The 54358-nt window shown below is 54.2% G+C and carries 44 protein-coding genes and 4 pseudogenes; 9 read left to right on the top strand and 39 right to left on the bottom strand.

The features are described 5' to 3' along the window. Positions 1–253: DUF6124 family protein (locus tag QN378_RS21490; RefSeq protein ID WP_416350651.1), on the top strand; the 253-nt coding region annotated here is incomplete at its 5' end. Between the two features lie 794 nt (positions 254–1047). Here QN378_RS21490 and QN378_RS21485 read toward each other — a convergent pair. The 21 genes and pseudogenes from QN378_RS21485 to tssA form a co-directional block, all read right to left on the bottom strand. Beyond that, positions 1048–3228, bottom strand: a complete 2181-nt coding sequence (locus tag QN378_RS21485; protein ID WP_323567481.1) for a lipase family protein — start codon at positions 3226–3228, stop codon at positions 1048–1050. Positions 3229–3239: 11 nt separating this feature from the next. Next, positions 3240–4124, bottom strand: a complete 885-nt coding sequence (locus QN378_RS21480; RefSeq protein WP_322206055.1) for a hypothetical protein — start codon at positions 4122–4124, stop codon at positions 3240–3242. 10 nt (positions 4125–4134) lie between these two features. Continuing rightward, positions 4135–4923: a hypothetical protein gene (locus QN378_RS21475; RefSeq protein WP_322206054.1), complete on the bottom strand. Its 789-nt coding sequence runs from the start codon at positions 4921–4923 to the stop codon at positions 4135–4137. A 435-nt stretch (positions 4924–5358) separates the two neighbouring features. Further along, positions 5359–6195 (bottom strand): DUF4123 domain-containing protein, encoded by an 837-nt coding sequence (locus tag QN378_RS21470; protein ID WP_323567480.1) that lies wholly within the window; start codon positions 6193–6195, stop codon positions 5359–5361. Beyond that, on the bottom strand, positions 6192–8267 hold the full coding sequence (tssI, locus tag QN378_RS21465; RefSeq protein ID WP_323550962.1) for a type VI secretion system tip protein TssI/VgrG: 2076 nt from the start codon (positions 8265–8267) through the stop codon (positions 6192–6194). Before tssI ends, QN378_RS21470 begins: the two co-directional genes overlap by 4 nt. A 112-nt stretch (positions 8268–8379) precedes the next feature. Further along, positions 8380–9264 (bottom strand): annotated as a pseudogene (locus QN378_RS21460) (serine/threonine-protein kinase); the annotation flags it as partial. After that, on the bottom strand, positions 9258–9974 hold the full coding sequence (locus QN378_RS21455; protein WP_323550964.1) for a PP2C family serine/threonine-protein phosphatase: 717 nt from the start codon (positions 9972–9974) through the stop codon (positions 9258–9260). The pseudogene QN378_RS21460 and the gene QN378_RS21455, both read right to left, overlap by 7 nt. Then, entirely contained in the window at positions 9974–13468 is a 3495-nt protein-coding gene (gene tssM, locus QN378_RS21450; protein WP_323550965.1) for a type VI secretion system membrane subunit TssM, read from the bottom strand. The genes QN378_RS21455 and tssM overlap by 1 nt, the downstream gene beginning before the upstream one ends. Continuing rightward, positions 13468–14346, bottom strand: coding sequence for a type IVB secretion system protein IcmH/DotU (icmH, locus tag QN378_RS21445; protein WP_416350637.1), 879 nt, complete (start codon positions 14344–14346; stop codon positions 13468–13470). Before icmH ends, tssM begins: the two co-directional genes overlap by 1 nt. A 5-nt stretch (positions 14347–14351) precedes the next feature. Then, positions 14352–15683, bottom strand: a complete 1332-nt coding sequence (tssK, locus tag QN378_RS21440) for a type VI secretion system baseplate subunit TssK (protein WP_323550967.1) — start codon at positions 15681–15683, stop codon at positions 14352–14354. Positions 15684–15685: 2 nt separating this feature from the next. After that, positions 15686–16186, bottom strand: coding sequence for a type VI secretion system lipoprotein TssJ (gene tssJ / locus QN378_RS21435; protein WP_416350636.1), 501 nt, complete (start codon positions 16184–16186; stop codon positions 15686–15688). 5 nt (positions 16187–16191) lie between these two features. Next, positions 16192–17364 (bottom strand): type VI secretion system-associated FHA domain protein TagH, encoded by a 1173-nt coding sequence (gene tagH, locus QN378_RS21430; RefSeq protein WP_322206045.1) that lies wholly within the window; start codon positions 17362–17364, stop codon positions 16192–16194. An 18-nt stretch (positions 17365–17382) separates the two neighbouring features. Then, positions 17383–17523: a type VI secretion protein gene (locus QN378_RS21425; protein WP_322206044.1), complete on the bottom strand. Its 141-nt coding sequence runs from the start codon at positions 17521–17523 to the stop codon at positions 17383–17385. 67 nt (positions 17524–17590) lie between these two features. Next, the gene (locus QN378_RS21420; RefSeq protein WP_322206043.1) at positions 17591–19108 is read right to left on the bottom strand and encodes a sigma 54-interacting transcriptional regulator; all 1518 of its coding nucleotides are present in this window, start codon (positions 19106–19108) and stop codon (positions 17591–17593) included. Between the two features lie 10 nt (positions 19109–19118). Then, positions 19119–21722 (bottom strand): type VI secretion system ATPase TssH, encoded by a 2604-nt coding sequence (gene tssH, locus QN378_RS21415; RefSeq protein WP_322206972.1) that lies wholly within the window; start codon positions 21720–21722, stop codon positions 19119–19121. Between the two features lie 6 nt (positions 21723–21728). After that, positions 21729–22736, bottom strand: a complete 1008-nt coding sequence (gene tssG / locus QN378_RS21410) for a type VI secretion system baseplate subunit TssG (protein WP_322206042.1) — start codon at positions 22734–22736, stop codon at positions 21729–21731. Then, positions 22700–24481: a type VI secretion system baseplate subunit TssF gene (gene tssF / locus QN378_RS21405; protein ID WP_322206041.1), complete on the bottom strand. Its 1782-nt coding sequence runs from the start codon at positions 24479–24481 to the stop codon at positions 22700–22702. The genes tssG and tssF overlap by 37 nt, the downstream gene beginning before the upstream one ends. Before the next feature lie 107 nt (positions 24482–24588). Further along, the gene (gene tssE, locus QN378_RS21400) at positions 24589–24993 is read right to left on the bottom strand and encodes a type VI secretion system baseplate subunit TssE (protein WP_322206040.1); all 405 of its coding nucleotides are present in this window, start codon (positions 24991–24993) and stop codon (positions 24589–24591) included. An 11-nt stretch (positions 24994–25004) separates the two neighbouring features. Beyond that, on the bottom strand, positions 25005–26480 hold the full coding sequence (gene tssC, locus QN378_RS21395; protein WP_322206039.1) for a type VI secretion system contractile sheath large subunit: 1476 nt from the start codon (positions 26478–26480) through the stop codon (positions 25005–25007). Between the two features lie 28 nt (positions 26481–26508). Then, positions 26509–27015, bottom strand: a complete 507-nt coding sequence (gene tssB, locus QN378_RS21390; protein ID WP_322206038.1) for a type VI secretion system contractile sheath small subunit — start codon at positions 27013–27015, stop codon at positions 26509–26511. Positions 27016–27048: 33 nt separating this feature from the next. After that, positions 27049–28599 (bottom strand): type VI secretion system protein TssA, encoded by a 1551-nt coding sequence (gene tssA / locus QN378_RS21385; protein ID WP_322206037.1) that lies wholly within the window; start codon positions 28597–28599, stop codon positions 27049–27051. Between the two features lie 579 nt (positions 28600–29178). Here tssA and QN378_RS23690 point away from each other — a divergent pair. Further along, positions 29179–30521 (top strand): annotated as a pseudogene (locus QN378_RS23690) (phospholipase effector Tle1 domain-containing protein). Then, on the top strand, positions 30518–31186 hold the full coding sequence (locus QN378_RS21370; protein ID WP_323570713.1) for a DUF2931 family protein: 669 nt from the start codon (positions 30518–30520) through the stop codon (positions 31184–31186). The pseudogene QN378_RS23690 and the gene QN378_RS21370 overlap by 4 nt, the downstream one beginning before the upstream one ends. A 74-nt stretch (positions 31187–31260) precedes the next feature. On the opposite strand, the gene QN378_RS21365 is transcribed toward QN378_RS21370, so the two are convergent. The 6 genes from QN378_RS21365 to QN378_RS21335 all read right to left on the bottom strand — a co-directional run bounded on the left by QN378_RS21365 (position 31261) and on the right by QN378_RS21335 (position 39734). After that, positions 31261–31395: a hypothetical protein gene (locus QN378_RS21365; protein ID WP_323550976.1), complete on the bottom strand. Its 135-nt coding sequence runs from the start codon at positions 31393–31395 to the stop codon at positions 31261–31263. After that, positions 31392–34550, bottom strand: a complete 3159-nt coding sequence (locus QN378_RS21360; RefSeq protein WP_323550975.1) for an efflux RND transporter permease subunit — start codon at positions 34548–34550, stop codon at positions 31392–31394. Before QN378_RS21360 ends, QN378_RS21365 begins: the two co-directional genes overlap by 4 nt. Then, positions 34547–36031 carry an efflux RND transporter periplasmic adaptor subunit gene (locus tag QN378_RS21355; protein ID WP_322206031.1) on the bottom strand — a complete coding sequence of 495 codons (1485 nt, stop codon included), beginning with the start codon at positions 36029–36031 and terminating at the stop codon, positions 34547–34549. Before QN378_RS21355 ends, QN378_RS21360 begins: the two co-directional genes overlap by 4 nt. Further along, positions 36028–37284, bottom strand: a complete 1257-nt coding sequence (locus tag QN378_RS21350; RefSeq protein WP_323550974.1) for a TolC family protein — start codon at positions 37282–37284, stop codon at positions 36028–36030. Before QN378_RS21350 ends, QN378_RS21355 begins: the two co-directional genes overlap by 4 nt. A 98-nt stretch (positions 37285–37382) precedes the next feature. Then, positions 37383–37724 carry a hypothetical protein gene (locus tag QN378_RS21345; RefSeq protein WP_322206029.1) on the bottom strand — a complete coding sequence of 114 codons (342 nt, stop codon included), beginning with the start codon at positions 37722–37724 and terminating at the stop codon, positions 37383–37385. 1149 nt (positions 37725–38873) lie between these two features. Beyond that, positions 38874–39734: an AraC family transcriptional regulator gene (locus tag QN378_RS21335; protein WP_322206028.1), complete on the bottom strand. Its 861-nt coding sequence runs from the start codon at positions 39732–39734 to the stop codon at positions 38874–38876. Between the two features lie 150 nt (positions 39735–39884). Between QN378_RS21335 and QN378_RS21330 the strand changes: the two genes are divergently transcribed. Next, the gene (locus QN378_RS21330; protein ID WP_322206027.1) at positions 39885–40604 is read left to right on the top strand and encodes a cysteine hydrolase; all 720 of its coding nucleotides are present in this window, start codon (positions 39885–39887) and stop codon (positions 40602–40604) included. 58 nt (positions 40605–40662) lie between these two features. Then, the gene (locus tag QN378_RS21325; protein ID WP_322206026.1) at positions 40663–40926 is read left to right on the top strand and encodes a DUF2798 domain-containing protein; all 264 of its coding nucleotides are present in this window, start codon (positions 40663–40665) and stop codon (positions 40924–40926) included. A gap of 86 nt (positions 40927–41012) precedes the next feature. On the opposite strand, the gene QN378_RS21320 is transcribed toward QN378_RS21325, so the two are convergent. The 6 genes from QN378_RS21320 to QN378_RS21295 all read right to left on the bottom strand — a co-directional run bounded on the left by QN378_RS21320 (position 41013) and on the right by QN378_RS21295 (position 44586). Further along, positions 41013–41762: an SDR family NAD(P)-dependent oxidoreductase gene (locus tag QN378_RS21320; RefSeq protein ID WP_322206025.1), complete on the bottom strand. Its 750-nt coding sequence runs from the start codon at positions 41760–41762 to the stop codon at positions 41013–41015. A gap of 36 nt (positions 41763–41798) precedes the next feature. Further along, entirely contained in the window at positions 41799–42017 is a 219-nt protein-coding gene (locus QN378_RS21315) for a DUF1993 family protein (RefSeq protein WP_323550973.1), read from the bottom strand. A gap of 16 nt (positions 42018–42033) precedes the next feature. Next, positions 42034–42300 carry a DUF1993 family protein gene (locus QN378_RS21310; protein WP_323550972.1) on the bottom strand — a complete coding sequence of 89 codons (267 nt, stop codon included), beginning with the start codon at positions 42298–42300 and terminating at the stop codon, positions 42034–42036. Between the two features lie 72 nt (positions 42301–42372). Then, positions 42373–43476, bottom strand: a complete 1104-nt coding sequence (locus QN378_RS21305; RefSeq protein WP_322206023.1) for an NADH:flavin oxidoreductase/NADH oxidase — start codon at positions 43474–43476, stop codon at positions 42373–42375. Between the two features lie 53 nt (positions 43477–43529). Then, a complete protein-coding gene (locus QN378_RS21300; RefSeq protein ID WP_322206022.1) occupies positions 43530–43880 on the bottom strand; it encodes a hypothetical protein in 351 nt (116 codons plus the stop codon). 43 nt (positions 43881–43923) lie between these two features. Beyond that, positions 43924–44586 carry a peroxiredoxin-like family protein gene (locus tag QN378_RS21295; protein ID WP_323550971.1) on the bottom strand — a complete coding sequence of 221 codons (663 nt, stop codon included), beginning with the start codon at positions 44584–44586 and terminating at the stop codon, positions 43924–43926. 94 nt (positions 44587–44680) lie between these two features. Here QN378_RS21295 and QN378_RS21290 point away from each other — a divergent pair, with 94 nt between their 5' ends. Next, positions 44681–45595, top strand: a complete 915-nt coding sequence (locus QN378_RS21290; protein ID WP_322206020.1) for a LysR family transcriptional regulator — start codon at positions 44681–44683, stop codon at positions 45593–45595. Here the strand turns inward: QN378_RS21290 and QN378_RS21285 are convergent. Further along, the gene (locus tag QN378_RS21285; protein ID WP_323550970.1) at positions 45592–45969 is read right to left on the bottom strand and encodes an SDR family NAD(P)-dependent oxidoreductase; all 378 of its coding nucleotides are present in this window, start codon (positions 45967–45969) and stop codon (positions 45592–45594) included. The two genes, QN378_RS21290 and QN378_RS21285, sit on opposite strands and share 4 nt — an antisense overlap. 349 nt (positions 45970–46318) lie before the next feature. Between QN378_RS21285 and QN378_RS21280 the strand changes: the two genes are divergently transcribed. Continuing rightward, positions 46319–47407: an SDR family oxidoreductase gene (locus tag QN378_RS21280; RefSeq protein ID WP_323550969.1), complete on the top strand. Its 1089-nt coding sequence runs from the start codon at positions 46319–46321 to the stop codon at positions 47405–47407. A gap of 370 nt (positions 47408–47777) precedes the next feature. On the opposite strand, the pseudogene QN378_RS21275 reads toward QN378_RS21280, so the two are convergent. Both QN378_RS21275 and QN378_RS21270 read right to left on the bottom strand, forming a co-directional pair. Then, positions 47778–48136: pseudogene (locus QN378_RS21275) on the bottom strand (TetR-like C-terminal domain-containing protein). A 57-nt stretch (positions 48137–48193) separates the two neighbouring features. Further along, positions 48194–48472, bottom strand: coding sequence for a helix-turn-helix domain-containing protein (locus QN378_RS21270; RefSeq protein WP_322206016.1), 279 nt, complete (start codon positions 48470–48472; stop codon positions 48194–48196). Positions 48473–48781: 309 nt separating this feature from the next. Between QN378_RS21270 and QN378_RS21265 the strand changes: the two are divergent. Next, positions 48782–49856, top strand: a pseudogene (locus QN378_RS21265) (catalase); the annotation flags it as partial. Between the two features lie 171 nt (positions 49857–50027). On the opposite strand, the gene QN378_RS21260 reads toward QN378_RS21265, so the two are convergent. The 3 genes from QN378_RS21260 to QN378_RS21250 form a co-directional block, all read right to left on the bottom strand. After that, positions 50028–50768: an SDR family NAD(P)-dependent oxidoreductase gene (locus tag QN378_RS21260; RefSeq protein ID WP_407074116.1), complete on the bottom strand. Its 741-nt coding sequence runs from the start codon at positions 50766–50768 to the stop codon at positions 50028–50030. A gap of 36 nt (positions 50769–50804) precedes the next feature. Beyond that, positions 50805–51407 carry an NADPH-dependent F420 reductase gene (locus QN378_RS21255; RefSeq protein ID WP_322206014.1) on the bottom strand — a complete coding sequence of 201 codons (603 nt, stop codon included), beginning with the start codon at positions 51405–51407 and terminating at the stop codon, positions 50805–50807. Positions 51408–51493: 86 nt separating this feature from the next. Continuing rightward, positions 51494–52249, bottom strand: coding sequence for an SDR family oxidoreductase (locus QN378_RS21250; protein WP_322206013.1), 756 nt, complete (start codon positions 52247–52249; stop codon positions 51494–51496). Positions 52250–52780: 531 nt separating this feature from the next. On the opposite strand from QN378_RS21250, the gene QN378_RS21245 reads away from it, so the two are divergent. Beyond that, positions 52781–53515: an SDR family NAD(P)-dependent oxidoreductase gene (locus QN378_RS21245; RefSeq protein ID WP_322206012.1), complete on the top strand. Its 735-nt coding sequence runs from the start codon at positions 52781–52783 to the stop codon at positions 53513–53515. The last annotated feature ends 843 nt before the right edge of the window (positions 53516–54358 follow it).

Raw genomic sequence — 54358 nt, 5'->3', positions numbered from 1 at the left:
CTCCCGAACCACCCAACAAAACCTACCCGACAGACTGTTCCACGTCCGCGAATACGTCAGCGCCGAAGAAGCCCTGACCACCGCTTGCGAAATCCTCGACTGCGCCGCCGCCGCCGCCTACGAATCCGCCGAAAAACTCGACGCCCCTAACCGTAAGTTGGTATTGGCTGTCGTGTATCTGGTAGAAACCGCGCAGGAATTGCTGGAGTCCGCATTGGCTGCTGATCGGCCGAAGTCGGCTGTCCAGAGCTAACTCCGAAACCTTGGGCGACAAACACAACGCAGCAATTCTGTGGGAGCGAATTCATTCAAGAATGGATTCGCCTTCACGTTAAAGCTGTGTCTGGCTAACCAACAACTCACACTTAGCCCTATAACTCCCGTGCACCCTGACGATGACTATCGGAACTTTCCTACAGCAATTAACACGCCGGACTACAGACTGAGTTTTATTTGCTGAATATGCTTTCGATACTTTCAGCAACACAAGGGATGTCGAAATGACCAACATCTTCAAAAAAGCAAACCACATTGTAAAAACGACACTAATGTTGTTTTTATTACTCTCTACAAACGGATGCGGGACATTAGCAGGCAGAGCACAATACGACGATCCTCACGCCTATTTTTTTAAAAGCCTTCAAGGCAGCTACGAATTTCTTACGGGAGGTTTTGCGAGTGGGTATGACCCCTCACATTACATATGCTGGATGTCGATAATCTGCCCCGTGGCATTTGTTTATTCCTTACCCGTCGACGCCGCAGTCGACACAATCCTCCTGCCTTACGACTTATATAACCAATTCAAATAATACGGCAAACCAACGTTCTCCGACTCCACTAGTCTGTAGGAGCTGCCGAAGGCTGCGATAAATCGGATGATTTATTCAAATCCCGGTCACCATCCGATAATCGAAGCCTTCGGCGTGTTTTCATCCAGGCTGTTTGCAGCAAAATCTTTGAACCGCTAATCTGCCCAGTTGAGCTCGCCGACTTTAAGGAGCGAACGGGTATACGCAGGAGCGACTTCTTAAAAATCAAAAGTCATTAAGTAAATGAGTCAGCGTCCCTATCCTGATAAACGCCTGCAATGTACACATCGTCCGGCTCTGACGGAATAGCCGCCAACTGCACCTCGGCCGTGTTCTCTTTATGAGCCTTCCAACGTTCTAGTCCTGCTTCAAACGTGGGTGATAAAACCGCGCTCCCATAAACATCAATCGGATTAAGTCTGGTTGCATTCAGTTTACTTAGCCGAGCGCGGGTCAAATTCAAACGGTGTCTTTCTGAAATAAGCTGACTTAACAGGTTACTTGGCCCATCTTCACGACTACGTAAATTCACCGCGCGTGGGGCGCGCGCCTCCTCCCGACTAATTTCGCGATCCTGTTGCTCAAGTGCCTTTTCAATAAGGCGATATTCTCTGTCAGTAACTATTGTCTGATTAGCTTCAAGCGTTTGTTGCCAGCGACGAAAAGTCGCCCAAGCAAAAGGCACGTAGCTTGGAACCATATAATGATCATTATGGTTAACGATCTGCGTAATGAATGCAGCCCTGTCTGGCATATCATTCTTGCCGTTTGCATATAACTTATTAGCAAGTTTACATATTGCCGCACCTTCAATAGATTCGCATCCGGGGTCCCAGAGGATAGAAGATTCTTCACGGCCGTTGAATTTCACAGGTATAAAATGCTGTTGTTTTCCATGATGTCTGTACTCGTCCCCCTTTAAGTTGGCCGTTCCCGCGTAGAACAGTAACCAACCATAAGGGTTGCTTGCCCCCACTACAACACCCGGCACCCATACCTTCCAATTCGCATCCATCCACGGCGAGGGTACGCTGGGCACAGGGTCATTATTATTGACTATGCGGTGGTGGACTAGTTTGGAGGCGCCTTCGACAAACGTGGAATCACCCGCGCGTGGGGAACCATATGTATAGAGGAGAACGTCGTATCCTTGTTCATTACGACGTAGCGCCTCTGCCAATAAAGTCGTTATAGCGCCGCCTAAGCTGTGACCGCAAATAATGATTTTCTGACCAGTGTAAAACTTGGACAGATAAATCAATACAAAATCATGGATGGCAAGATAAGCGCTGTGAAATCCTTGGTGCGCCTTTCCTTGACCTCCAACGAATGGCACTTGAAGAGCATCGCCATCTCGGAAAAAATCTGCACCCTCCTGAGTGCCACGAACGGTAATTAACACAATTTCATCATGGTGGCTGATGAACGCTTGAGTGTCTGTGCCGTCTTCGTTATTTGAATCATCGAAAAAATTTATGTTTGCCGGGTGCTCCTGCTCTTCTCCCCTGTCAGGCCGATTTTGCTCATACAACGCGGGATCAAAAGGAAGAATCTCAAAGCGTTTTGAGTAAGGAACATCCTCGTATACTGGATAAAACGGGGTGGGCTGCTCCGGCTTCATACGCCCAACTTCTTGATAGCCAGCCAGCGTTTCGGCAAATAAATTACCAAAGCTTGGATTTAGGGGAAACTTCACGTGATCAATCGGACGTTGTCGCGGTTCTTGTCCAAAATCGTTGTAGGTAATTGTGGCCACCAACGCCAATTGATAAAGATTTAACGCGCAGAACTCGTTGTCGGTAGACAGCATAGGTCGCAATGCACGCAATGGGCGGACCTCCAACACCGTATGCTTATTGGGTAGAAGCTCTACGCCATACATATCCTCCAGTTCGGGCCCAATTCCCAAACCGCTCATCGCCTTAAAGACAGACCTGCGAGGGGGATAAAAACGTTTTACTACCGGGGGCAGGTGCGCCGTGTGCTCGACTAAATCCCGGACGTCAACCTGATAAAAAATATCGGCGTCTAGTTTCGCTGGATTGTGTTCAGTACGAATGCCCCCCTGATGAATAAAAAAAGATTCTTCCGCACGTACCTGAAGTTCTGTAACCGGCAGGGGGTAATTGTCTCTTTCCATGAGTGCTGTGTAATAATCTCTTACTCCATGATAGGCATCATTGAAATATAGAAGTACCGGACCTCGGTAGCATTCATTATTTTTAGCAAAACCGTCGGCATCAAGTATCCCTTCGTATCGCTGTCCCATATTATCTACGATCCAGAATTTGAGACCTCCGTAAACCTTGCCTTCACCGGACTCATCTACCATACGAAAACTAAACCATTGAGCACGTAATGGACACGCTAGTGCTTTCTGATTGAACATTTTTTTCACCTCATTATTAAAATCCATATCCGCGCCCGCTATTCAGTGCAACTTGGATATATGGAACAATCGCGGCCATCCGGCATCCTGAAGGATTTAAAATCTGTATTGTTTCCGCGACAAAACGCATAAGCATCATCAAGCCCTTTTCCCATACATCGCTTCCACCCATTAGCGAATTTAACCCAGGTATCACCCATGTAAGGCAACTCCTCCTCCACAATCCTAAAGGCGATATTTACGGTTTCACCAGCTAACTGGCCACGCTTCAATATCCCACCAGCAAGACGCGGAAGTACTTCACCCTTTTTATCTTCAGCACGGCATTTCAATATTTTTGCAAGATAACGATTAGGCCCCATAGTGCGAAACAACCATTGACATTGCCCATTAAACAGCTGGCCGCTTTTACCCAATAAGGGCGGAGTGCCAGTTTCGCGGTCGAGAATAGTTAGCCAAGCGCTGTCAATACCAATATTTGTCCAACGTGGGCCATAGCGTCCTTTTATATCCAACTTTATACTTTTCAGTACCAACGAGCAGCTATCCGCGATCTTGGCTAAAGGGATATCAAACTCTACAGTGTGGGCCGCTTCCTGCAATTCGCTCTTGAACGGAAACCGAGTAGGTGTACCGCGCTTGACCGTACAGGTCTCGCCGCTCGCTGGTGCGTAACTGGCCAATGCCTGAAGTTCAAAGTTAGCAGGCATAGCGGTCTGTAACTTGAAGGTATCGACAGGCTTAGCTGAACAACCAATCATGGCTCCGACCGATATTATAAAGAGCGCACAATTGATATTAATGTGGCTATACCAATTATGGCACCAAGTATTAACCATCATTGGAAAATTTAACTGCAGTGCGATCCATGGGAAGGAAATATTTTTTTCACTAAACGCTTCTCCGTTATCATTTAGACGCATATATATTCTTCTATTCAGCGCAGCTTGGATAAATGAAGCAAGCCTTACCATCAGGCATTTTAAATTCCATAAAATGAGGCGGGGTAGTGCAATACTCTTCGTTTTTGGATCCCCACCGACCGGTGCATGCCTTCCAACCGAGTGGAGTTTTTAACCAGGATTTTTCAAAATAAGGCTCTTCTTCGCGTGCAATATTAAAGCTTATATCAATTATTTTTCTGGCTAGCCGGTCACGCTGAAAAGTTCCGCCGGCGGCGCGGAGTAGAACTTGGCCGTTTTCAGCTTCAGCACGGCATCTCAATATTTTCGCAAGATAACGATTAGGCCCCATAGTGCGAAACAACCATTGGCATTGTCCGTTAAATAGTTTGTCGATCAAACCAGGGTCATCGGTAGTATTATCAGCAGGCGAATCAAGGAACGACAGCCAAGCGAAATCACTATCGCCATCTTCCCGATCCGGCCCATATTGGCCCCGTATATCTAACTTGATATTTTTCAGCACCAACGGGCAGCTATCCGCGATCTTGGCTAAAGGGATATCAAACTCTACAGTGTGGGCCGCTTCCTGCAATTCGCTCTTGAACGGAAACCGAGTAGGTGTACGGCGCTTGGCCGTACAGGTTTCGCCGGTCGCCGGAGCATAACTGGCCAATGCGTTAAGCCTGAAGTTGGCTGGCATGGCTGTTTTCAATTTGAAACTTTCGGGTGCAGAGGTTTTGCAACTAGCTGCAAGCATTACAAAAATACCAAGCGTGAGGTATCTCAAACCTTTGTAACGGTCCCTTTCGGTAAACATTTTCTATCCCTCTTTTTCTAAGTCAGTTCTCGCCAGGTTCTCAATAGCTATTCCTTTGCCTCAACTATAATTTAAAACTTTGACCACGGAGGGCAAGCAACGCCTGAGACATCTCCAATGGTTAACGTGTCCATCACAAATGTGGCGGGCAAGTCTATTAATCCAAACGGAATACTTAAACCATATGTACTAATTATTGCAGGTGGATATAGTATCGCCATCAGATCAATTTGCGTTCCGCCGTACATACAGGAGTGCGGGACAATTCGGTTTCCAAACCAAGCACATCCCGTACACATTAGAAATGCCGCACTCATTACTACCCAATTAATTTTTTTCAAATTTGTGCCGTTTATTACTTGAACAAAATAATTTTTCATTCGTGAACGATTGGTCGTCACGTCGATAGTCTTTACCATTAGATAATCATTAGGATCAGCTCGCCCAATACTTGGCTTCATTGTATAGCCGTTCAAAATGAACTTCTGGCGCTTCATCATTCTTAGGCAACCAACTTTGAATCACGGCCCCTTTTTCCTCTTTGAGCCGCTGGCTAATCAGGAAGGCCAACTGATTTGAAGTGGTCCAATTCCAGTCATCTGCCAGATCTAATTGCTCAGTTATCCATTGGCCCACATTGATATTTTCATCGAGTTCGCTAATGGCTTCAGCATGCTCTGAGAGCAAATATTGAGCTACGTTCGCATGCAAAATCGCCCGCGATTGTGCCGCCGGTACTGGAACAGACAACCAAGCTGGATTCGCCGGCACGGGATAAACACCGGGACTGGGATTCTCCCCCACCGCCCACTCCTGCCCATTCCAATAAAGAACACTGGCTATGGGCCCGAGGTATTCAGGCAGCGCTTCGGGGTTTAGATGATTCAACGCCCGCGCCAGCACTCGGTTGTCGTGAAATCTGTACAGCGATTGCTCGGGGCGTTGGCCGATGATGATGCGTGCGCGCCAATGATTGACCATGGCCGCCAACTGGTCGCCTTTGCAGCTGACCAGCCAACCCCAGTTGCGCTCGGGGGTTTCGAACAGTGAGGTAAGCAATGGCCGCATGGGGCTACTGATTTTGAGAATCAGCGGACCGGTCACCATATCGCTGATGGGGGTTTGGGCATAGACGCTGATGTACTCCGGCGTTGGTTTCACCGCTAATAACGCTTGGCGGGTTTCCCGTTCGAACTCCGGGTCGAAGATCAAATACGTCGAGCGGGCGAAGCGGGATTGTTCGGCCATCCATGAGTTGGGTTGAATAGTCATGCGGTAGCTCCTTCAAGCGTGCAAAGGCCTTCTCGACAGGCTTCGCAGAGGGGACAAATATCAAGATCCCAGGCTTTGCTTCGGGCCGTGATTAGGCTTTGAGCAGAGGACATAACAGGTGGCAAATCGGGAGGCGCGATCAATGCGGCAACGGCGCCAGGAGTCAGTGGACTCGCCGGAGTGCCCGGAACGGGCGCGCCGCCCAGCAGAATGGGTACGCTGGAGTAGATACCTGCGGCGCTGACAACGAAGTGGACGCCCCCTGCTTTTATCGACAGGCTGATGCCCGCATCGATAACGACGTTGCCGCTGGATTTGAGGTGAATTTCTGTGCCCGCTTCAACCACCAGCACTTGGCCGACCTTGGTATGACTGCTGGTCGCGACGTTCAGGTTATCGCCCGCTAACAGTTGGACGGATCGCTCGCCAGTTGTGGTGCGGTCTTCGGCGGCTTTGAGCACCGAGGTGCTTTTGCCCGTGATGGTTTCCAGGCGTTCGTTGCCGACCTCAATGCGGCTGTCATTTTGGATGTTCTGTTCCATGTCCCGCTGCGCGCGGAGGTAGATCAGTTCTTTGCCGCTTTTATCTTCAAGGTGCAGTTCGTTGTAGCCAGTGCTCGCGAGCGTGCTTCTGGATCGGAAAACGCTCTTGGTTTTGTGCTCAGGCAGAGGGTAAGGCGTTGGATTCTGATTATTGGTGACGCATCCGGTGATCATGGGCTTGGCCGGATCGCCTTCTAGAAACGTAATGATCGCTTCCATGCCTACCCGAGGGATGGTGACTGCTCCATAACCCTGGCCCGCCCAACTGCTAGACACACGCACCCAGCAACTGGTGGTTTCGTCGTTCTGTTCAGCTCGGTCCCAGTGGAATTTGACGCGCACTCGTCCATATTTATCGCAGTAAATTTCCTCGCCAGCAGGCCCGGTAACCTTTGCCGTATGGCTGCCGTGAATCTTCGAAATACCGTGCCTCAAAGGAGGCCGAAACTGGGTTTTCTCTGGAATGGCGGTGAACGTATTGCGGTACCCCTGTGCAATCCCGTTGCTTTCAGCAAGCATGCCAGCATTGAATTCTTCCAACACTTGCGGCTGGTAGGCCTCGTGTTTCACGGAGATCAATACCCAGAGTGCGTTCCAGTCAGGGTCAGAATGGCCCTCGACTTGCAGTACAGAACCACTGCGCAAAAGCGGCTGGTCGGTCGCACCTTCGGCTAATTGGTAGTCGGTTCTATGGCGTTCCAGCAGTCGCTTTATGCGCTCGCGCCCACCCGACTCATCGGTGAAATTGCCGGGGTAAACGTAGTCCTGCATATGTGGGACGAGGCTGGAATCTTTGATGGCTTCCAGTTGAACGTGGGACTTCTGAAAGTCATAGTCGCGGCTGATAATTTCGCTGGTCCGAGCGATTACACGCAACCCGAAGTCATTGATGGCCGGTCCCTCAGGCACCATTCCGTTAATAGGTACGTGGGGGAGCACCAATGTCGGCTTATTGTGAAAGAGAGCTTCGTCATCGCCGAATATCAGGCGATGGCCATCTGGCGCGTGCTCGAAGTAGAACCAACGGCCGTCCTCTTCACACAACCTTTGAATAAAGTGCAAATCCGTTTCGTCATATTGAACACAGGACTCACGCTCAGCCATAGGTAAGGCGCCGGTCTTGAACTCAACATGCAAACCGCTGAACATCCCGTTCTCTTTGAGCACTTGGGTGATGATTTGAGTGGTGGTCTGGTTCTGGAAAATACGCCGGTGACTGGAATGTTGCAGGTAGAACAGATAGGGGGTCAGCACCAGCGTGTAGGACGTTAGTCGAGTACCGGTACGGCCTTTTTTGATCGAGTAAATATGGCCATGCAGACCTTCACCGTCTTCGCCAAAAGACAGAAAAGCTTCTTTATGCAGTAGGTTTTCAAATTCTCTCGGTTGCCGCTCAGTGACGATTTCGATGGTGATTTCATAAAGACGACTAATCGCTTCTTCACCCTGGAACGAGAGCACCAACAGGTTACTTTCTTGTTCCCCCTTGATGCTCAGGGTGATTTTTGTGGTACTGGCCGGATGGGACATTCGTCACTCCTTGTTTCAACGTAAGGACTGACTGTGAACGATGTCGCCCCAGAAAAATGCCATCCAAGTCAATGCGCAATGTAGGAAATTTCCTGAAATCCATTAGCACCCATCAGAACCAGCGCCAAGACCTTGCTGGTGCTGCTTGAAGGAAGATATCCCGCAATTCACTAGTCTTAATCGAGCGTTTTTTTGGCTTAAATGCCAAGGCAGTTTTCAACGCCGGCCAACAGCCTTTCGGCAAGTGCGTGGGGCATTGCAGTCGACGATTTAGTTTCTTTTCCCGGGCTTCAACCGCGGTCAATCGCTGAAAAGGATGTTTGCCGCTTGCAAGCTCGAACAGCACACAGGCGACGGCGTAAATGTCGGTGTTGGTTGAAAGAGGCCCGCCTTCCAGCAATTCGGGCGCCGCGTAGGAAGGCGTCCAGGCGTTGAGATCGTTACGACGCAGTTTGGGTAATCCTGGTAGCACACCGTGCAACGTCTGTCCGAGCCCGAAATCGAACAGACGCAGACCGTCTTCGGTCAACATGACGTTGCTGGGTTTGAGGTCGCCGTGGAGAACCCCTCTCCCATGGGCATGTGCCAACGCATCAAGCAATTCAATGGCGATACCCCGTAACTCAATCCAAGGTACGCCCAATGGCCGTTCGCAGAGCAGTCGATCCAGAGGCAGACCACGCATCAACTCCATAGTGATGAATGCGCGCTGGGTGGCGGTGTCGATATTGAAATCAAACACTTGCACCACACCGGGGTGGCGTAGGTGTTGAGTCAGCGCAAATTCGCTATACAGCAGCAAGTCCGCATCCGGCGATTGTGCGAACACGTCACTGAGGATTTTGACTGCAATGTCAGCGTCGGGAGCGCCCATCTGCTCATGCAACAAATCCCGCGCCCGATACACCAAGCCCATGCCACCCGCACCCAGCAAACGCTCGATGCGATAACGGCCAGCCAGCACGTCGGGTAAAGGCGGCAAGGCGTCGGTCATTGGCTAATCACTATGGCAGTCAAGTTATCCCGGGCGGCGCCACCTAATATGTCATTGAACAGGCTGTGCATCGACTCAAGGCCCAAGGTTCTAAGCAGCACCTCGTTGTCGAGCCCTTCATAAAAGCCGTCACTGCACAGCAAAAACACATCGTCCGGTCGCACCTCCAATTCCACTATTTGCAACTGGAGCTGATCACTGGCACCAATGGCGCGGGTCAGGGCCTGGGAATTGAGTTGCAGGCGTGCCTTTTCAGGGCTCATCTTTTGCTCGTTGATCAATTGCTCAAACACCGAGTGATCACGGGTCAGTTGATGCAGGTGGTTATTGCGCAGCAGATAGCAGCGGCTGTCGCCCGCCCAGACACAGGCGCCGCGTTTGCCGTCGATCAGCAGCGCGACGACGGTGCTGCCCATGATTTTGTCTTTGCGCGCCGGGCTAACGGTCAGTTCATGGCTCATGCGCCGGTTGAGCCAGTGCAAGCACTGGCGCACGGCAATCACACGTTCGTCGAAGCTGGCCGCCTGGGGCAGTTCGGCGAGGTGGGTGACGATCAATTGGCTGGCGATGTCGCCGCACTGATGACCGCCCATGCCATCGGCGACCACCCACAGACCGCGCTGTGGACAGTCCAGGAAAGCGTCTTCGTTGCGCGTCCGAACCTTGCCAACATGGGTGCGGGCCACGCTGCGCCAAGGGTTTACCTGACTCATCAAAGTTGCGCCGGCAGACGGAAGCTGCGCAGGGCAGCCACATCGAACGGGTTAGGTGAGCGCTGGGCGAGCAACAGGTAATTGGCGCGCAGGCCACCGACGTCGGCTTTGAGGACCATCACATCGCGGCCTTTCAGGTACTCGGTCTGCATCAGGTCGAGCAGGCGGAACAACGACCACGGCCCGGTGTTTTTCTCGATGCCGATGGCACGTCCGACCATTTTTTCCAGCACCAGGCTCGTGCGCCCGTCTTCGGCATCGGTTGGCCAGGTGAAGGACATCGGCACGATGGGGCCGTGGCGGTATTCCAGTTGCTGGTTGCCGAAGCGGAATTCGGCGCGGCTCACGGTCGGGTCCAGGGTGTAGGGCTCAAGTTTGAATTGCACCTGCGGCTCGTTCGGGTCGTGGGCGAAGAAGCTTTGGCGAATGACCTGCACGTGGCCCATTTGCGCCAGGTACAACCGCGACATGGGCAGGCTACGGCCGTCGATGCTGCGCAAGCGGTAGTTACCCGGCGTGCCGCTGACGAAGGGCCGCATGTAGTTGTCGAAGAAACGGTCGGCAACCCCCTGCGCTTTGAAGAACTCACGGAAGTCGCTGATGGCGACGTCGCTGGTGCTGTGGGCGTTGAACGGGTAACGCTGATGCAGGGCTTTGCTATAGAACTCGTGAAGCTCGCTCTGATAACGCTGATTCAGGTATTGGTAGGCATCACCGAGGACCAGCATCCAGGTGTCCTCGGCCAACACGTCCAGCCAACCGCTGATGGGACGCGGCAAGCGGCTGGTTGCTCCGCGCAAGCTGTTCAGCGCATCACGCTGGCCGTTCATGCGCAGCTTGGCCATTTCGTAAGCTGCCTGATCCGGCTGGCTGGAACGCGCCAGCGTGGCGACTTGCAGTTGCAAATCGTTAAGCGCCTGTAATGTCGGCATCAGCTCGGGTGCCGGGCCGTTGTTGGCGTCAAGCAGTTGGTGCAAAGGCTCGAAACGGCGTTGCATGGTTTTCTTCGCCGTGTCCGGCAGGCTCTTGGCGAGTGCGCCCTGAGCTTTTCCGGCGGCCGCAGCGGCGACTTTACCCAGTGCGCCGAGTTTGCCGCCCGCTTCACCGGCCGTATCGGCCAGTTGCTCGACACCTTCGGTGAGATCAGGGAAGCGGGTGTTATCCCGGACTTCGACCAGCAGCTGCAGCAGGGGCGAATTGGCGGCGATCAGCCCGGCAAGCTGGCTGGCGCCCTCGCCCGCACTGCCGAAGGGTTGCAGGTTTATCTGGCCGATGGCTTCGCCCCAATGATTGGCGTAGTCACGGAAATACAGCTGCTCCAATTCGACCATCAAACGGCGCAAGTCCATGCCGCTGATGCCGGTGCTTTCACCCAGCACCCAGTTATCGCGCAGGATGTCGTTCACCAGAGTCGCGCCTTGGGTGGTGAAGAACTGTTGATAACCGCGCTGGGTGTAGAAGCCCGGAATCAGGTAGTCGGTGCCGCGAAATACTGCGCCCTGCGGACCTAGATGTTGGCTGACACGGTATTCTGGCAAGCTTTGGGCTTGTTCTCGCAGTGATCGATAGACCACAGCGGCTTGGGATTCCGCTTTTAGAACCTGACGTGCCTGAGCCACCAATGCATCGTTAAGCGGGTAGGTAAATCCGTGGGCTAGCAAACGACTGAGGTGTTCGCCCAAGCCGTTCTGGACCTGAGTGTTGCCCATGTAGCGCATCGACCAATCGGTGGCGACCCAGTCTTTGAGCCACGTCGAATCCCGGCGCTCGGTAAGGTTGAGCATCAGGTAAGCGCGCAGGCTACCCAAGAGCCGCTCGCGATCGTTCATGTTGGCGCGCACTTGCGCTTCGAGGGTACGGGCTACGCGGGGCAGCAGTTGTGTTTTTAGTTGGCGCTGGTAAGCATCATCCAGCACCGGGTGACTAAGTTCACCCTGATAAAGCCCGCTGCGTTCGTGAAGTTGTACATCGCTCAGCGCCGGGAATACGCGGCTTGCCGCGTAGCCGGTGTCCAACACCTGAAGCGCCGCCATGGCGTCGTCTTGCGGGGCCAATTCGAGGTGTTGTTTGGTCAGGTTTTGTGCGAACTCACGCAGTTGTTCAAGGCGGCTGTGGTTGGCGGAGAACCCAAGCGCCCAAAGCAGGCCGAATAGGCCGAGTGCTGCGAATGATGTTACGTACAGCGCACGCTGACCCCAGTGGATTCGGCGGCGCTCACGCTTGTTGAGCCCGGCGAGTTCGGCTTCAGGAAAGATCACTCGGCTAAACAGATGGTTGATGAAGCGGGCGGAGCCGGTGAATGCCGGCACTCCAGCGGCCTTTTTGTAGGTGTCAGTCTGGGCGCCGGTCTGCGGCGCACTGGTCAGGTAGAAACCGCGAAGTTGACCAGCCCGCTCGTAACGATTTCCGCCGAACGCTTGCGCAACAAAACTGGTTAAACCTTGGCCAATCTTTCCCAACTTATGCGGAAAATCAAAAACCAGAGCACGCCGGGGCAAGCTTTGCTCTTGCTGCATACGCGTGATCACTTGGCTGTTCAGGCGTCGAAGCAGTTCTTCAAATTCATGGCGGATGACTTCACGATCATTGCCGCTCTGCCCCTTGGCGAAACTGGCACCCAGCACCTGGTCACTTTCTTCCCTGCTTAGATGTTCGAAAAACGCTTCAAAACCCTGAACCTGGTCAGCCTTGCTGATGACCAAATAGACAGGAAGATCCACACGCAGTTGCTTGCGGATATCTTTCAATCGCTCGCGAACCGAATTGGCAAGCGACATCAAACCTTCTGCATCCTTCTCTAGCAACTCCATCGGCACTGTGATGATGAGACCGTTGAGTGGTCGATTGCGGCGACGCGCTCGGAGCAAACCGAGGAGCGTTATCCACGAATGGCTTTCGACCGTTCCAGGGTTGTGCGTGAGATAGCGCGCAGCGGTGTCGATTAGCACACCATGCTCACCGAAATACCATTCGCAAAAATTCGCGACGGCGGATTCGCTACCGATCTCATTGCTGATGTTGTTGAGCGGAAAATCAAGTCCTGAGTGTTTCAACAAACTGCTCTTACCGCTGCTCTTGGGACCGATCACCAAATACCAAGGCAACTCGCTTCGCCAGCGCTCGCTTTTTCCGCGATACAGGCTAGCGGTTTTCAATGTTCGAACGGCTTTTTTAAACAACTTGCGCAGGCGCTTTTCGTCTTCCTCCATTTGCAGTGTTTTTAATAAACGCCCTGCACCGTCGGCGCTTTTTTCTTCGACGTTTTTACGTTGAGTGCTGCGCCAGCTGTCATAAACAATAAACAGGCCCCACGCCAGAAACAACACACTGATGCTCAGCAAGCGAGAGTTCGCGTCTTCCCAGAACTTGTGATCATCGACCGCCAGCAGCGGACCTAAAAACCAAACTGCTAATGCAGCCAACAATACAAACAATAGCGTCCAAACCCAGGTTTTCCCTAGAAACGTCGCCAGTTTTTTAAAGAAAATTTTCATCATGCATCCCTGTCTTGCAACCACGGTTGGATCACTGCCGAATCAAGCTGACGGTAAGGTTCAAGAACGGTCTCGCGTTGCTCGTTAAGCACCCAGGCAAACCCGGAATACATGACCGTCAGACACACCCACGTGAAAAGCACTACCAACCACCACGGCACAATGCGTACAAGATTGCGGCGTTGATCCTTGAGGCCGTGCCAGTGGGGCGATAGTTCGCGCGGTGCATCCCCACGCAGGTGGCGAATAGTTCGATAAAGTCCGTCACGAATGTCGTTGAGCTCAGCCTCTCCTTGTTTATCCGCAGAGTGATATTTGCCTTGAAACTCCAGCGCCAAGCAGAGGTACATCAGCTCCAGCAAGTCCAGATTCTTGACTGGGTTACTTCTAAGGGCGCTGAGCAAGACAAAGAATTTTTCACCGCCGAACGTTTCCTTATGCATCCGATACAGCAGGCTTGTTGCCGACCAATCGTTTTTCTTCGTAGCCCCCTCAACTGCCGGCAGCTGGGTTCTTACCGCGGCTTCATCGAGGGCGGTACACAACACGTAGGACGCCTGATCTAGCAGATGGCTTTCGGCATTGAGGCTCAACGCTCGCGGGTGGAAGGAGCCCAGTTCTCGCTCCCATTCTTTCTTTAGGCTTTCCGGATCATCAATTCTCTTTGTGTACTTAATCTCGACGAGCTTGGACAACATCGCAGAGGCAGCGGCCACTAACGGGTTAACACTGGCACTGAAGGTTTGTCTGGCATCTAAAGCAACGGATTCTAATTCGGGGCGCTCTTTGTCGGTCACTGCACTCGCACCCACTTCGCCACCAGCTCGGGGCGCAACAAAAGTTGCTTGATCCACTACATGACCTGTTTCACGGGTTATTTCATTCATTTTTTTATCGCCCAAAATTTCAGTTCAAGGGCCGGAATATCAGTAGGCACATGGAATGCAAACCCACCTGATTTGCTGAGCTTCGCCAACTCCTCGACGCTTAGATCCAAGGTGAAATAGGCCTTGTCGGCATGGAAGGCGATCTGACGTGGTGCAACTGGAAGCGGCCGAACACTGAAGCCGGGCATGTGGTGATTGACCAAGCCACGAATGGTTTCCACGGTTCCGACTTTGAGTTGCGCGAGTAGGCGTTTACGCAACTCCTCAGTGCTGCATTGCGCACCCGCCACCAATACGAAGGACGACGTCTCGAAATGCGATTGATCGGCGACGATGGCGACTTGAACCCCATAATCGTGAGGTATGAGGGCCAGCGGCGTCGCATGTTCTTCCAGCACCAAGGTCATCAAATGTTTGAAAATGTTTATCAGCGTTTCAAAGCTTTGGCTTAGATCGCTGTGCTTATATTTAAGATTCGGTGGCGTACGCCGATCTGCCGTGGCAAACGTCGATAACTCGCCCACGACCGCCAGCAGCGTGCGGTACAGCTCCTCAGGGTGCACGTGTTGCAGGTTTTCGTAATGCTGCAAAATCAGCTGCGTGCGGTTCATCATTTGCATCAGCATAAAGTCGCCGACTTCGGAACCGCCAGCCTTGCCGCTGGCGCTGAGCCGCTCGGCCAATGCGGCACAACGGGTATCCACCAGGGCGATGGCTTCGTTGAGGCACTTGGTCAGGTAGGTCGAGGCCTTGGCGTGAATGACCGTCGGGGCGAAATCACCGTTAAGCGTCACGCCGCCGTCTGCCGTGCAATCAAGAATTTCGCACAGCTGAAGCTTCACGAAGATCTGATCGCTTTGCTGCTCACCGATCAGCAAGCGAAAATCCGGACGGCCGCATTGCACTTGGCTGGCAATACCCTCCCCGGCATTCGAATTAGAGATTTCGGCGTCGTACATGGAGTAGCGCGCCAGTACGTCTTTGTCTTCGTTTGCCCGGGCTTCGATGTGATTACCGGTCACCAACGGCAGCGCCAGGTAGACCGGTGCTTTGCCGATGTTAGGCGGCACCTGGATCATCAATGGCTCAACGCGACCTTCCAGATTGAACAGGCTGCCGTCAGGCAAAATGCCGGTGGCCTGACTGACCACAATCTTGCCTTGTTTTAACGGATCAGCCTCAATCCCCTGATCCAAAAAACCCCACATGTAGCGGCCTAGCAACTGCGTGCGGGTTTTCATTTGGTAATCGTAGTAGCGGTCGTTGTGCTGAAAGTGCTGCGGGCGCAGGAGCATGCCTTCGCGCCAAATGACTTTATGAGCGTTCATGGTCAATCTCCTGCTTTGTCGAGGTAGGCCAAGGCGTTGTGGATGCCGGCTTGATCCAGGCGCAATGTTGCGTGGGTGCGTTCCACGGGCGTCAGCTGAACCACGTAGCGCCACTTGGTTTCCGGCAGATCGCGATAGGCGGCAAGGACACCGACGTATCGGCTGCCGCTGTCGACGCTGAGCTTGAGGTCCAGGCTTTCACCCGGCCGTAGCTCTAGCTCTTCGCTGGTCACAAGGTCCGGCGCCAGGGTTTCTTTCGGTCGCTCGTACAGGCTGAAGAAGTCCGCATTTTCGAAGGCCACGGGATTTTTCAGCTCGATCAAGCGCACGACAATGGGTGAGGGCCGTCCATGCAGGTCTGGGTTGAGCTGGTCGCTGGCGGCCAGCGTCAAATCCAGCTTGGTCAGCGTGGAGTACGGCGACAGCGTCGAACAACCAGCCAACAGCAACAGGGCCGCAAAAACTGACAGGGATTTGAAACAGTAAGCGTGAAAGCAGGACATGCGCGTCATCCTTGTGGGTCGGTGTGAAGGCTGTCGATCAGACGAACCTGTTCTTCGTAGGCCTGGGCGAAGTCTCGCGCCAACAGGCGTTCGCTCCAGTCGTCGTCTTGGCCCAGCGCGTGGTGATAACGCCCATAAGCGCGCCACAAACCGCCGTCGGTGGAAAACAAAGGCTGGTGACCGTCGCGCTCGAAACGCAAAGCCAAGTGCTGCGGCGCAAAGTGCTCCAGGGTGCTGCGCAAGGCGGCTCGGCTGGCGCTGAGCATGGCCACTTGATGGGCTTGCAGGTCATTGAACGAGCGGACGATTGAGCGCTCGGCATGGGTTCGTAACTGCGGGTCGAGCAACAACCCTTTCACTGCATCGCTGGCGGTGGCCGCATGCTTGATCGGATTGCGTTGCGTGTATTGCCCAGTGGTCAGTGCCAGGCGCAGTTCATTTTTCAACTCAGTGCGCGTGCGCAGGCTTTGCTGCAAATTGCCAATGCTGAGCTTAAACAGGCGAGCTGTTTCAACAGCCAACACTTCGCGACTTGGTTGGTCGAGGTCATCCACGCTCAGGCCTAGCGCTTCGGCGAAACGCTGCCAGAACATTTCGTTTGGATCGGGTAACGGTGCCGGTGCTGGGGCTGCGTCCGGCTCTGGCGTCGGCGGTATCAGCGTCGGCACGATCAAATGCTCACGCTGAATCGGCGCGTAATCGGCACATTGTTGGGGTTCGGGAGTCGGCGTGTCGATAGCTGACGGCTGTTGCGTGGCAGCCATGGGCGACAGGCCGAAATTGACATCCTCTGGGATGATCAGCGAATTGCGGGGTACGACCGATTGAGCGCTCGCTGCGTTGGACTCAGCGCTTTTGCGTATCACCTGTGCCCGAATGTCGAAGGGGCCGATGACGTACACAGCGCCGTCTTCGATGCGTACATTGCTTTCTTTAACCAAGCGCTCGCCGGTGGCTTTCAGGCGCACGCCATTAGTGCTGATATCCCGCAGTAAAAAGTGGCTACCGTTAAAGCTGATCTGCGCATGTTGGCGGGATACTTGGCTGCCGTGGTCGACGATCACCCAGTCGGAGTACTCCAGGCGGCCAATCGCGCCGCCCCTGGGTTCAAACACGCAGCGTAATTGCTGCGAAGGCGCGGCCTGTTCGGTGTTCACTATTTCCAGAACCAATTGCATTTGCTGCACTCCTTGCGGTCATTTGCCGCGGTTGACCACCTGTGGGTCACCGAGGGGACGATAGGTGTCGTCACTGAATTTGTAGTTGCCGCTACAGCCGCCGAGGCAGCATGAAACGAGCAGCGTCAGCACGATTGCTGGCCATTGACGAACGAACATCGGTAGGTCTCCAAGGTGTGCAGGCGGTGCTGCAAAGAAAGGGTTAAGTGAGGTCGACATAGGTCGTTCAGGTCCGAACGTCGGCGGGGCGAATATTCAGGCGTTCCATCCGGTACAGCAGCGTGCGGCGCGCCAACCCAAGCTGGCGGGCAGCCACAGTTTGATTGCCACCGGTTTTTCTCAGGCAATCGAGCAATAAGCCTCGTTCGATCTGCTCCAGACGCGCGCGCAGATTCAAGCTGCTGTCGCTGGGTTCCAGATCGCGGCGCAGCGCAAAATGCTCGGGTAATAGTTGGTCGCCGTCACACAGCAAAATCGCCCGTTCGACCAGCGCCTTGAGCTCGCGAACATTGCCGGGGAAAGCGTATTGGCAGAGCTGGTCCAGGGCTCCATCGGACCAACTCACCGGTTCGCGTTTTAGAAACGTGCAGGCTTGATCGGCAAAGTGACGCGCCAGGTCCAACGCATCGCCGCCCCGGTCACGCAGGGCAGGCAGTTCGATCGGGAATTGCGCCAGGCGGTAATACAGGTCTTCGCGAAAACGCCCAGCGGCGACCAGTGCGGCAAGGTCGCGGTGAGTGGCGGCGATGATGCGGACGTCGATTTTGTGGGTGTCGTTGGAGCCTAACGGGCGAATCTCGCCCTCCTGCAATACACGCAACAACTTGGCTTGTAGCAACAGTGGCATGTCGCCGATCTCATCGAGCAACAGCGTTCCACCATCCGCAGCATCGAACAGGCCGACACGATCACGGTCGGCACCGGTGAAAGCTCCTTTGCGATAGCCGAACAGCTCACTTTCCAACAGGCTATCTGGAAGCGCGGCACAGTTTTGAACGATGAACCCCTTGGATCGACGCGGGCCGTTTTCATGAATAGCCCGAGCGATCACCTCTTTACCGGTGCCCGTTTCGCCCCTGAGAAGCACGGTATAGGGGTTATTCAGCACCTTGCCGATCAAGCGACTGGTTTCGCGCATGGCCGGGCTTTTACCGATCAGTCCGTAGCCACTGGCAATCGGCACGGCACTGACCGAAGTCGAGGATATTTCTGAAGCCCGGCGCGAACGCTGTAACAGCCTTAGTTGTCCGAGCACGAACGAACCGAACTGCCCCAGCGAGTCAGCAAAACCCTGAAGTTCGCGATGCTCGCGGCTGGCGCACACCAACAAACCGCTGACGGCGTTGTGTTGATCGAGCAGGGGCACACACAGCAATGATTGCCAAGGGCGCCGTCCGGCCGGGAGAAACGTCGTCTCTTGCAGGCTGGCGCTCAAATTGCACAGGCTGACCACCTTGTTCTGACACAGCGCATACTGCAGCAATTGCTCGCCGTCATAGTCCGTTGGCAGGCTGGCCGCCGCACGCGGCTGCAAAAGCCCTTGCCAGTATTCGGCATTTAACACGAGGCTGGTGTGGGTGGCGTCCAGCAGGTACAGCTGACTGATTTCGCACGCACTGAGCTCGACCGACGCACGCACGAAATCGCCGAGCAACGTCGCTGCGTCCATGGCGCTGGAAAGGCGCGCGAACTGCGCTAACAAGTCATGGGCGTAGCGCAGTGGTTCGGGCACCCCTGAAAACATCACGACCACCTCATGCGAACTCACACGCGACGGCATCATGCGTGTCTAGAGTGGCGTGGACGCTTTTGAGTGTTGCTCCAGTGGCCATCGCATCGAGCAGGCGATCCGCAATCAGCGGCAATAGGTGCGAGTCCAGCAAGTGATCGATAAGTCGCGCTCCGCTGTCACTTTGAGTGCAGCGCTCAGCCAATAGATCGACCAATATTTGAGAGTGGCTGAAGCCCAGTTGGCGACGGGCCAGCCGTTCACCCAGGCGCTGCAATTTGATCTCGATCAGCTCGCGCAGTACCGGGCCGCTGACTGGGTAGTACGGCACCACCCGCATGCGCGCCAGCAACGCTGGCTTGAAATGCTGGCTGAGCACCGGGCGGATACTCTCTTCCAACGCTTCGGCGGTCGGACGATCACCATCGCGACACAGCGCTTGGATGCGATCACTGGCGAGGTTGGATGTCATCAGAATGAGCGTATTGCGGAAGTCGATTTCGCGCCCTTCGCCGTCATTGGCGATGCCTTTGTCGAAGATCTGGTAGAAGAGATTCAGCACATCGGGGTCGGCTTTTTCGACTTCGTCGAGCAGCACCACTGAATAGGGTTTCTGCCGCACGGCTTCAGTCAACATGCCGCCTTCGCCATAACCTACATAACCTGGCGGCGAACCAATCAGGCGAGAAACGGTGTGTTTTTCCTGAAACTCGGACATGTTGATGGTGGTAATGAACCGCTCACCGCCGTACAACAAATCCGCCAGCACTAACGCGGTTTCGGTTTTGCCAACGCCGCTTGGGCCCACCAGCAAAAACACTCCGACCGGAGCATCAGGTTTGTTCAGTCCGGCAGCGGTGGCGCGCATTGAGCGATCCAGCGCACTCACCGCTTGGTCTTGGCCCCGAATACGCAACCGCAGGTCGCTGGCAAAGGTGCTGACGCGGGTGTTGTGTTCTCGGGCTAACTGCGCCAGTGGCACGCCGGTCCAAGCGCTGATGACCTCGGCCACTTGACGCGGGCACACTTCGAAACTCACCAACCGCTCGATCTCATGGGCAGCGCTCAAGGCGCTATGAACATTGTGCAACTCGGTTTCAAGCGCCTTGAGTTCATGCGAGTTGTCTTCACCTGAATCGCTTTCGTCACCGCGAGCGAGGGCCAATTGCTGGCGCAGCTCAAGCAGGCGTTCAGCGAGTTTTCGTTGTTCGTCCCACGATTGCTCTACGGTGTGCTGCTCTCGCTCAGCGTCTTCGAGGCGGCCCTCCAATGCGCTTAACGCATCTTGATCAATGCTTAATCCAGCCTCGGCATCCCGTCGCATTGCATGGCACTGACGCCCACCTTCGGCCAGCTCGCTGCGCAGTTTTTCCAGGCGCTCAGGCGGTGCCGCCAAGCTAATGCGCACGCGGGCACAGGCGGTATCGAGTACGTCCACTGCCTTGTCCGGCAACAGGCGGCCCGAGAGATAACGCGCTGATAACTCAGCGGCCGCCACAACGGCATCGTCACGCAGATAGATGCCGTGACTCTTTTCATAAATAGGCGCCAATCCACGCAATATTGTGATGGCTTCGGTGACCGTCGGCTCATGCAACCGCACTGGCTGGAAACGTCGCGCCAGTGCCGGGTCTTTTTCAAAGTACTTTTTATATTCAGCCCACGTCGTCGCTGCAATGGTGCGCAACTCACCACGCGCCAGCGCTGGCTTCAATAAGTTGGCGGCATCGGAACCACCGGCCTGACCGCCAGCGCCAATGAGGGTGTGGGCCTCATCGATGAATAACGTAATGGGCTTAAGCGAGGCTTTGACTTCGTCAATCACGCCCTTAAGTCGCCGTTCGAACTCACCCTTGACGCTGGCGCCCGCCTGCAACAATCCCATGTCCAAAGACAGCAGCTCAACACCTTTTAGGGAGTGGGGCACCTCGCCCCGGGCAATGCGCAACGCCAACCCTTCAACGATGGCAGTTTTGCCGACGCCCGCCTCGCCGACCACGATGGGATTATTTTTACGCCGTCGGGCGAGAATATCGATCATCTGGCGGATCGCATCATCGCGGCATAGCACCGGATCAAGCTTGCCTTCGCGGGCCTGCTGGGTGAGGTTGTGAGTGAACCTGGCCAGCAACGATTCACCGGGAACAGCGGGTTTCCCCGCCGCCGGCTCTGCCTGTTCAGACAATGCGAAATCACGCAGACGGTCGGCGTTCAATTTGGCCATAATCGGTTGGTAGCGGCTGCCGGCATAGCGCATCGGGTTGCGCAGCAACGCCAGAATCAACGCCGCCTGCCCCACATGACTTTGTCCAAGCTCAAGCGTGGCAACCAGCAGTGCGTCTTGCAGCCATTGCACCAGTTCGGGTGCGAACACCGGATTGCGCGAAGCGCTCTGTTCATCTCGCGGCTGCAACGCAGCAGCCAGTTCACCGGCATCGACTTGCGCGTCCAGCAAGGCTCGGCTTAATAAGCCTTGGGGCCGCTCCAAGAGGGCCAGCAGCAGGTCTTCAATCAGAATCTTGCTGCCGCCCCGGGCGACGCAACGCTCGGCCGAGCCTTCCAGTTCGCGACGGGTTTCGGCGTCCAGGGCCTGAATAAGTTGTTGCAGGTCTACGTTGATCATAATCAGTCGTCCTTAATGAGTTTTGCTGCCGAGGGTGACGATGCCGTCGGCATATTCGCGTCCAAGCCAACTGGTCCAGCCGAGGCGGCAGGCGTTATGTTCGTCGAGGCGCAGCTCACGAATTTCTTCATGGCGAAGCACCAGGCGAATGTCGTAATCGAGGGGGTCGCGCAGGGTAAAACGCACCAGCGCGCAGAGCGGTTGATAACCCACTCCCGTAGGCAGGAAATCGAGGAAGCGCTGCCAATCCAGTTCCCGGATGTGCACGCGAAATTTACTGCTGCGATCACGCACGTATTCGCCCAGCACCAAGTCTTCGCCCAAGCGACTGTTCGCCATACCTAGCCGGTTACGTTGCTCCTCAAGAATCCGTACCGAACGCTCGATGCATTGCTCGATGGTCAACTCGGCGTGCTTGAAGTAGTAACGCAGTACGGACTCGATCAACGCGGCCGAGTGGGCTCGCAGGCTGAGCAAGCCCAAATAGGGCAATAGGCGTTTCCAGTTCAGCTCGTTGGTCTCGCGTATCGCCTTGTCCCCAAGTCCGATCAGCGCGAAGAGGTGCGCCGAAAACGGGTCCACCGCGCCGCGCTCGAAACGGGCGTGATAGCGATACTTGCGCCAAGTGGGCAGCAGCAGGCGTTGTAACCGGTGATGAAACAGGTCGAGAAAATCACGGGTCGACTCGCCCTTTCCGCCGTATTCCAGCGCCTGCTCGCCGTAAAAAGCCGGCAGCGGCGATCCGGCTCCAACCAGGCTGATCAAGTTCAGACGCAGCCGTGCGCGAGAACGCCCTCCCTCGTCGAAGAACTCCACGCAATCAATATCGCTGCTCGGGAAACCAAAGCTCGGATTCGCCTGAAACTCCACCAGATCGTAAAGTTGTTCTTCACTCATCGCTGTATTGGATAGGCGTAACTGGTCCATGACCTGAGGTACGGCCTGGAAGATCGAGAATTCGCGTATAGCTCGGCTCAACCTGCTTACAGCAAAGGTTGCAGGCCCATACGTGGTGCCCATTGGTACACCTCCCCCTGTGTGCTTTGCACATGTAGTTCGTGGTACGAATTGAGGCTGGCGTAGAGCGCAAAGAACTCGTTGAGAACCGAGGCGAACAGGAACAAATCGCCTTCGCCGACATAGCTCCTTGGGTCAATCAACAGCTCAGTGCGTAAGCCACGAACGGGCAACCCGCGATGCAACCGATCGACGTGCTGATGGCTGATGGACTTCAAACCGTCGAGCAGGGTTTTGCTGACGTTGCGAGCCTTCTGGTCGTAGTAGCGCGGCAAGTCGTAGGTTTCGAGAATGACCTTCAGCGCATTGACGTTGGCCAGCGACACATAATTCAGCGACATGTTGCTGATCAGCTTCCACAGGAAGTCGCGGTTCAATGGTGGGGCGTAACTGGACGTGGGCACGAGGATGTTGCGGAAGGTCAGCGCTTCCTGGGTTTCTTTGCTGCTGGAAATATCGCCAACCTTGAGCCGGCGCGGAAGGTTTTGATTGGTACAGGTCAGATCCACGGACACCGTCGAAAAACGCTCGATGTTTTGGTTGCCAAAACTCAGGTAGGTGTCCACGCCTTCATGAGCGTGGGAGGGCCGCTGCCGAACGCTGTAATGTGGGGCGTGATTGCCGTCATCGAAGCTGGAGTCATGCTCGAAAGACTCGAACGGCACAAAGCTCTTAAATGTCCCGCCCATCTCGTTCCCGCCCACCCCGTCGACGGAAAACACGCCGCAGTGACCTCGACCCTCTTGATGGGGCAGAAGCAGATACTCGTCTTCTTTTCCTTCAAGACGGATCGGAGACGCATCGTGCTTGAACAGGTTGACGATGGGCGTGCAGTACAGCTTCACGTTGTCTACCGTCGGGCGCTGGCGCTCCATGCCGTTTTTGCTGATAGAGAAATGCAACTCGATACCCTTAGCACCCTTGAGGATATCTTCCGAAAAGCTTTGTAGAGCGTCTAAGCCGGAGATATCAACGAACAGAAACTTCTCTTGAAACGCGAAGTACTCCTGGAGGTAGCGGTAACCACGGAAGGTGTTCAGCGGGTAAGGAATCAATGATTCGTCTTCGGCAAAACCCACGGGCTGGAGGCAGTTGGAGGGTAGGGTTAGGAAGCGGTCGCTGCGGCGCAGAGTGTTCACATGCTCAGTGCCAGCGCCCAATAGGTGCACTTCAACTTTTTCCAAATGGCGCAGCAAACTCAGATAGAGCGTCTGGCTAATGTATCGGTCACCCGCAAAATGCAGCCGAAGGCGGCGCAGCTTCAAGTCACCCAGATGGCCGTCACCTGGAATTTCCAAACGCAGCGTTAAAAGAGCGCCTTCGCCCTTTTCGGAATAGCTCAATGCAGCCAGATTTAGCGCCTGAACCTCTGTGGCATAACATGTCCGGAAACTGCAAATCTCCCCCTCAACCGGCTCACTTTTTACGTCTGTACCGCGAGCGGCGATTACGGTCGGGCCGGCTTGCGCAAGAGCTTCGAACTGCAACATGCTGAACGACGGCAGCGGACGCATGTAGTTCGGCCACAACAGGTACATCAAGGAATGAGTAAGCTCGGGCAGATCATCGTCAAGCTTCTCCCTCAAGCGCCCAGTCAGAAAGGCAAAGCCTTCAAGCAAACGCTCCACGTCGGGGTCGCTTCCACCCTGCCCCAAAAAATGCGCCAACGCCGGATTACGCTCAGCGAAAACACCGCCCAACTGGCGTAGCGCGTTCAATTCGCTTTGGTAGTACTGGTTAAAAGACACGGGCGATGAGCTTCCTGCACGAATGCTGTGTGAATGAGATGTAGCGTTCGGCGTGCTCCGCTGGAAAGTTCCACGTGGAACACGCTGGTATATGAAATAGAGCGTCGCTACTTAACTGTGATTTTTCCGCCGTTACTCAATCGGGCGGACAACAAGACCGATGACTTAACACCGTCAACTTCCAGTTGGCCTTCGATGGAGAACGCAAGGTTCAGCTGGTTACTCTCATTAGGCGTTGAGATGAGTTCAACCTTGGTAAGACGCGGCTCATACGCCTCAATGAAGCGCTTGATGTCTGTTGCTCCCTGAGTCAACGCATCGTGAAGACTCAGCGTCATATTGTTCAGGTCTGGCATCCCGTAGTCGGGCAGCGCTAGTACACTGCCCGCACGGGTGCTGAGCATTTTGGACAGGTGGGCAGTCACCGAATCCCGGGCGGCTTCCTCGAGGTTTTTGCTTCGCGAGGCAGGAGTTCCACCAAGGCGTTCGAAAAGACTGCCGTATGCCGTCATGAGTTATCTGCTCACTCTTTTTCCAGCTTGCCGACCAGCGACAGGGTGAAATCAGCACCCATGTATTTAAAGTGCGGGCGCACGTTCAGGCCCACTCGGTACCAACCAGGCTCACCTTCAACATCAGTGACGGTGACTTGGGCTGCGCGCAGTGGGCGGCGACCCCGAACGTCCGCGCTTGGGTTTTCCTGATCAGCAACGTACTGACGAATCCATTTGTTCAGCTCTTGCTCAAGGTCCGTGCGTTCTTTCCAAGAGCCCAGCTGCTCGCGCTGCAGCACTTTGATGTAGTGCGCCAGGCGATTGATGATGAACATGTATGGCAGTTGTGTGCCCAACTTGAAGTTGAGTTCAGAAGTTTTATCTTCCTCACTGATGCCGAAAAACTTCGGTTTTTGTACCGAACTGGCGGAGAAGAACGCTGCGTTATCGCTGCCCTTGCGCATGGTCAGGGAGATAAAACCTTCCTCGGCCAACTCATATTCGCGGCGATCCGACACCAGTACTTCAGTCGGAATTTTGGTCTCGATTTCACCCATGCTCTGGAAGTGATGCAACGGCAGATCTTCCACGGCGCCGCCGCTTTGTGGGCCAATAATGTTCGGGCACCAGCGAAATTTAGCGAAGCTGTCGGTGAGTTTGGTGGCGAAGGCGTAGGCGGTATTACCCCACAGATAATGCTCGTGGCTGTTGGCTACATTCTCTTTGTAGACAAAGCTCTTGACCGGATTTTCCTCGGGGTCATAGGGGTTACGCAGCAAGAACCGCGGTACGGTCAAGGCGACATAGCGTGCGTCTTCCTGCACGCGGAAGCTTTGCCATTTGGTGTAGTGCGGGCCTGAGAATTGGTCTTTGAGGTCTTTCAGGTCCGGTAAACCGGTGAAACTTTCCAGTCCAAAAAATTGCGGCCCGGCTGCGGCAATAAAGGGGGCATGCGCCATGCACGCAATGCTGGCGACATATTGCATGGTCTTGACGTCTGGCGAGCTGGGCGAGAAGAAGTAATTGGCAATAATTGCGCCCACTGGCTCGCCACCAAACTGACCGTATTCAGCCGTGTAAACATGCTTATAGAGGCCGGATTGATTGATCTCCGGCGAATCTTCGAAGTCATCCAGCAGGTCTTGCTTGGAGACGTTTAAGATCTCGATCTTGTTGTTTTCGCGGAAGTCGGTGCGGTCCACCAGCAGTTTCAGCCCGCGCCACGACGCCTCTAATGCCTGGAACTCGGCATGGTGAAGAATCTCATCCATTTGAAGGCTGAGCTTGGCATCGATCTCGGCGATCATGCGATCAACCATGGCTTTCTTGACCGGCTCGCCATTGTTTTGCGGCTTTAACAACTCTTCAATGAACGCCGACACACCCCGCTTGGCGATGCTGTAAGCCTCGTCGTTAGGCGTCAGTTTGGTCTCGGCAATAATGCGGTCGAGAATGCCGCTCTCCGCTGTTTCGGTGGTGTTTTGCTGCGATGCTTTGGTGCTCATAATGTGGGCTTCCTATGCGGATAAAGGCTCAAGCGTCGGGCTTTGCGGCTGCGTTCATCTCAAGTTCGCTCAGCACTCGGCTGCGTGATTCATCGTCGCTAAGGACGCTTTCAATCGCTTTGCGAAACGCTGGCGCATTACCTAATGGCCCTTTGAGAGCGACCAACGCATTGCGCAACTCCATCAACTTTTTCAGCTCTGGAATCTGATCAATCAGGCTGGCCGGGTTGAAATCCTTCATGGATTCGAAACCAAGTTTGATCGCCAACTCATCTGAACCACCCTCCTCCTGAAGACGGTTCGGTACGCTCAGTGTCATGTTGAGTTTTTGTTTGCTCAGCACATCGTCGAAGCTGTTCTTGTCGATGCTGATCGGCTTGCGGTCTTCAACCTTTCGTTCATCCGCTTGATGGGTGAAATCCCCCAACACCATCAACTTGAGCGGCAGCTCAACCTGTTCCTGCGAGTTACCGGTCGCGGGTTTGAACGTGACGTTGATGCGTTCCTTAGGGGCTATGGAGCCTTCTTTGGCCATGACTTTTCTCCTCTACAGTGATGACCCGAAGGCCTAGGGCAGTGCGACTTCGATATCGAGGTGACACAGCCGTTGAAAGATGTCGTCCTTGCGCTCGCGCACGACGGCGTTCTGCGGCAACAACTCGCAGCAGCGGTACAACAGATGCAAAACTTGCAGTGCGAGGTCCGGCTCCCAGGCCGCAAGTCCGGAGCTCAATAATTGTTGATCGAGGGTTTCAAGCTGGGCTTTGGCCAATTCGTATTTCTTGGCTTGATGACAAAGGCGAGCAAGGCTCAGTTGCCAGAAAAACCGTACTCGCCCTCCTTGGGCGGCCTGCAATCCCTGCTTGAGGAGTTGCACGGCAGGTTTGAGCCCATCCCTTCGCAAAATGGGCAACGCGTCTTCGTATGCCTCTTCCCAGACCGCCTGCTGATAGTCGGTTTGCACAGTCATCGGCGAACTCGCAGCTTGGAAATGCACTAAAACGTGGGCACTGATCCAGCTGCGTGTCTCGGCATCGGCGAAGGGCACGCCGTCATGAAACTTCAGTTCAACCACTGTGGGCAGGCGCTGCAAGAACAGCGAGAACTGCACTTCTACTTCTCGCATGGCGAGGTCAGCGTTAAGTCCTTGCTGACACTCCCAGGCCATACGCTGACCATCGAACCAGAATGGCGAAGCGGAAATGCTTGCCTCAAGGTCCACCAGCAAATCGGCAAACGCCCCTTGAGAAAAGCGGTCTTGATAGCTTTTTAATTTGTCCGCCGGTGGCCCGCGCAGCGCGGTGACGTGCTCAGCATTACGTTCGGGAAGCGTGTCAATCGGTAGCCATAGCAATGTCCGGTTGAGGCGCAAAGCGCGTATGTCGGTGGCTTTCTGGCGCAACCACCAGGTACACAATGTGCGGGCATTCTCCTGCTGACCACGCAGGGCTTTTTGCGCTTCTTTCTCGTTGTCGACTGGTGAACCCGGTGCAAAGAGTTGGCTGGCCGCCTGTTTGATCTGCGCAACGGTCGATTCCACGGGGCCGGGCAAATTATTCACGGCGCGATCAATCATCAGCTTCAGGCGCCGACACAGCGGCAACATCAAAGGCGCGTCACCCGCCAAATGCAGCGTCAACAATGTTTCCAGCCCATGAAGGCGTTCCAGCAGCAGCTGGAACAAGGGCAATTGCTCCTTGATCGGAACGCTCTCCACCAACACTTGGTCCATACGCGGCAACAGCCAACTGAATGCTGCCGCGCGGGTACGCACCTTAAGCGGATGCACCGCTTGCCAATGGTGCTGGCAGAGATGACAGAGCATGCCAACGCCAGCCATCAAACCGGCAAATGATTCTTTCTGGTACAACGCCCACACCAACCACGCCCCTACACGCAGGTCTTTGGACTGGGTTTGCAAAATCGCTTCGCTCAGGTCAAGCACCTTCTGCCAGTCGACCTTAATGCCCTCTTCCATGGACTGAGCTTTGTTCAGTTCAAGCTCCAGCGCTTCATATTCGTTGGAAAAACGAATGTCCTCGCCGCAGAAGTTGTCTTGGGCGATTGGCGTTTTAGCCACAACAAGGTAATGGGCGGAGCGTGCGCTTGAGTAGCTCATCCGAGGTAGCGACCGTTTGAGCAGGCATAACCATACTGAAGTGCATCGATACTTGGCGGGGTTGTATCAGGATGGTTCATGAAAGTTGCTTTAAACCGATTGCATTTGTCGTACGTCATAGTCGGGCTCCTCGGACGTTGGGCCGATCTTAAAATTGTGCAACTTATAAGTCTGTAGGATTTATTACCTTCTAATGTCGGCCTGCTCTGATGAAAACGACGAAACTTCGTACGGAGTCTTCCAGAACATGAAAGTCGCTGTTGTCTGTAGGAGATATCCTGCAAAAACATCGGAAGCTAGAGCAGTTTGAAAAGCTAAAAGAGGCTTGTTAAATGCTCCAAACCGCCGTATTTTTCTGCAACCCAATTATTAGTGCATATGTATCTGTACAACGATTGCCCCATATTTGTTATTGCGGCTACTGCAGCAATAAATATTAACTCCCTATAAAAGCATTGTTCGTTTTGCTCTAAGGGAGGGGTGCGCAAATAGTTGTCAATGTAAAACGACTAATATTCGCGAAGTTATTCAGGAGTACCGCTTGTGGAAAAACACGACCCCAATTCCTGCCGGGTATGTCTGGCGAATCGACCAAAAGAAAAAACCCCTCAGCAACTCGCCGCCCGGGAGGAGATGCAAAAACCCGCCCTGGCCGCAATTGCGCAGAGGGAAGCACGCCAAGAGGCGCTCTACCGCAGGGTGGCGGAGCAGAAAAAACGCGAGCGGGACAGCAAGGTGCCGGTCTTCTTGACCATCGGTGTGTTCTTCGACGGCACCTGCAATAACGCCAGCAACACCGCGATGGGCATTATGTGTGGCGCGCATCACCCGATTCAGCCGCTAGACCTCGACGCCAGTTGCAAACCGTATATGGCGGATGCTGACAGCAGTTATGGGAATGATTTAAGCAAGATACCAACCACGAAATCACCCACATCATGTTTGATGTCTTCGGTTTTAGTCGAGGCGCCGCAGCGGCCAGGCACTTTGCCACAGAAGTCGCCAAAGTTCGCAACGGTCCCTTAGACGTTGCACTCAATAACCAAAAAATTGCATTCAGCCCGGAATTCATTGGCCAATACAAAAAAGATATCCGCATCGGTTTTATCGGCCTGTTCGATACCGTGGCAGCTACGGGTGGGTTGAGTAACTTACTCAATATCAGCAGTTCAGTTACTCCCGGATTGAACATTGCATTGCCCTCGTCAGACTTCAGCTACGTGGTGCAATTAGTGGCTCGCGACGAGTGCCGAGACAATTTTGCCCTTAATAAAATCGGCCCCGATCATCCTGAAATTATCGTGCCCGGTGTTCACTCGGACGTTGGAGGAGGTTATCGCGCCGAGGCGGACGAATGCGTGCTGATCACTCCCATGCAGGCGCTGACGGTCGCGGAAAACTGTGACGTAAAAACCACCTCCATTTACCAGGACGCGCTGCAAGCCAAACTGCACATGATCGCTAAAGGCTGGCCCGCCGAGATGCTGGAAATTATTACTCCGCCCTCTATGGAGTTAGCGATTGACCCGCAGGATCGACAGGCACCCCGGGAAAAAAGAGTGTTTGCGGGCCTACAACTCAAGCGAACAGTACGCGGAGAGTTGTCGCGTGTGTATTTGCGGGTGATGTACACCCTGGCGAAACAAAAGAAGGTACGTTTTACCGATATCGATGAGCAGCGTGCTGACTACAAGCTCCCTCAAGACCTCCAATCGCTGTGCGACCGCTTTGTGGCCGGTGATTACAGCACCACACCTGCCGAAGAAGCTTAGTTAAAGCTGCGCTATATCCATACCTCCGCCCATTGGAACAACCCAGTGACTAAGCGACATGGGGAGGGCCTGAAGCTTTTTTACTTTAATGCACCGACGGAAAACGGCATACGCATCCAACACCCTCACGTAATCAAGGGCCAACGATGAAGATCAAAAAGCTGTGGATATTATTGGGTCTAGCAATGATTGCAGGATGCCAGGCCGCCGACCCGTTGTCCGGCGTTAATGACCCCCATCACCCATGGTGGGATCTGCGATTCTCCGCGCCGTACTATATGACGGGTTGGGTCGAGATGAGCGCGGTAGTGGACATTAATAACCGATTCTTCCCACGCCGAGGTGGCGGCGGAATTGGCATTGAAGTTTTCCAGAATGACGACATCGACGATGCTAGGGGATGGTCGGATACCGGTGGAAACGGGAGCTTTGTCACCGGTGCCGATCTCCCGAAACGGGTCTTTGTGCGCTGGCAATCCTCGGTCGAGCCTCAAACCTATCAGGGCTGGATAGAGATCCCGGAAGAAGCCCGTCAACTGATGCGCTACTCCATCGCTCGACGCTGTGCCAAATACCCTGACCGCCCAGCATCCTGGCACCCCAGCCTGACCCTGGGGCTTGCACCCGGCGGTATCGTGCAAGTGTGGGTGTGGGATGAGTGTTTACGCCGAGTCGCCTTCAACCGCGTACAAGTCGAAGTCGAAGTCGAGCCTTTAGGCCCGTATCTGGGCAAATCAAACGGGCACTACTTCCAACAAACCAAGGACTCGAAGCAATACATCGAACGCTTCGGCATTCCGCATGGCAGTTGGTGATCCTACCCCACCCACAAAAGCATCTTTACTCTACGTCTCAAGGCGCATCACATGAAGGCGCTATGGAAATGGCCTCACACCTGTGGCTTAACGAAGGTAATAATTTTGAAGCTGTAGTTGAATACGGGCCTGCTGACAGTTACGCGAACGGACGCAGGTGCAGACAAAACAATCACGGTACTTGCAACTGCAACGAGGGTCAGTTTCATACAACGCTTCCTTGAGGATTAGTGGGTTTAGCACTGAGATGCCGACGGCGCATCAGGCGATAGGCTGCCGGGATGACAAACAGAGAAAGTAAGGGTGCCGTGACCATGCCGCCGACCATGGGCGCTGCAATGCGGCTCATTACTTCGCTACCGGTACCGCTGCCCAACAAGATAGGTAAGAGGCCTGCAATGATGACGGCCACGGTCATGGCTTTGGGCCGAACGCGCTGCACAGCGCCTTCACGAATCGCAGCCACCAGCCCGCGCTCAGTGCTGTCGCCAAGGTTTTCACGCTCAGCCCAGGCGTTCTTCAGGTAGAGCAGCATGATCACGCCAAATTCGGCAGAAACACCGGCCAAGGCGATAAAGCCGACACCCGTGGCGACCGACAGGTTGAATCCCAATAGATAGAGGAACCAGGCCCCTCCAGTCAGTGCGAATGGCAGAGTGGCCATGATCAGCAACGCTTCATCAAAGCGAGCGAACGTCAGGTAGAGCAGCACGAAGATGATCAACAGCGTGGCAGGTACCACCAGTTTGAGTCGTGCGTTAGCCCTTTCGAGAAACTCGAACTGTCCTGAGTAACTCAGGCTCATCCCAGGTTGCAACTTCACTTGCTCACTGACCATCCGGCGTAGATCGGCGACTACCGAGGCAATGTCCCGGCCACGCACGTCGATATACACCCAGCCTGAAGGTCGAGCGTTCTCACTCTTAAGCATGGGCGGGCCATCGCTGACCTTGATCTTCGCCACGGTACCAAGGGTGATCTGGCTGCCCAGAGGGGTGTAGATCGGCAATTGCTCCAGTGCGCCGAGCGAGTCACGCCACTCACGAGGGTAACGTACGTTGATTGGGAAACGAGCCAGCCCTTCAATCGTCTCCCCGACGTTTTCACCGCCGATTGCGCCGGCCACGATCGACTGCACATCGGCAATATTCAGCCCATAGCGGGCCGCAGCTTTACGATCGATATCTACGTCAATATAACGGCCACCGGTCAGTCGTTCGGCCAACGCTGAACTGACACCCGGCACGTCCTTGGCCACACGTTCGACGGCTTGGGTGACGGCATCGATCTCCGTCAGGTTGGTACCGGCGACCTTCACACCAATCGGGCTTTTGATTCCGGTAGCCAGCATGTCGATGCGGTTACGAATCGGTGGTATCCAGATGTTGGTCAAGCCTGGGACACGTACCACTCGGTCCAGCTCCTCCACGAGCTTTTCCTGGGTCATCCCTGGGCGCCACTGCTTACGCGGCTTGAACTGGATGGTGGTCTCGAACATCTCCAGCGGTGCCGGATCGGTGGCGGTTTCGGCGCGACCCGCCTTACCGAAAACGTGTTCGACTTCGGGCACGGTTTTGATCAGGCGGTCGGTCTGTTGCAGCAGCTGCGCCGCCTTCTGCGCCGACAACCCCGGCAAGGCCGAAGGCATGTAGAGCAGGTCACCCTCGTCCAGCGCAGGGAGAAACTCGCCACCCAAGCGAGAGATCGGCCAAAGCGTACTGAGAAAGACCAGTAGCGCAACCAACAAGGTGATTTTGGGCCGACGCAGCACCGCGTCCAGGGCCGGCTGATAGATCCTGATCAACCAACGGTTTAGTGGGTTCTGTTGCTCATTGGGAATTCGTCCACGAATCCAGTAGCCCATCAACACCGGTACCAGAGTCACCGACAGTCCGGCCGCCGCCGCCATGGCGTAGGTTTTGGTGAACGCCAGGGGCCCAAACAGGCGGCCCTCCTGCGCCTCCAGGGTGAACACCGGAATGAACGACAGGGTGATGATCAACAGGCAGAAGAACAGCGCCGGCCCTACCTCAACCGCAGCTTCGGTAATCACATGCCAGCGATGTTCGCCCTTAAGTTCCTCGTCGGGATGGACCGCATGCCAGGCCTCAATCTTTTTGTGGGCGTTTTCGATCATCACCACCGCGGCGTCGACCATGGCACCAATGGCAATGGCAATCCCTCCCAAAGACATGATGTTGGCGTTAATCCCTTGGTGACGCATGACGATGAAGGCAATCAGCACCCCAACTGGCAACGAGATAATGGCTACCAGTGACGAGCGCAGATGCCACAGAAATATCCCGCAGACCAACGCGACGACAATGAACTCCTCGATCAGCTTGTGGCTGAGGTTTTCCACGGCACGATCAATCAACTTGCTGCGGTCGTAGGTGGTGACGATTTCTACCCCGGCCGGCAGACTGCCTTTGAGCTCGTCGAGTTTGGTCTTGACCGCCGCAATGGTTTCACGAGCATTCTTGCCGCTGCGCAGAATCACCACGCCACCAACCGTTTCACCTTCGCCGTCGAGTTCGCTAATACCACGACGCATCTCCGGCCCCAGTTGAATTGTGGCCACATCGCCAAGAGTCACTGGCACGCCACCAGCCCCGAGTTTTAGCGGGATCGCCCGAAAGTCATTCAGTGTCTTCAGGTAACCGGAAGCGCGCACGATGAACTCGGTCTCCGCCAGTTCCAGCACAGCACCGCCGGTTTCCTGATTTGCCTTGCCAATCGCCTTGGTCACCTCAGACTGCGTGATACCCAGGCTGGCCAGCTTGAGCGGATCGAGCTGCACCTGGTATTGCTTGACCATGCCGCCGACAGTGGCTACTTCTGCCACGTTCGGCAGGGTCTTGAGCTCGAACTTGAGAAACCAGTCCTGAAGTGCGCGCAGCTGCGCCAGATCATGTCCACCGGTGCGATCTACTAGGGCGTATTGATAGATCCAGCCCACCCCGGTGGCATCTGGTCCCAAGGCCGGTTTGGCCGTAGCTGGCAAGCGGCTTTGTACCTGGCTCAGATACTCCAGTACGCGTGAGCGAGCCCAATACAAATCGGTACCGTCTTCGAACAGCACGTAAACGAAGCTGTCGCCGAAGAAGGAGTAACCGCGTACGGTTTTGGCTCCCGGTACTGAGAGCATGGTGGTCGCCAGCGGATAGGTCACCTGATTCTCGACAATTTGCGGCGCTTGCCCCGCGTAGGGGGTGCGGATGATTACCTGAACATCGGAGAGGTCCGGCAGTGCATCAATGGGGGTGCTCTGAACCGACCAGACGCCCCAGGCAGTGACGAACAGCGTGGCCAGCAGGACCAGGAAGCGGTTGGCCACCGACCAGCGAATAAGACCCGCAATCATGGCTGGCTCCCAGAGCGTTCCAGCCGCTCAACGCGCAGACCATCATCCGTCTGGCTGACAGCGATCCTAACCTTGTCGCCCGTTTTTAGGCCCTTCATCAGAACTGGAGTGGCGAGAGGGAAAGTCATCGTCATGCCTGGCATCCCCAATGTCTTGAAGGGACCATGGGCGAGCGTGACTTCTTTGTCGTTGATCTCAACGATCTGACCATCGGCCTCATGCATAGCGACGGCGGTTACAGTAGATGGCGTAACTTCCAGTGAGCTTGCGACAACGCCCTTGAGACTGGCCTCCGAATCGAGCAGGAACTGGCCAGAGGTCACCACTTTCTGCCCCTCTTCCAAGCCCTTCAATATCGCCGTCTTGCCGTCGTAATCCTGGCCTAACTGCACCTCCACCGGACGATAGCGGCCAGCGTCTTCAGCGAGCATGACCAACGCACGTCGACCGGTACGAATGACGGCCTCGCTCGGCACCCACAAAACACTTTGCTCCGTCGAACGATTGAGGCTTACCTCTGCGGTCAAACCTGGTCTGAGTCGGCCATCCGGATTGGGTAACTCAACGCGAACGCGAAGTGTGCGACTGTCCGAACTGGCTTCAGGAAGAATCGCACTGACCACGCCCTTGAGCACAACTCCAGGGAACGCGGACAAACGCGCTTCGGCTGCTTGCCCTACGACGATTGATCCAGCTTCCGACTCTGGTACAGCCACGGCCAGCCATACAACGCTCAAACCATTAACACGAGCCAGCGTCTCGCCTGCGGCCACCGTCATACCTTCACGCACACTCAGCTCTTGAAGCACGCCACCAATAGGGCTGGTCAGAGTCAGGTTAGGTTGAACTTTGCCACTGCGCTCAACTTGAGCAATTAACGTAGGTGGCATTCCGGTGAGCCGCAATCGCTGGCGGGCCGCTGTCAGCAAGCCAGCATCGCCACTACGCTTGAGGGCGAGAAATTCCTCCTGAGCAGCTGCCCACTCCGGCACCAAGATATCTGCCAAGACGGCATTTGCTTTCAGCACATCACCAGGTGCATGGGCATACACGCGCTCGACAAACCCCGCCGTACGGGCCTGAATGACTGCAACGTCTCGTTCATTGAAGGCCAGCACACCTACCACGTTCAGTGTCGAGGCAAACACGCCTCGACTGACGCTAGCCAGTCGTACACCCAGGTTCTGAGTCAGACTTGGATCAATTCGAATGGCAGCGCTGTCCCCCTTGGTATTTGCGTATCGAGGGATCATCTGCATGTCCATAAAGGGTGACTTACCCGGCTTATCGAATTTCTGTTGTGGGTACATGGGGTCATACCAATACAGAACTTTTTGATCGGCAGAGGCTTTGGGCTCCTGATCCGGCACGACACCCGTTGCTCCGCTCATTCGCGGTTGAGCTAACCAGTAACCACCGGCAACACCCAAGGCAATCGAGATGCCAACGACTGAAAGCCCTTTCCATACTTTAAAAATCATCGAGCGGACTCCCCATAAGAGAAATACAGGCGAGCTTTGGTCAGAGCACGTTGCTCTTCGACGTCAATCTGCTTGAAACGGGTTTCGATGAGTTGGCGTCGGGCGGCCATAACCGAGTTCAAATCACCCTTGCCGGAGCGGTAGCTGGCCATGGTGAGTTCGACCTTTTCTTTAGCCAGCGGCAACAAGCTTTCCTGATTACGGCTGACTGCACGATTGAGGCGCTCGTAGTCGGCCAGCTCATCCTCCAGTTGCTGGGTATGCTCGCGTGACGCGGCTTCGCGCTCAGCCTCAAGCTGGTTGAGTTCGGCGTACTTGGCCGCAATCTTGGGGTTCTGTCGAGAGTCCGGAAACAGCTGGAGATCCCATGAAAACTGGACGCTGACCATGTCACCAAACTGTTGGCCTCGATGCTGATAGTTGAGTTCCCAGCTCCAGTCAGATTGCTTTTCCGCCTCAGCTTCACGGATCTTGGCTTGTGCTTCACGGGTCATTGGCACAAACGCCGCCAATTCGGGGTGATGTTGCAGCTTATGGGAGTAACCAGAGGTTTCGATGGGCAAATCAGGCCAGCTGCCCACGGGTTTGTCGTTGGCGGCAGGACCAATCCAGCGCTTGAGGGCAGCTCGGGCCTGTGCACGTTGGAGAGCCAAATCATCCTGCTGCTCCGCCAGTTGAGCGGCCTCCTGTTTGGGTGTCACCGCATCGGCGGGCTGGGCGCGGCCGCCTGCAATCTGAGATCTGACGGTATCGGTCAGAAGACGGTTTTCTTTGTAGAAGTCCTGGAACAACGCATCTTTACGCTCAACCGAGTAGCTACTGATCCAGGCTAACGCCGTGGATTGGCGGACGTTCAGACGCGTCACTCGACGCTCAGCGGAAGCTCGATCAACGGCCGCATCCGCAACCTCGATACGTGCTCTGCGCTTGTCTCTGCTGGGCATCTCCTGCCTGATCCCGACCATTTGCATGGTCATGAAGTCTCGGTCAATGCTCCATCTGTCGGGACCACCAATGGGGTAGTTCTGCACGCCCAGCAGCAGCTTGGGATCTGGCAGTTCACCGGCGGGAATGGCCGCGCTTGTGGCTGCTTGAATTTTGGCGTCTTGCGCGGTCAACGACGGCGCATTGTTTTCGGCCAGCCGCAACGCTTCATCGAGTGTCAATGCGCCCGCGAGGCTCGGCAATGCCAGCACGCTTGCCGCCAGGCCGGCCACGAGGGGCCAACCTGTGCAATAGCACTTGGAGTTCATGTTCACGATTCCTGTGATGATCCGCCGCGCGCTTCATAAACATGCGCGCAGATATGCCATCCCGCTTACGCGGAATGAGGCTCAGTGAGGTACAGGAATCAAGTACGGGGCGGGCGCCATACCCCTGAAGAGGTTTGTACTAGCAGAAAATGGCTGGAGAAGGACACAACGAGAGGGCTGGACAAGGTGAGAGGAGGCTTGATGATCGACACTTGCAGCATGCCGCCGGTTTTGCATTCCTGGCCTGGCTTGCAGGGTTTACCAGAATCTGTGGGACTTTTCATGTCATGGCAGCAGTCCTGCCCCATACCATCCATCATCGCCATGCCTATGGTTTTCATTGGGCATGGTTCAGTCGATGCCTGAACACCCGCCATCCCACTAAGGGGAAGCGCCAAACTAATCAGGAAGATGAGGCAAAACCGCAGATAGCGTTTCATGGGCTGGAGTGTAGACGGTGCGAATGACCGTTACAATTCACCATTAAGACTCCTTTATTGGCTATCACCACACATGATCTTAGACAATAAAGTCTGTCTCCACCGCCCCAAAGAAATCACAGCCTGTGGCGTAGCCAAAAAAACAATAAAGACTGTCTCTGGTGCGGTAAATGGCAGGAGCGGTCGAGACTCTAGCTAATAAAGACTGTCTCTTTTGAAAGACGCGTTGAATGTCGCATTTTCTCCATAAGACGGCGTGAACCTCCTAGGCCTGCGCATCATGCGCATCAATGAGCTGCCAAACTCCCATCAACTGGCAAAGCGGTAGGAATCGATGACGCTAGCCGCCGAATTACCAGCTAAAACAAGAGGGCGGCAATCTTGTCCAAATGGGTTTGGCGCTTTTTAGGTTAAGTTCGTTAGCGAGCCGCAGCCAAGAGGGCGGCCAGTTGCACCATATAAATCTCGCGGTTGCGGCCTTGGTCATGACGCGAACGTCCGTTCGTGGGTACGGCAGCTCAACCACGGCGCCATTTGTATACTTCGGTTTTTCAGGATCCTTGAGGTATGAGTAAGGTGTGTTTGCCCGTAGCGCCAAGATGGACAGAGCAATTGTGAGATCTCTCATGAAAACGTACATTTTGATCATTGAAATTGGAGAGTTGCGCTATTGATGATGCTAATCGTAGCTCTCACAACTAAACAGGTGCCTGATGCACGCATGTTATCCCTTGGCATAAGGCTAAGCCTTCAGTTTCAATGTGGATGCTCTAACAGCCCGGAACTGGCAGCAACAATCGGCCTCTCCTGGCCGGTTGCAGCTGTCAGCTCAGGCAAACTCTAGCCAGAAGCGAACATCTAACCTGCTTGGTGATGACTTCACCGGACGGACCCGGGCCGGATTCAACCAGCACGTTTCTTGATCATGACCGGCAGAAGACGACCCGTTGCCGCTGGCCCAAACCGTCTCAATCCCTACTGAAAATCACTCCAAAGCAACAGAAAGGTGTGGCGCCCGGGCGCCTGCGAACCTTGGTAGTTAGAAGCAGGATCAGCTGTAGCACCACGTCGTGACGGAGGGTCGGAGCTGTCTTTGTCCGTCATGGTGTTATCAAGCATTCCTCGCTCCGCTGAAATTGATCAGAGGGTTCAGCGATGCACGTGTGCTGTCACCAACGATTCTTCTGCGTTGGCATCGCGTTTCAACCATTCTGCTGGTGGGCAGCCAATCACATTTAAAAAACCTTTTGAAAAAGACGCCTGCGAGCTATAACCAACCGACACAGCGATGACCTTGATCTGTACCCCGTCACGAAGCATGTCTTGGGCCACTTTCATCCGCCAGGCCGTGACGTAGCCCATTGGTGAGATACCCATGATTTTAGTGAAATATGCCGAAAACTTGGATCGTGACATGTTCGCCAGCCCCGCAAGGTTCTCTACGCTCCAGAGCGCGTCGGGCTCCAGATGAACGCTGTTAAATACTGAGCCCAATCGGCCATCCTGTAGCGCATAAAGCAAACCGCTGGATATCTTTCCGGAGCTAACGGCACGTCGAACTATCACAACAAAAATATATTCGAGAAGCAGGTTGAGCGCCTTAATTTTACCTGGAGCGGCTTCGTGAAACTCGTAAAGGAGCGTACTGATTACGGGGTTGAGATTAGCTAAATCCTTGAATGGGAAGACTAGCGTTTCCTTTAGGCCAAGCGGGAATGTTTTGAGGGTGTTGCGCCCAAACTGGAATGAGGCACAGATCAAATCGGCGCCGCCAACTGAACTCGAACGTAGCTGATATTGGCAACTGCTCGGACAAAACAAAATACTAGGCTCGGTGATCGATATCTTCGGCACTCCAGGCTGCACCATGTCGATCCCGCCATGGCTGACCACGTGGATAAATGCCATACCAGGCGGTTTATCAAGGACCAGCGTGCCATCAACTCGTCCGGAGAAAAATAGCCGGCCTTGAAGGTTCGTGCGTTCGAAGAACTCGGACAGAATATCCATGATAGGGACAACCAGATAAAGACTCTGTACGCGCAGACAAAACAGAATCAAGCGTAGAGATAGGATGAAGTTCTCGCCGATGGTAATGATTAGCCCGCAGGGGCGCCATGGCACAGAGCAGACTTCTTATCTACGATCGGAGTTATTGTCATGAGCAACGACACAACACGCCTCGAACATTATGTAGATCCAGCAAACCCTGCACTACCATCTACAGGCATGAAGCTTGACCTTTCTCGGGCCGCCCTAGTTGTCATTGACCCTCAGGTCGATTTTCTCAGTCCTGAGGGTGTGAGCTGGGACGTTTTTGGTAAGAGCATCGTTGAGCACGATACCGTTAAGCACATCGGTCAACTGTTCGCTGCGGCCAAGGGTGCAGGGATCACAGTGGCGGTCTCGCCTCACTATTACTACCCGTGCGACCATGAATGGCATTTCGGCGGACCGCTTGAAAAGGTAATGCACAGTATTGGAATGTTTGATCGTACGGGTCCTACGAATCTAGATGGCTTCGAAAACTCTGGCGCTGATTTCATGCCCGAGTATAAGCAGTACATTCTTGACGGCAAAACCATCATTGCCTCACCACATAAAGTATACGGTCCAGAAACAAATGACTTGGCACTTCAACTGCGCAAGCATGGCGTGTCGCAGATTATTCTGGCCGGCATGGCCGCAAATCTCTGCGTCGAGTCGCACTTGCGTGAGTTGCTTGAGCTTGGTTTTGAAGTGATCGTGGTTCGTGATGCTACCGCTGGTCCAACGACTCCAGAAGGTGATGGTTACTTGGCAGCGCTGATCAATTATCGCTACATCGCCAATGGTCTTTGGACTACAGCGCAAACCGTCGAATTTCTCCAAGCCAAATAGAGTCGGTACGAGTCGGCTGGTCGCAATGCTGCGACGCAGCTGACTGTGAGGATAGAAAATGCCAAAGCTCAACGGGCGATTTCGTCAGCAGACTTCTGCGGTGATCCAGTCTGCAATAACCAGCGCTATAGCTACGACGATAGCGAGCCCAGCGGATCTCTCACTTGGGGATTTCCTTTCCTACGAGTCAAAAAACTGGTCGATTGCATGGTTGACCATCGTTCCATTCGTGCTGCTTGCGACGCCACTGATAAAATGGCTAACGTCATTTTTCGTGCAAGAAGAACCTTCTCCAGTTTCCCTAACGAGCGATCTTGATTGATACCTTCCTTGCTGAAGCCTCTCTAAGGTCAAGTCGAGGCCGACGTGCATAGCAAATCACAGCGTGCGGCCTCGGACGTTGTAACGCTAGATTTGCAGCATACCTCCGTCTACAAATAGCTCAGAGCCAGTAACGAAGCTGCTGTCTTCTGAAAGCAGGAAGACTGCTGCCTTTGCTATTTCTTCCACTCTAGCAAGCCGACCCAGAGGGATGGCAGCCGCCATGCGGGATTTGATCTGAGCGACTTGCTCCAGATCCATTCCTGGTGCCTTGAAAGCTCCCGTGTCGGTAGGGCCAGGGCTGAGCGCATTTACCCGGATGGCGCGGGGTTTCAAATCGTTGGCCCACGAACGTGCGAACGAGCGAATAGCGGCTTTGGATGCGCCGTAGACGCTTCTTGCAGGGTTGCCTTTGGATGCCGCGACTGACGCGGTCAATACAATGGATGCGCCATCGGATAATAAGGGCAATGCACCTTGGACAGTCAAAAGGGTGCCGCGTACGTTGGTGTCGAAAATGTGGTTGTACTGCGCTAGCTCGATCAAACCCAGTGGTGCGCTGGCCTGAACTGCAGCGTTGGCAAATACCATGTCCAATCGACCTTTATCCTCACCAATTATTTGAAACAGTCGCTCGAGGTCATCAAGGTTACCGATGTCGCCTTGAATACCCCTTGCATTGCTACCAATCAATTGAACCGCCTCATCGAGTGCCAGTTGACGGCGGCCGGTTATAAACACGAAAGCACCTTCGTTTACCAGCAGTTGTGCTGTCGCCAATCCGATGCCTGAGCTAGCACCAGTAATCAGCGCGATTTTTCCATCGAATCTTCCCATGATGGGTCTCCAGTATTGCAGGTGTCAGGGATAGACCTAGAGATAGGCCAGCGCGCCAAAATAGTCTTTCTTGCCGATGGCCATCCCGTTGTGGCTAAGGATGTTGTGGGCAGTAGTGACGTGAAAAAAGAAATTCGGAAGCAATACCGACAGCAGATACGTGTCACCGCGCAAGACGCCATTGACACTGCGAAATCGAAGGTCGACTGGCCGTGATTCACTCCCGGCAAGTTGCTCCGGTACGATTGCGTCCAAAAAAGTCTCGGTGTGCTCAACGCAGCATCAGCTCTGCGAGCGTGCGCTCGGTATCGGGAAAAAACGGTGGTTGAATTCCTGCGAGACGACCGATTCCAGACTTGGCATTGTCGCTTGCACGCTGCACCTGGCCAGCAAGCGACATCATGTTGGGGGCTAATCTGGCCTGAACGAGAACAGACTCCTCTATGCCGTTTTCTTCGGCATACCACTTCGCCAAGTCTAGATAGCCAGCCAGTATGTTGAGATGCCGCAACAGCACGGGCACAGACAGGTCGTACATAGAGAATGCCATCTGTATCTCTCAGTCGTTGTGTTGAGGGCATCCAGCCGGGATGCCCTCAAAGGTGGGATATCAGGCGCCTACGGCGTAGCGTTCCAGCCAATGTGCGTACTGTGCAGGCAGAGTCCATGAGGCCTTGTCGACACCTAGTTTGCGGGCTGCGTGGTATGGCCAGTGCGGGTTGCTGAGCATTGCGCGGCCAAGGCTTACCAAATCCAGTTGATTTTGTGCAACAGCTTGGTCAGCCAGCTCTGGCGTATCCACGCCCCAAGAGGTCGTCACGGGCAAACCGGTTTCGTTGCGAAAGCGCTGCGCTATGGGTGCGAGGAATGCAGGGGTGCCCCACGGTACATCAGGAGTTGCTGTGGAAAAGCCCATGCTGACGTCAAGCAGATCAACGCCCATGGTCTTCAAGATTTTCGCCAGCTCGATGGATTCCAGCAGCGTTTCCTCATCACGGCCGTCATATTCAATGACGCCAAGACGCACCACTAATGGCAGTTCTTGTGGCCAGACTTCACGGACCGCAGCTAACGTTTCAATGATGAAACGGCTGCGATTCTCGAAGCTGCCGCCGTATTGATCGGTGCGCTGGTTGGAGTGCGTGGAGAGGAAACCCATCGCCAGGTAGCCGTGGGCGAAATGCAACTCCAACCATTCGAAACCAGCATCACGTGCCCTGATCGTTGCCGAGACAAAGTCCGCCTTGACGCGCTCTATTTCAGTGATGGTCATAGCTTTGGGCACTTTTGGCAGACCGCCTCCGAGCGCAATGGCGGATGCTGATAAAGTCTCCCATCCTCGTGAGTCAGTCACAGCAATGTGATCGTCGCCTTCCCATGGGCGATTCGCGCTGGCCTTGCGACCGGCATGTCCAATCTGAATGCCCGCGATGGAGCCAGCGGACTTGATTGAACTAACAATCGGCAGTAGTGCTTGCGCCTGTTCGTCATTCCAGAGACCAGCACAGCCAGGGGTAATGCGCCCTTCTGGAGAAACTGAGGTAGCTTCAACAACCACCAATCCTGCGCCACCACGCGCCAATGATGCGTAGTGGCTGTAATGCCACTCATTGGCGATGCCGTCGATGGAGGAGTACTGGCACATCGGCGTAACGACAATCCGATTGCGCAGGGTCACGCTCTTGAGCTTGAAAGATTCGAATAAGGCTGACATGTCTGACCTCCAAAATAAGAAGCGTGGCGGCACAACTGGGCCGCCACAAAGGGTTACTGGCCGAAAGCTGCGGCGTAATTTTGGGCCAGCGCTTGAACCGCCAGCATGGGCGAATAGCCGATGTTGATTTCCATTACCTCGTTGCTGTCGTCGCGCGTCAGCACGGTGATGGCATTGATGGATTCACCGGTATGAAGGGTGGCGTCGTATTGAACAAAGGTCTTGTTACCCACGACCGCCATGGCCGGTGGATTGCGCGATGCGTACATCGAGCCAAGATTTAGGATGATCTCGCGAGCCTTGACCGGTCCGGTCGAGGGTGCCGCGAGAATCGAGGCTGTCAGCACTACATTGCCCGCAAGTTCGGAAAGAAAAGCCGGACCTGTCTGGTTGCTGGTACTCATGATCAGTTTCACCTTCTTTAATAGGGTGGTGGACCAACGCTTATCAGCTGGCGATAGTGCGCATACGTTTCAGGGTCGGAAACACTTCCGAAGGCTCTGGGCGCTGGGTGTAATCGGCGTTGACTTCGGCGTACTGGATGATGCCGTCCTGGCCAATCACGTAGCGGGCTGGCATCGGCAGAGTCCAGCTGTCTTCGCCGTTGAACACAGTGATGTCGGCGCCGACGGCTTTATGGATTGCTTGCAGATATTCCGGAACGTCCCAGCGCACGCCGAACGCAGCAGCCACTTCGCCGCCCTTGTCGCCAAGGATAGGGAAGCCGAGTTTGTTGTCGCGCTGTGACTTGCGGCTGTTAGCGGCAGTTTGTTGGGATACGGCAACCAGCGTAGCGCCGAGGCCTTCGATCTCTTGGCGGGCTTCTTCCATGGCCTGCAAATCAAAGTTGCAGTACGGGCACCACACGCCGCGATAAAACGTCAGCACCAAGGGGCCTTTTGCTAACAGCTCCTTGGAAGAAATCATTTTGCCGTCCGGATCCGGAATCGAAAATTCAGGGGCTACATCACCGGCTTTCAAAGCGCGGCCGGGAGCGCCGCTGGCAATCAGTTCCGCCACAGCGCGATGCAACGCTTCGACGACATGTAGGGGTGCCATCTTGGTTTCAAATTCAACTTTCAGTGCGTCGAGTTTCGATTGCAGAGTCATGGGATATTTCCTTGCGTTGGGCTTGGGATGAGTCAACTATGTCCTATGCAATATCCCGCCAGTAGACGTCTTATTTGAGTTTCAGTTATTCACTATGGCTATGAATGATCATCTGTTCGGTCTTCGTCTGTTCCTGCGGGTATCGCGCAAGGGCAGCTTTTCCGCCGCTGGGCGGGAAATGAACATTCCCCAGCCCACCGTTTCGCGGATCATTTCCCAGCTTGAAAAGGAAGTGGGTGCGGCGTTGTTGATTCGCACTACCCGCGCCGTCAGCCTGACGGAGGCCGGTTCAGATTTCATGGCGCGACTTGAACCGATTCTTGCTGCACTGGATGAAGCCGAGCAGGCGGCACGTGGCTCGGACGAATTACGGGGTATCCTGCGAGTCGGAGTGTCTTCCAGTTTTGCTATTCGAGCGGTGGTGCCGCGTCTACCCGTTTTCCTTCAGCGCAATCCTGAATTGAAGGTGGAGTTGTTGATGGATGACCTGCGCCAGGACTTGGTGACTGAAGGAGTCGATGTAGCGTTGCGCTTTGGGCCTCTACCGGATTCGAATGCTCTGGCGAAGCGCATAGGGTCGACACCGCGCGTCGTAGCCGCAGCTCCGAGCTATCTGGAGCGTGCCGGAATTCCTCAACTGCCCGCCGATTTGGCCACCCATTCCGTTATTGTCGGTCCATCGATTACAGGGCATGTATGGGCTTTTCGGCATGAGGGAACGGCCTTTTCTGTGCGAGTGGACGGCAAGTTGTCAGTTTCTGTGAACGAGGTTTCAACTGTGGCTGCGGTAGCCGGGTTAGGGATCGTTTCGATGAGTCTCGCCGGGTGTATAAAAGAGATCGAAGAAGGCACGTTAGTAAGGATTTTGACTGAGTGGGACATGGGTTCAATAGACGTCAATGCGGTCTTTGCCGCAGGTAGAGCTGCTAAGCCGTCGGCCAGGGCGTTCGCGGACTTTCTTATTGAAGAACTGGACGGGCCCGTGTTTAACACAAACACCATGACCTAGATGCCATTAGAACGGGCCCCCAGCGTAAGCGAGCCAAGAATACTGGACATATTAACAATTCGACCCGCTTTGGATTGGTGCAGCTGTGGCAGAAGCTTCTGAGTTAGTGCAACAGGGGCGAAAAAATTAACTTCCATGGTTTTACGCAGTACGTTTTCTGGAACCGTCGACGCGCTATTTATATGTTCAATCCTAGGTTCACCTTCGAAGTGGATACCGGCGTTGTTAATCAGTACAGCTACACGTCCAGCCTGGTCCAGAATAAAGTCATAGGCTTTTTGACGGTCGCAAGCAACCGTTACGTCAAAGGCAAATGACAGGCTCCAATGCCGTCTGCTTTCAGCTGGGCAACGCCGCTGCGCCGGCCATTTCATCTAAAGCTCCAATGACTGGGTAGTACCCCAGCATTCCGAGCTGTTTCGCAGTCTCAAGGCCAATGCCCCGGTTACCGCCGGTGATAAAGGCAATCTCTTATCTCGAAAGCAATTCATCATGAGTCCTTTTGAGAACAGAGGTGATGATGCACCACGATCCTTCGCTCAACGTAACGGTGCGTCAACCCGCAGCGGCTAATGCTGCTTGGGTGGTTCCCTCAAAATGCCTATTTCATTCCTGTGATGAATAACAGTTGTCCATCCCCACTGCGTAGTGCTCCGACATCAGATGAATCAGACTCAATGAAGTCACTTTTCAGTCCTGGTTTGCTTTTATCTGGAGATTCGAATGAGTCATTCATCGCTAATTACAACCGATCAACGCAAGATTCTCGTGCTGGGCGGCTATGGCGTCTCAGGCACTGCCGTCGTGGATGCAGCATTGGCAGCTTCATGGCCCGTTGTTACCGCCAGTCGCCGAGCCGCGCCGACACATTTGATCGATGGGCGACCTGCGCCGACACACATCAGCGTCGACCTGCTGAATAAACCTGCAATTGCGATAGCCTTTTGCGACCTGATCGATGTGACGGATGTGGTTTATTGCGCTTATGTCGAGAAGGGTAATAACGCGGATGCGGTCGCGCCCAACGTTGACATGTTGGCAAATGCTCTAGACGCGCTACTGACCATTGGTGCCAAATTGCAGCATGTTGTGCTATTCGGCGGCGGTAAAGCTTATGGCCCACACCTCGGGGCCTATAAAACACCAGCCAAAGAAAGCGATCCGAGAATCCTTGGTCCGATGTTTTATTACGACCAGGAAGATTTTTTAAAAAACTGGGGCTTCGAGCACAGCGTACCGTGGACGGTCTTGCGGCCGGACGGGATTTTTGGCCCAAGCTTAGGGTCACCAATGAACCTGGTTAACGGTCTAACCGTTTATGCCGCAATCTGTCGTGAACTCAACGTCCCGCTGCGTTTCCCTGGCAACCACCAAGCGTGGAATGCATTGGCTCAGTCCACGGACGCTGGCGTTTTAGGTCGAGCCACCCTGTGGTCACTGACAGCGGAAACCGCAAACGGTGAGGTTTTCAACGTTATTAACGGCGACCAATTCCGTTGGAGTCAGCTGTGGCCAGAGCTGGGAGTGCTGTTCGACATGCCGGTTGCTGAACCACAACCGATGTCGTTAACAGAGCAAATGGCAGACAAGGCGCCTGTTTGGCAGAAAATAATCAAAAAGTATGGCCTCAAGGACACCCCCTGGACTGACGTTGCCGCATGGCCGTTCCTTGATGCTGTGTTAAACATTAGATACGACATGGTCCAAAGTACCATCAAGATCAGACAGGCAGGGTTTCACGACTGCATAGATTCGCATGAAAGCCTGAAACTTCAGGTCGCCAGGCTGCGGGAGGCTCGAATTGCACCGTGAATTGCTCCGCCACTTCGTGCGGTGCCCTTCCACGACCCTTTACTTTTAATAGCTATTAATAATGCTGATGACGCCAAGGAAAATGGCTAACCAGGCGCAAGCATTGTCCTGCGTATTGACTAGGTGGGCCGTGACGCCGTCTTCTGGACGGCATGGAATGCATGGCATGGCATGGCATGGCAATGCAATGATACAACCATCTTCAGCCGGCAAACGTGGACCTTTACCCTACGTTGTCTTCAAATCACACCTGAACAGGTTCGCGCCGATGCTGGCTCAGCAGCTTCGGCGCGAACAACCATATACTGTCGCCGCAGATGCGACGAATGACCCTCCCTTGCTTAGCGCTAACGGAAACGCCACGCGTTGTTTAGACATTGAGGGTTGTGGCAGGGCAATTCCGCGCCGTGGGTCGTTCCATCCCTGGTGTATTGGCCGCAAGTGAAGAAATGTTTTTGCGATCGATGACGAGCCTTGGACGGTGCCCATCCGTGGCCTGGTAGAAGGCTTTGTCAACGAAGTCATCGGAGATCGGCCCGGACTGTAGTTGTAACCGGTAGTATATCGGCGCGTAAAAACTATCGATGGCTACCTCTACATCTATATCAGCACGTACTTCCCCCTGCTTGATGGCCTCTTGCAGCACATCAAAACCATTCGCCGCCTCGGTAGCATCCAATTTGCCCTCAATGCTTTCGCCAGCTCCGGATCGAATTGAGATTCAGCCATCAATGCCTGCACCAACGCCCCCACCCGTCCCCTGAATGCTGTAGCTGTGACATGCATTTACAACCTTAAACGTTCCATATTGCTCTGCGCCTCTGGAAAGAAGGAGGCCGGACCGAGCTGCCCGACAAACGCCTCCATCACTACGGCTGCCCTGTTGGGCCATCTGCGATAAATCGTCGCTCGCCCAACGCCGGATTTAGTGGCAATTGCTTCAAGGCTGACAATGCGAAAACCCACCTCTAGAACAAGATCAAGCGCGGCCTTGAGGATAGCCTGATGAAGTACCTCGCTTCGGGGGCGTCCGCCGCGGGGAACAGGGGCTACCGGATCGCTCATTTATGCTTTCTCCTATTTATTACAAGAATCCATTAGATGTCTCACATCACGAACGATACAAGGCGTACTCTGACGTCCTCATTGAGGTAACGATACGCAATGTATCGGATTGATATCACTTTCGGTTCACAGCTTTTTTGACCACAAAACAGGGGCTGTCGCGGCATGAGTCTTATAGACGCCAGCGGCATCGACTTCATTCGCTGAAATCTCAATCGTTGCATGCTTAGGCGCATTACCTGGGAACCGCAGTAGGCGAAGCGTTGCGGGACTGCTCAGTACACGAGAATTCCGAGTTCTGTGCTGCCATTGGCTAGCGGCAATACGCCAGTGTTTTTCATGCGTGATCCGATCAAGTTTCCGGATTTAAATCATGCTATCAAAAGGGATCCGCGCACAGGCTTGCGCAGCGCTGATAGTAATTGGGATTTCTGGACCGGATTGCCGGAAGCGTTGCATCAAGTGACGGTGGTGATGAGTGATCGAGGAATCCCACGAACTTTCCGTCACATGCACGGTTTCGGGAGTCATAACCTTTAGCTTCATCAATAATGCACACGAGCGCTTTTGGGTGAAATTTCATTTTCGAACTGAGCAGGGAATTGAGAACCTGACTGATCAGGAAGCCGAAACCCTAATCGGGAAGGATCGTGAAAGTTCACACCGCGACTTATACGAAAGTATCGAAAACGGCGATTTTCCGCGTTGGACGCTTCTGGTCCAAATCATGCCTGAGAACGACGCTGGCACCTACCATGTGAATCCATTCGACTTGACGAAGGTATGGTCCAAAAAAGATTATCCCCTGATTGAAGTTGGTTATTTCGAACTGAATCGAAACGTAGAAAATTACTTCGCGGAAGTCGAACAGTCAGCCTTCAATCCGGCAAATGTGGTTCCGGGTGTCAGCTTTTCCCCGGACAAAATGTTGCAGGGGCGATTGTTCGCTTATGGCGATGCCCAGCGTTATCGGCTGAGCGTGAACTTTGCACAGATTCCGGTCAACGCCGCAAAGTGTCCAGTGCATAGCTACCATCGCGATGGAACGATGCGTGTTGATGGAAATGCTGGCGGCTCTACGCCTTACGAACCGAACACCAAGGGCGAGTGGATTGAGCAGCCGGACTATCGCGAACCTCCTCTGAGTATCGAGGGGGCCGCAGATCATTGGAATCACCGGGTCGACGCGTACTACTACTCCCAACCCGGAAACCTCTTTCGGTTAATGAGTCCGGCTCAGCAGCAGGTACTTTTTGAAAACACGGCCCGTGCTATCCACGGCGCGAGAGAAACGGTTATCGCCAGGCATATAGGGCATTGCACGATGGCTGATCCAGCCTACGGCGCAGGCGTTGCGCACGCCATTGAAAGTATGATGCGCTAACGATGGATGCCGTCGGCCAGGAGTACTGGCCGACTGGTTTCAACAACACCTCTCACTATTGCATCGAAGGCCTTCACTGATCCGTGTCCAAGGTGAACCGTATCGTCAATGAAGCTCCGGCTTTTACCCATGCCCATTGATTCAATAGCCGCACTTTAGATTACGACGAGGCTAGGCGTTGTACCCACCATCCACGTCTAGCGTAGTGCCCGTAATGTATGACGCGGCGGGACTCGCAAGGAACAGGATGGGGGCAACTATCTCCTCAAGTTTTCCGAACCGTGGAAAACACAAAGTTGCAATGATCGGCGCCAACGCATCCCGCGAGCCCGCATTGATGTCAGTCTCCATAAATCCCGCATGCACGACATTGACAGTTATGTTCTTCGGCGCAAGATCTCGGGCGACGCCTCGTGAGTATCCATCAATCGCGCCCTTGACCGCAGCCAGGTCCGACAAGCCCGGTACACCTACCCGCGTGCCTAGGTTCGAGCCAATCATAATGATGCGACCTTGGTCACTGAGCACTCTGGATGCAGCCCGGACGGTGGCCATGAAACCGGTGAGAGTTACGGCCCAGAACCGGTCGAAGGCTTCGGTGCTTCGACTTGAATCGTCTACTTTCCCCATTTGATCAATGGAAGCGTTACTAATAAGAATGTCGATTCGACCGAAACGCTCCACGACTTGATCAATAAGCTCCTGCGCAGCAGTGACGTCGCCCTGATCAGCTTGAAAAGCAGCACCGCGTACGCCTTGGGCTTCTATGGCTTCAACGACCTCCAGCGCCTGCTCACCCGAGAATACGTAACTGATAGCGACATCTGCGCCTTGCTCAGCCAGTGCCTTCGCCGTGGCTGCACCTAAACCGCGAGACCCGCCGGTCACTAAGGCAACTTTTCCCGCCAACAACTTTTTCAATTCTGAACTCCCATGGCCATTTAGTAATTAATTGCCTTGCAGTAGATCAAGTCCCGCCAGAGGCCCGCTCGCTTGTTGCATGCGTCCCCCGTCGTGAAGTGACCCAAGGTCGATGACGGCGAATCCAAACGATTCCAGAAGACTGCCAATCTGAGCTTTCGCTTTGGCGCTATCCCCAGAAATAAACGTGATTCTGCGTGCGTTATCCACCAAAGGACCTTCGGCAAACCGAGCGGAGAACAGGTTGTTGATAGCCTTGACCACCAGTGCGCCCGGAGCCAGATCGGCGACATACTCACTCGATGCACGCCCCTTCAGATCAGCCCTGAGGGCCAGGTCGTTGAAGTCGAGAAATTCGTTGGTGGCGTCAACCAGGATGCGACCGCCCCAATGAGGCAATGTTTTTAAAGTGTCGGAGATTTTCAGCCAGGGGATTGCCAGAAATACCACGTCGGACTTCGCGGCTTCCTGAACCTCAACAGCTTTAGAGTGAGGGCCTAGTTGATGGATAATGTCGCTCAAACTGCCAGGGCCGCGACTGTTGCTCATGAGTACTTGATGGCCTGCTGCTACCAAGTATTTCGCAACGGCTTGCGCCACGCGGCCTGATCCAATGAAACCAAATTTCATGGAAACCTCTGTCTCGCAAAGCGTAGATGTAGGTTTAGCGGTAGACGGGACGTAGACCCCAAGAGGTTACGTCCAGTCAGATCGCATTAGAACGGAAGCGGAGCGCCCATGTGGAAGAAGCCACCATTTGGACCATCGACTGGCAGTGTTGCCAACATCACGCTGGTTTTGGCTCCCTCTTCGATACTCATGGGTGCGGCGCTGCCGCCCATTGCTGTCTGTACCCAACCCGGGTGCGCAGAGTTGACTTTGATGGTGCTACCGCGCAATTCATGGGCCAATTGAATGGTGTATGAGTTGATGGCGGTTTTGGACGTATCGTAAGCCGCTGATTTCATTTCATAGATCGGCGATGCAGGATCCGCCGCTAACGCTAGCGAACCCAGGATGCTGGACAGATTGACGATCCGGCCGGCAGACGATTCGCGCAGCAGCGGTAGCAGCTTCTGAATGAGGGCGACAGGAGCAAAGAAGTTAGCCTCCATCGTTTCGCGTAGCACTTTTTCCGGCACTGTCGAGGCGCTGAACAGGTGCTCGACGGCGGGTTCTCCTTCCAGATGAACACCCGCGTTATTGATCAGTACATCCAGACGCCCTGCGTTCTGAGTGAAGTAATCGAAAGCATTCTGACGGGAAACCGCGTCTGTTACGTCGAACACAATAGAGCCTGCATCAATTCCCACGGCTTTTAGCTGCGACACCGCGTCTTTCCCTGCGCTTTCGCTGCGTGCGCCGATTACTGGGTAATAGCCAAGCTTACCGAGCTGCTTAGCAGTCTCGAGGCCAATGCCGCGATTGGCGCCAGTGATGAAGGCAATCTTTACGTCTTGTGGGATTTTCATCATATGTCCTTTGATAGTCAGAGCTCAGTGGGACCGCGACTCATGGTCTCGATGTGCAATGATCATCAGCCAAAGCCGATTGCCTGAGTAGCGGGCAAAACTGTCTATGAGTCATTCACCCGCCGTATGAATGCATTAGCAGCAGCGTCCACTCCAGCCATCTCTCGTCCGCGGTGATGCTTTAATCGGTTTTGATGCTCCTCTGGGCCCAACGTCGTAACAAAGCATCCCGATCAAATCTGAAGAAAGTGGTGGTCAAACCGAATGCCAATAATTGCTCGGGTCGAATGCAAGCAGCTGGTCAAGAGATTGCACTTTGGTGTGTAGAAATAGTTGAGGATATTCAGTCCGATACCGGCGATGTAGGCGTTGCGAAATCGCTGCCGTGTTACATGACGCCAAATCAACGCGTGGTATTCCGCGCGTACGGCTATACCGTTTGATCCATTGCGGCTACTAAATCATGGCACTCGCCCGCATGATGTTTTAAGGCCAAGCAACGCAATGGCGGGACGGTCAGCGGGGTGGAACGTGGGAAAGCTTAATGGAAAGGTTGCTGTCATCACGGGTGGTAGTTCCGGGATCGGCCTTGGAGTTGCAAAACACTTTGTTAGCGAAGGAGCGCGCGTGTTCGTGACTGGGCGAAACCAGGTTGCACTCGATCTGGCAGTCACGGAAATTGGCGGAAATACGGTTGGAATACGAGCAGACTCGGCAGTTCTGGCTGATATCGATCAGATCTACGCTACGGTCTTAGCTCAGGCAGGCAAGATCGATGTTTTGTTGCTCAATGCTGGGATGTTCGAGCCGATGCCGCTCGGTGAAATCACCGAAGCGCATTTCGACAAACTCTACAACACCAACGTGCGAGGCCTAGTTTTTGGTCTTCAGAAGGCACTGCCGTTTTTGTCGGAGGCAGGTTCAGTGATCTTGACAGGATCAATCGGTGGGTCAGTCGGCACCCCCGGCATGTCGGTCTATGGGTCAACCAAGGCTGCGGTTAGGTCGCTCGTGCGTAGCTGGATCCTCGATTTGAAAGGTACGGGCATCCGGATAAACGTCCTTGCTCCTGGTCACACCTCTACGCCGGGGCTGGATGCACTGGTCAATGACGAGCAACGCAATGCCCTGATCGCAACAATTCCGCTTGGGCGCCTTGGCACCGTTGATGATATTGGTAAGGCCGCAGTGTTTCTCGCCTCTGACGATAGCCTGTACGTAAACGGGATAGAACTCGATGTTGATGGCGGTGTTGCCCAGTACTAGGCGGAACCTATACGCGAGCGATTCAGGCAGAGAGTTAGCCAAGGCTTCCTGTCGTTCGCGGTGGGTATGGCAGTCATAAAAGGCAATCGTTACACTAAGTCGCGGTAAAGAATGCTTCGATAGTAAACACTGCATGGATCCGGTCTATAGCGCTAGGAAGCACAAATCGTTGTTTAGCGACTTAAATTATATATGGCCGAAACTGGGTGTTTCCTGTGACCGCCGCTCTGGTGGTGCTGAATTGGCTGGCTGGCCTAGAGCTACCACTTAACCGAGTGCGGTCTAACTTCCGCTGCTGATCCTGGCGAGGAGCCAACATGAAACGGATATCCTAAGTAGTTGACCTCGCACTTATAGGTGTCGTCTAGATGAACCTTTTTATTTAAAACACTGAGGGCCGCTTCTTCGGAAATATGATGGGGAAACGACAGAATTTCCATATATATTTTCGATTTTTTAAGCTCAATCTGATCGGTGTTCAATGTCGCGGTGCAGTCTGTGATATTAGTCCCTCCGCAAGTCTTCCAAAGCACATTAAGCGCATGCCCACCATAGGAAAATCGACGACCACAGGCCGGACAACGCTTCACTAACACCACGTTGTGTTCAGCGCATACTTTGAGCTCAGAACAATGGGCTCGTCGCCAGAATGAAAACCCTAATCTTTTGACATCTTCTTGAACGCAAACTGGACAGAATCCTGATTCGATTCTGATTGAGTCGAAACAAGTTGATCCCGATAGATATTCACGCTCAGAGTAGGAAATGTCTTGTATGTTTTTGAAAACTGCCCTCATCGGATAATCAGTATGCCTGTGAAGCATCCTATTGAAACCCTGGCAT

It is taken from the genome of Pseudomonas sp. 10S5, assembly GCF_035019745.1.
GTDB lineage: Bacteria > Pseudomonadota > Gammaproteobacteria > Pseudomonadales > Pseudomonadaceae > Aquipseudomonas.
Note: the sequence above shows the minus strand (reverse complement) of the source record. Positions and strands in the feature narration are given on the sequence as shown.

Excerpts from the sequence above, each read along its gene's own strand:
- QN378_RS21485 (WP_323567481.1), bottom strand. The coding sequence starts at position 3,228 with ATGGATTTTAATAATGAGGTGAAAAAAATGTTCAATCAGAAAGCACTA.
- QN378_RS21480 (WP_322206055.1), bottom strand. The coding sequence starts at position 4,124 with ATGCGTCTAAATGATAACGGAGAAGCGTTTAGTGAAAAAAATATTTCC.
- QN378_RS21475 (WP_322206054.1), bottom strand. The coding sequence starts at position 4,923 with ATGTTTACCGAAAGGGACCGTTACAAAGGTTTGAGATACCTCACGCTT.
- QN378_RS21470 (WP_323567480.1), bottom strand. The coding sequence starts at position 6,195 with ATGACTATTCAACCCAACTCATGGATGGCCGAACAATCCCGCTTCGCC.
- tssI (WP_323550962.1), bottom strand. The coding sequence starts at position 8,267 with ATGTCCCATCCGGCCAGTACCACAAAAATCACCCTGAGCATCAAGGGG.
- QN378_RS21455 (WP_323550964.1), bottom strand. The coding sequence starts at position 9,974 with ATGAGTCAGGTAAACCCTTGGCGCAGCGTGGCCCGCACCCATGTTGGC.
- tssM (WP_323550965.1), bottom strand. The coding sequence starts at position 13,468 with ATGAAAATTTTCTTTAAAAAACTGGCGACGTTTCTAGGGAAAACCTGG.
- tssK (WP_323550967.1), bottom strand. The coding sequence starts at position 15,683 with ATGAACGCTCATAAAGTCATTTGGCGCGAAGGCATGCTCCTGCGCCCG.
- tssJ (WP_416350636.1), bottom strand. The coding sequence starts at position 16,186 with ATGTCCTGCTTTCACGCTTACTGTTTCAAATCCCTGTCAGTTTTTGCG.
- tagH (WP_322206045.1), bottom strand. The coding sequence starts at position 17,364 with ATGCAATTGGTTCTGGAAATAGTGAACACCGAACAGGCCGCGCCTTCG.
- QN378_RS21425 (WP_322206044.1), bottom strand. The coding sequence starts at position 17,523 with ATGTTCGTTCGTCAATGGCCAGCAATCGTGCTGACGCTGCTCGTTTCA.
- QN378_RS21420 (WP_322206043.1), bottom strand. The coding sequence starts at position 19,108 with ATGTTTTCAGGGGTGCCCGAACCACTGCGCTACGCCCATGACTTGTTA.
- tssG (WP_322206042.1), bottom strand. The coding sequence starts at position 22,736 with ATGGGCACCACGTATGGGCCTGCAACCTTTGCTGTAAGCAGGTTGAGC.
- tssE (WP_322206040.1), bottom strand. The coding sequence starts at position 24,993 with ATGACGGCATACGGCAGTCTTTTCGAACGCCTTGGTGGAACTCCTGCC.
- tssC (WP_322206039.1), bottom strand. The coding sequence starts at position 26,480 with ATGAGCACCAAAGCATCGCAGCAAAACACCACCGAAACAGCGGAGAGC.
- tssB (WP_322206038.1), bottom strand. The coding sequence starts at position 27,015 with ATGGCCAAAGAAGGCTCCATAGCCCCTAAGGAACGCATCAACGTCACG.
- tssA (WP_322206037.1), bottom strand. The coding sequence starts at position 28,599 with ATGAGCTACTCAAGCGCACGCTCCGCCCATTACCTTGTTGTGGCTAAA.
- QN378_RS21370 (WP_323570713.1), top strand. The coding sequence starts at position 30,518 with ATGAAGATCAAAAAGCTGTGGATATTATTGGGTCTAGCAATGATTGCA.
- QN378_RS21365 (WP_323550976.1), bottom strand. The coding sequence starts at position 31,395 with ATGAAACTGACCCTCGTTGCAGTTGCAAGTACCGTGATTGTTTTGTCT.
- QN378_RS21360 (WP_323550975.1), bottom strand. The coding sequence starts at position 34,550 with ATGATTGCGGGTCTTATTCGCTGGTCGGTGGCCAACCGCTTCCTGGTC.
- QN378_RS21355 (WP_322206031.1), bottom strand. The coding sequence starts at position 36,031 with ATGATTTTTAAAGTATGGAAAGGGCTTTCAGTCGTTGGCATCTCGATT.
- QN378_RS21350 (WP_323550974.1), bottom strand. The coding sequence starts at position 37,284 with ATGAACTCCAAGTGCTATTGCACAGGTTGGCCCCTCGTGGCCGGCCTG.
- QN378_RS21345 (WP_322206029.1), bottom strand. The coding sequence starts at position 37,724 with ATGAAACGCTATCTGCGGTTTTGCCTCATCTTCCTGATTAGTTTGGCG.
- QN378_RS21335 (WP_322206028.1), bottom strand. The coding sequence starts at position 39,734 with ATGGATATTCTGTCCGAGTTCTTCGAACGCACGAACCTTCAAGGCCGG.
- QN378_RS21330 (WP_322206027.1), top strand. The coding sequence starts at position 39,885 with ATGAGCAACGACACAACACGCCTCGAACATTATGTAGATCCAGCAAAC.
- QN378_RS21325 (WP_322206026.1), top strand. The coding sequence starts at position 40,663 with ATGCCAAAGCTCAACGGGCGATTTCGTCAGCAGACTTCTGCGGTGATC.
- QN378_RS21320 (WP_322206025.1), bottom strand. The coding sequence starts at position 41,762 with ATGGGAAGATTCGATGGAAAAATCGCGCTGATTACTGGTGCTAGCTCA.
- QN378_RS21310 (WP_323550972.1), bottom strand. The coding sequence starts at position 42,300 with ATGTACGACCTGTCTGTGCCCGTGCTGTTGCGGCATCTCAACATACTG.
- QN378_RS21305 (WP_322206023.1), bottom strand. The coding sequence starts at position 43,476 with ATGTCAGCCTTATTCGAATCTTTCAAGCTCAAGAGCGTGACCCTGCGC.
- QN378_RS21300 (WP_322206022.1), bottom strand. The coding sequence starts at position 43,880 with ATGAGTACCAGCAACCAGACAGGTCCGGCTTTTCTTTCCGAACTTGCG.
- QN378_RS21295 (WP_323550971.1), bottom strand. The coding sequence starts at position 44,586 with ATGACTCTGCAATCGAAACTCGACGCACTGAAAGTTGAATTTGAAACC.
- QN378_RS21290 (WP_322206020.1), top strand. The coding sequence starts at position 44,681 with ATGGCTATGAATGATCATCTGTTCGGTCTTCGTCTGTTCCTGCGGGTA.
- QN378_RS21285 (WP_323550970.1), bottom strand. The coding sequence starts at position 45,969 with ATGAAATGGCCGGCGCAGCGGCGTTGCCCAGCTGAAAGCAGACGGCAT.
- QN378_RS21280 (WP_323550969.1), top strand. The coding sequence starts at position 46,319 with ATGAGTCATTCATCGCTAATTACAACCGATCAACGCAAGATTCTCGTG.
- QN378_RS21270 (WP_322206016.1), bottom strand. The coding sequence starts at position 48,472 with ATGAGCGATCCGGTAGCCCCTGTTCCCCGCGGCGGACGCCCCCGAAGC.
- QN378_RS21255 (WP_322206014.1), bottom strand. The coding sequence starts at position 51,407 with ATGAAATTTGGTTTCATTGGATCAGGCCGCGTGGCGCAAGCCGTTGCG.
- QN378_RS21250 (WP_322206013.1), bottom strand. The coding sequence starts at position 52,249 with ATGAAAATCCCACAAGACGTAAAGATTGCCTTCATCACTGGCGCCAAT.